Genomic DNA, 57671 nt, shown 5'->3' on the forward strand with positions numbered 1-57671 from the left:
TTACTTTAGCACTAAAACCTGAGAATGTAGAGTATCTGGCAGGCAAAACCCGTGCCGCCTATAATAAGGTATTAGAGAAGAGTCCGAGACAGTTACAGGCCAAAACTAACTTAGCCATGACCTATGTACAGACTGACTCGCCCATGCAAGCGATTGCCATGCTGAGAGAGGTACTGGCAGAAGAGCCAAACTTTGAGCCTGCTTTGATGAATATGGGGGTATTATCTATGCAGTCGAACCAGTATGCCAAAGCGGCTGACCGATTCAGACAAGTACTGAGAATCAACCCGAATAATGTAAACGCACAGTTTGGTTTAGGGTATAGTTTACTGGAATTGGGTGAAAAAGAACAGGCAAAAAAATTATTGCTTGATTTGAAACAAAAAGTAAAAGAACCGACTTTATTAGAAGAACTCAACAAGACTTTGGAGAGTATAAAATAATTCATTATCTTTGCGGTTCGATAAAAAACACCGTTTGACGGTTGCCTCTTTCATTGAAGAGGGAAAATATATAGAACATTTTTTTATTAAATACTCCTTCAGGAGTTTATAATCATTTACAAATATGCCTTGCGGAAAGAAAAGAAAAAGACACAAGATGTCAACTCACAAAAGAAAGAAACGTCTTAGAAAAAATCGTCATAAGAAAAAATAATCTTTCTTAGGATAGCCATAAGTTCCAATGCTCTTGCACTTATGGCTATCTTTATACCATCAATTTAGCCAAAACAATATCTAACCTCTTGATTCTACCTCAGGTTTGAGCAACGAATTATATATCAGTACCACACAGAAAGGTGATAGAATAGCCCTCGTACAAGACAAAAGGCTCATTGAGTATCACTTTGACGAGACGGAGCACCAGTTTTCCGTCGGAGATATCTATTTGGGTGTAGTCAAGAAAGTCGTACAAGGGAATAACGCTGCCTTTGTAGACGTAGGCTACGACAAAGACGGATTTCTGCACTACAACGAAATCATTTCTTACAATTCTCTCAGCAAGTTTGTGAAAGACGTTATTGCTAAACGTCCGGTCAATCTTCGTTTAAAAGGTTTTCAGTTAGAAAAAGATATCGATAAATTAGGTAAGATAAACGACGTTGTTACCAAGAATACTCCTATTCTGGTACAGGTTGTGAAAGAGCCTATTTCTACCAAAGGTCCACGGTTATCCTGCGATATATCTATTGCGGGTCGTAACATTGTGTTAGTTCCTTTTGGTACCTCTGTGAACATCTCTAAGAAAATTACCAATAAACAGGAACGTCAGCGTTTACATAAGTTAGTGTCTTCTATCAAGCCTGAAAACTTTGGCGTGATTGTAAGAACCGTTGCTGAGGGTAAAGACTTAGACGAATTAAGAAGAGACATTGATTTCTGCGTTGATAAGTGGGAATCAGGTATGAAAACCCTGCGTGATGCTAAACCTCGTGACCGCATCATCAGTGAAATGGATAGAGCTTCTTCGATTCTACGAGATATGTTGAATGATGATTTCGACAATATCTACGTTGATTCAAAAGAAAATTATGACGGAGTCAAGAGTTTCTTACATACCATTGCCCCTGATAAAGAAAAGATTCTGAAACTCCATACAGGCAAAAACAAGCTTTTTGAACAGTATGGCATAGAAAAACAAATCAAATCGCTTTTTGGTCGTTCGGTTAGCTTGTCTGGCGGTGGTTACCTGATTATTGAGCATACCGAAGCACTCCATGTAATTGATGTCAATAGTGGCAACAAATCAACACAGGAGGGAGACCAGGAATCAACTGCTTTGACCGTTAACCTCGAAGCAGCTAAAGAGATTGCCCGTCAGTTACGCATGCGTGATATGGGTGGTATTATTGTAATCGATTTCATTGATATGAAGAAAAACGAGAACCGTCGTTTGATTCAGGAAGCAATGAAAGAAGAAATGAAGGGCGACCGATCGAAATATACGATTCTGCCTATTTCTAAATTCGGATTATTACAGATTACCCGCCAGCGTGTACGTCCTGAAATGAATATCGTAACCCGTGAAACCTGCCCGACTTGCGGTGGTACCGGAACGATTCAGGCAAGTATCGTGATTACCGATTTGATTGAAAACAATTTAGATTATATCCTCTCTAAGCAAAATGAGAGCGGTATCAGCATCATTCTGCACCCGTTTGTGTATGCTTACTATCGTGAAGGGCTTATCTCTAAACAAATGAGATGGTTCTTTAAGTATCGTACCTGGGTAACACTCACTAAAGATTCTTCTATTGGTATTACTGAGTTTCATTTCCTGAATAAACATGGAGATGAAATTGAGATAACCTCATAGCTTCTTTCGCATAATTTCCCGGTTTTTATGTAGTATTTCAATTGCTTGCAAGGGATTTTCGGTCTAACTTGCCGGGAAATTATGCCTTAACTATGAATCGTAGAGACTTTATTCAAAAAAACACATTGGCAGGGCTTGCTGTTGTTACTGCTCAGGCTAATGCACATGCCGCACCAATCTCCCCACAAGACGATACCCGACTTTACTGGTCAAAACTCCTCTATAAAATTGCCGAACCTGTTTTAAAAAACCTGAGCGAAGGTACTTTACAAAAAAACTGGCAGGTAGAATTTAGTCCTGCCTGGGATAACCGAAACGCAAAAGTAGCTTATCTGGAAGGCTTTGCCCGAACAATGGTAGGTATTGCTCCGTGGTTGGCTTTACCTGACGATACTACAGAAGAAGGTAAATTACTCAAGCAACTAAGAAACTATGCTATCAGGAGTATTCAGAATAGTGTTGACCCTGCTCATGCTGATTATATGCTCTGGCGTAAAGAAAGCCAGACTTTAGTTGATGCAGCCTTTTTAGCCCAAAGTTTTTTGAAAGCACCTGAGGCACTATGGAAACCGTTGGACGATACTACTAAAAAACATGTCGTTGAAGAATTCCGGTTATTGAGAAGAGTAGTGCCCGGCAATAATAACTGGCTCTTGTTTGCGTCTATTATAGAGGTATTTCTACTATTTATCGGAGAAGAAGCCGACCGTTTCAGAATTGAATTTGGTCTGCGAAAAATTGAGGATTTTTATGTAGGTGATGGCTGGTTTAAAGATGGAGAGGTTTTTCACATGGACTACTACAACTCATTTGTCATTCATCCGATGATTGTTGACGTATTGGATACTATGCTGAAAGTACAACGCAAACAATCACCTGACAAGAAAAACCAGAACCTGGAAGACCAATATACCAAAGCAGTAAAAAGAATGCAGCGACAGGCTGATTTTCTGGAGCGATTAATCTCTCCTGAGGGTAGCTTCCCTCCTTTTGGGCGCAGTATTACCTATCGCACAGGGGCTTTTCAGGCATTGACACATACGGCTTTGTTGCATCAACTACCTGAAGGAGTAAGTCCTGCTCAGGTCAGATGTGCTCTGACTGCGGTTATGAAACGAATGTTTTCGCAAGACGGTGTTTTTGATAAAGCCGGTTGGCTGAGTTTAGGTTTTGCAGGGCATCAACCAGGCATTGCCGATTCTTATTCCAATGCAGGTAGCATGTACCTTACTACATTGGGTTTCTTGCCCTTGGGACTACCTGCTACTGACCCTTTCTGGGCAGATGCCGATGCGGAATGGACACAACAAAAAGCCTGGTCTGGAAAGCCATTTAAGAAAGATAAAGCAGTAAGTTTTTGAGAAACTGTTCGAGTTAAATTTTCCGGACTCTGATAGCAAAAGCTTCTGCCGGATTACGCACTAAAATCTGTTCGAAATCTGCGTCTGTAAAACCTTTTTGTTTCAATAAGGGTGTTAGTTCTTTGAAGATATTGGTATAGCCTTTAAAGTCTCCACCTTCAGGTTCATCGGGTTTATACCATCCGGCATCATGCGAAATCAGTAAACGATTCAATACTCCATTCGATTTCATTAAATCAATAGAGTCGGCATAGGTCTGGAAATCTCCCCAGCCAATGCCATCTAAACTAACCCATGTACCCATGCGGGCGGCTTTGGTATGTCCGGCTTTGTTATTTTCTCCCTGCGCATGTACCCATACGAAAGCAGAAGGACTTACACCTATACTTTTGAGTATTTCTATTTCTTCAAATGCGATATGAGCAGGGCCTGTATGTGAGCAGATGGTTAATCCTGTAGCTAAATGTGTAAGTCCGGCAGCTTTTACTAATTTCTGATGAATTTCAGTCAGATTACTTCCGCTATCTACGCCTATTTTAATAAATCCGGGTTTTATAACAGTACCGTCAATCCCATTTTTAAATTCGTCAATCCACCTCTCAGCCAATTGTTCTGCAGTTTCTGAAAATGCCCATTGAGGTAGATACTTATTTTTCACAGCCCCATAATATCCTGTGTTTGTGAGTATCAGCAAGCCACTTTTTTTGGCTATTAATTTGAGTAGTTCAACATCTCTTCCTAAAAAGTTGGGTGTACAATCAAAAACAGTTTTAACACCAAATTCTTTTATTTCTGATAAATAAGGCAGTACTTTAGCAATTACTTTCTCTTTATCCCAACGGCTTGTATTAGTTTTATCTGCGCCAATAAAATCTACCAGAAAATGTTCATGTATGAGCGTTTTGCCCATTTTTGAGGCATCTATCCAACCGTTAATAGTCATTACCTGCGGCTTTTTCGCCGTAAAAGCCAATGAGCCGATGATAGACAGAAAGAAAGAGCGGCGGGAGAGATTCATAAAATTGAGTGATTGAGTGAATTAGTGATTGAGTGATTATAAATTACTTACTATTTCTATAGAAATCTATCTATCTACTTTAATAATGATGCAAAATCAATTAAAATTATTGAATATTTTAATCACTCATTCACTAAATTGCTCAATCACCAATTCAATTAAACAATATCTCATCTACAAAAAACCAGCCCGGTTTGCCTTTATCTGAGTGCCATTTAGGAAGTTTTGGCAAGGGTTTTACAATTACCTTTAAAACCTTATAATTACCCGATTTTATGGGTACGTTAATACCCAGATTGGCTTTATCTTCCATCTTAGAAGGTTGTTCCGGAATTACCCGTTGTAATTTCTTCAAATCTGCTTCGCTATTTCCCCCCCATACCTCAACAGAGGCCGGAGGCATGATATGCGAGCCTATCCTTTGTAGATATGCAATGGTTACAGTAGTAATTGGCGTGGGATTATTGAATTCAATTAAGCTTACAAAATCTTTCTCCTGATAACCTAACCATGCAGCATCGCCATGATTATCATTGGGTCCTTTCTTTAAATCTATTAAGTTTTTAGCGCCTTTACCTCTGTATTGAGGTTTTGGTTCAGTCAGTAAAATAGCTGTATCGGCACTGAAACTTGATTGAAAGAAAGTATAATCTACCTTACCGCTGGCACGCCAGCCGTCTTTGGTAGCCATTGCTTTTATGCGTGTATATTTATCTACCATTAAAGGTTTGGTATAAATAGCCTCAGTAGTTGAATCAGGGTCTTTGCCGTCTAAAGTATAATGAATCTGCACGTTTTTAAGGGTATGCTTCAATTCAATCGGGGCATTCTTTTTCAGAATAAAATCTTCATTCACCAGAATTGGTGGATTGAGTTTCAGAATTTCATTTGGATTTTCTCTATATCCTGCGTCTATTACCACTTTTGGATACTTTTTAGCAAGTTCCTGTATAGCCAATGAGTCGAGTGGAGTATTCCATACAAAAACCTCTGCCAAAGCGGGTAAAGCCATCAGCTTCTGCACCTGAGCCTTACTTACTTTAGTGCCCGACAAAGCCACCGAGCTTAAATGCTTGCATTGTGCCAGTTGGTCTAAAGTAGCACCTGTAATATCGGTCTGACTAAGGTTTAGTTTTTCAAGGTTAGGGAATTTGGCTATTAAGGCAATATCAGCGTCTTTGACAGGCATTTTCGCCAGACTTAGCTCTACTAACTGCTGTTGTATTTTTGAAAGATTTTCTAAAGATTTACGGTCGAATTTCCTGCTCACAAAAAACTCTGCTTCTAAGGCTGGAGAACCGTTAGCTAAAGGTGCCACCACACAAAAAGGTGTATTCACTTCTGCTATGGTACTTTCAGAGGCTTCTGAAAAACTATATACTTTTTCTGTTCCGCTACTGCCTGATATTTTAAAAGCTAATGCTTTAGCTTTTGACAAAGGCACATAATTCTTTACTGCTTTTTTCACATCAGCGCCTTCTTTAATCCAGGCAGTCAGCAAGGCAATTTCATCAAAGGTCAGTTGTTCTTTGCCTTTGGGCGGCATGTGTTCTTTTTGTTCTATGGGCAGATATACTCTTTTCAATAAAATACTATTCAAGGTATCGCCTGCTTTCCACAAAGCGCCATGTTTACCTCCTTTCAGAATTTTGGCAACGCTACTCATATTCAGTTCGCCTTTCACTTTCTGGTCGTTATGGCAACTCATACACTTCTTTTCTAAAATAGGCACAATGGCTGCTTGATACATACTACTATCCTGCGAGAATACCGGTGTCTTTTCTTTCGTTTCAAAGGCTTCAAAAACATAGTTTTCTCCATGTGTGATGGCGGCACCAAAATGTCCGGCTACAATAAAAAGTATCATGCCACCTACTGACGATACCTGCATAGCTCTTGCTTTCTGCGATAGTTCTTCATTGAACCATGTCAGAGCATAGGTAAACAAGCTGACACCTACGCCTGTCCATTTATGCCATTGCAAAAGTCTGGCATCGTAACCTCCTTCTTTTGATAAGAAAAAGCCCATCAGCGCAGTAATGCAAGAAGTGAGGGCTGTGATAATCAAGAGTAGTTTTACAAAAAATGTATAGCTTTTAGGCTCAAACTCTTTTTTGAATAATAATACAATTACCAGAATGACCGAAAACCCGATAGGAAGGTGCAGAAGCGCAGGGTGTAATCTGCCAAACGGACTAATCCAGACAGGAATCCTTACACGCTCTTCAAAAAAGAGTAAGAATAATAAGAGGATATTACCTACCAGTAAAAGATACGAGCAAGCTTTGAAAAAACGATTCATTGATGTGTTCAGGGTGCAATAGGTGGTTTACGACGAGGCAAGGCTATGCAATAATGCCCGGCACTAATTTGCCTGCTACGTCAGTCAGTCTGTATCTTCTGCCTAAGTGTTTATAAGTCAGTTGTTCGTGATTCAAGCCCATCAGGTGCATAACAGTAGCATGAAAATCGTTGATATGCACAGGGTCTTTGATAACGTTATAACCAAACTCATCAGTCTCTCCATACACAATGCCGGGTTTTACCCCACCACCTGCCATCCAGATAGTATAGGCTCTCGGATGATGGTCTCTACCGTAATTATCTTTGGTAAAAGTACCCTGACAATAGTTGGTTCTGCCAAATTCGCCACCCCATATAACGAGGGTTTCGTCTAATAAACCTCTTTGTTTTAAATCCATAATCAAAGCGGCAGACGAACGGTCAACATCTTCGGCTTGTAGTGGCATTTCGTTAGGCAGATTCCCATGTTGGTCCCAACCCTGATGGTATAACTGCACAAAACGCACGCCTGACTCTGATAGTTTTCTTGCCAGTAACACATTAGCCGCATAAGTACCCGGTACCAGACACTCGGGGCCATACATTTTTACGATATGGTCAGGTTCTTTTGATAAGTCTGTTAATTCAGGCACAGCCGTTTGCATACGGTAGGCCATTTCATACTGTTGTACTTTGGCCTGTACTTCGGGGTCGCCACTTGTTTCAAAACCCAGATGATTCAATTCTGCCAGTTTATCTAACATTCTCCTACGAGAATCTTTGTCTATCCCATCACTATCCTTCAGATACAAAATCGGGTCTTCGCCACTACTGAATACTACGCCCTGATGGGTAGAATCCAGAAAACCGTTTGTCCAGAGTTTAGAATATACTCCTTGTCCATTGCCACGACCCCGAGAAAGCAATACACAGAAAGCAGGCAGGTTTTTGTTTTCACTTCCTAAACCATAACTCATCCATGCACCCATACTCGGCCGATTGCCTACCTGCGCTCCGGTCTGGATAAAGGTCAGGGCAGGGTCATGGTTGATGGCCTCGGTATTCATGGTTTTAATAATACAGAGTTCATCTACAATCTTAGCCATATTGGGCAGCATATCGCTTACCCAGGCTCCTGATTGCCCATATTGTTTAAAACCAAAATAAGAGCCTATCAAAGGAAACTTGGTTTGATTGGCAGTCATACCCGTCAATCTTTGTGTACCTCTGATTGACTCCGGCAGGTCTTCACCTGCCATTTTATTCAATAATGGCTTATAATCGAAAGTTTCTAACTGCGAAGGCGCACCATTCTGAAACAGATAAATAATGCGTTTGGCTTTAGGCGCAAAATGTGGCAGACCTAATGGCAATTGCGCAAGGTTTTCTTCTTCGCCAGTAAATAAATTAGGCATCAATAACGAACCTAATGCCATACTACCCAAACCTACAGCTGACTTACTCAGAAAATGTCTGCGGGTAATATTTAACCTGTTTTTGAAAAATTCGTTTTCCATCGGAAATATTTATGCTGTTGAAAAAGCCTGAGAGCTTAGAAACTGTTTGAGTTAATCTTGTTCTGTTCAAAATGATTCTTTTTTACAAATCCTACGCCATCAAAATCCCGCGCGGCGTCCGCTCATTTAGCTCTGCTAAACTCCGGTTTTGTTGTCTTGTATTTGCAAAAAATAATTCATTTTGATTCATAAAATTTAACTCAAACAGTTTCTTAAACCCTCATAATGGCTTCTTCCATGTTATACAATAACTGAATTGTTTGCATCAAGGCTGCTGCTGACGCTTTATCTTTTATAGGCTCGTGCTTGTATTCGCCTATATTCAAAAGTTTTTCGGCTCTTTTAGGGTCTTTTTTCAGCAAGCCTGATTCATGGGCAAAATACTGCCTGATAACCTCCATTTCTTTTTCTTTAGGCTTACGGCAAAGCACCATTCTGAATGCCTTTTCCAGTTTCTCATCAATCGAGCCTTTTTCAAGAGTCAGGTTCTCGGCCAATACCCTTGAGCCCTCAATCATCTGCGGGTCGTTCATCATCACTAATGCCTGTAAAGGGGTATTGGTTCGTACCCGTTGTACCTCGCACTGGTCACGGTTACTGGCATCAAAAATAAGCATGGTCGGAGGTGGAACCGTACGCTTGATAAATACATACATTCCCCTACGATACAGGTCAGACTCATGGTCTTGCACATATCTCGACAAACTACCTCTACCCGAAGTAGCTACCTCCCACAAGCCTTTAGGCTGATAAGGTTTAATGCTTGGGCCACCTATTTCATCGTTCATAATACCACTACTCGATAAAACATAATCACGTACGTTTTCGGCAAGTAAGCGAATGCGTGAAGCACGGGCAAGAAAGATATTATCAGGGTCAGTTTTCAGGTGTTTATCAGTAATGGTTGATGATTGTCTGTAAGTAGCAGACATTACTATCTGTTTTACCAGGCGTCTTATATTCCAGCCTTTTTCTCTGAAATCTACTGCTAACCAATCTAATAACTGAGGATGTGAAGGGAGTTCGCCCTGCATGCCAAAATCGCCCAATGTTTTTACAATACCTCTCCCAAAGAACTGTGCCCATATCCGATTCACATACACTCTTGAGGTTAGTGGATTTTTAGCATCCAGAAGCCACTTAACTAATCCTAAACGACCTCTGCCATATCTGGTAGTATCATAACTCAGAATACTCTTTGGTAATCCAAAAGTTACCGAATCTCCATGTGCATCATAGTTCCCTCTGTTCAGTACATATGTCGTACGTACCTTTGTGGTATCTTTCATCACCATTACCATTACTTTAGCCGTATCTTTCTTATTGATAAACTTCAGTAAAGACTTCACATCGGCATCTGTAATAGCCATATTCGGCGGGTCAGCATAAGAAGCATCAATCGTTCCGAATAAGCCCTTTTCAGGCACCTGATTAAAGAACGCAAAAGTACTGTAATAATCTTTCTGAGAAATAGGGTCATACTTATGGTCGTGGCACTTGGCACATTCAAAGGTCAGCGACAGAAAAGATTTACCAAAGGTATTGGTACGGTCGGTTACATATTCAACCCTGTATTCCTCATCTATTACCCCACCCTCTTGTGTAATTTTATGATTACGGTTAAAACCTGTTGCCAGTAACATTTCTTTAGAGGGCTTTCCACTACCGTCAGGATTGGGCAGTAAGTCTCCGGCCAATTGCCAGCTTAGAAATTTACTATAGGGATAGTTTTCGTTATAGGCATGAATTACCCAGTCTCTCCAGGGCCACATGGTACGCAAGCCATCGTCCTGATACCCATGTGAGTCAGCATAACGGGCTACATCTAACCAGTAGGTAGCCATTTTTTCTCCGTAGTGCTTATTTTTCAACAATTCATCTACAATTTTTTCATACGCATCAGGCGAAGTATCTTTCAGGAATCTTTCCTGCATTTCAACAGTAGGTGGTAATCCTGTCAGGTCAAGACTTACTCTCTTTAACAATTGTTCTTTCTCTGCTTCTTCATTGGGTTTAAGACCTTTTTCACGCATTTTGTCATACACAAAATTGTCAATTTCGTTTACCACCCAATCTTCGTCTGCCTTCGGTACATTTGTTTTTTTAGGCTCAATAAATGCCCAGTGTGCCTTGTATTTAGCACCCTGTTTTATCCACTTTTCAATCAGGTCTATTTCGTGTTGCGTCAGTTTCAGGTTAGACTCAACCGGAGGCATGAGTTGAGTAGAGTCTTTAGATGTAATTCTTAAAAACACCGCTGACATATCAGGATTACCCGCTACAATGGCATGTGCCTTCGGATTATCTTTCAAAGCGGCAAAAGCTCCTTCAGGGGTATCCAGACGTAAATTGGCTTCTCTTGTATTAGCATCAGGGCCGTGACATTTGAAACAACGGTCAGATAGAATAGGGCGGATATGAAAATTATAATCTATCTCGTCAGGGATGGCTGCCGTTTCAGCAGAAGCGCTCGTACAGTTCCAGACAACAGAAGCGATGCCTACCGTAACGAGGCAAAGGAGAAAAAAATATTTAATTTTTACGGTTAAAGTTTTCATTCAGGGTAATTGAATAGAGATTTCCTACGAGACAAAACTAGCACTTTTTTTAGAAAAAATAAAACATTTTTAAACATTATTAAAATTTTTTAAAAACTCATATTATAAGTACTTGTATAGACGAGTTTCTAACAAATCTATGTAAAAAAATGGAGATTTTTTATAGGGGTTTATATGAAACGTTAAAGTAGCTGAAATACTCTACTGTCTAAAAACTTATAACGTTCTGAGAGTTTATATGAAACGTTAAAGTAGCTGAAATATTAGGGTTTTCTTAAATACGCCAGTATCCCCATTAAGACTATCTGATTTTCAGAATAATTAATAACAAAAAATGCGTACGGTTTCTAATCCTTAATATTTCTCATTAATTTTAATCATTCCTCATTAACAAGCACAAACCCATGAATCACCTTCAACGCAGGAAATTCCTGAAATTATCTTCTGCGCTTTCGTTAGCACCTGCCTTATCTGCTCAGGCATTTGAACCTGCAAATGCAACTAAAGATACGCCTGTTACTCCTGTCAATTTTGTATCTGATGGATTGATTCTCTCGCCAATGGCTTATAGCCAGTTATTAAGTAGCCTCACCAGAAAAGACGATTTAGTAGCTGATTATTATTCATTGAATGGCTGTGTAGAAGAGTTGGAGAAAAAAATGGCTAATATGCTGGGCAAAGAAGCGGCTGTATTTATGCCTACGGGTACGCTGGCCAATCATTTAGCCATCAGAACCTTAGCAGGCAAAAACAATCGGGTGATTCTGCAACACGAAAGTCATGTGTATAATGATACGGGTGATTGCGCACAGACATTAAGTAACCTGAACCTGATTCCTTTAGGGTTCGATAAAGCCACCTTTACGGTCGATGAAGTGAATGAAGTACTGAAACGCACTGCTGGAGGCCGGGTAGCCGCTAAAGTAGGCGTTATCTCTATTGAATCGCCCGTGCGGAGAAAAACCGGGGAAATGTTTGAGTATGAGCAAATGAAACAGATTTCAGCTCTGGCAAAAACCAACGATATTAAGATGCACTTAGATGGCGCAAGGCTTTTTTTAGCTTCGGGTTATACAGGTATTAGTCCAGCTACTTATGCTGCTTTGTTTGATACGGTGTATATTTCTCTTTATAAATATTTCAATGCTGCTTCGGGTGCTATTCTGGCAGGACCAAAAGAATTGATTGCACCGATGTATCATGCCCGACGGATGTTTGGCGGAGGCCTACATCAGGTATGGACATACGCTGCAGTAGCTCTGCACTATTTAGACGGTTTTACGGACAGATACAGCAAAGCAGTAACTATGGGAGAAGAGTTGATGAAAAAATTAGATAGCCACGATAGTTTTGAAATACAACGTATCCCGAACGGAACGAATATTTTTAAGATGAAGGTAAAAGGCATAGAACCAAAAATATTTGCTAAAAACCTGAAGAAAAACGGCATTATTGCCCGCCCGAATGAAACCAATGGATTTAATTTATTGGTGAATGAATCGTTACTAAAAAGTAATGTTCCTGCATTGGTGAATGGTTTTACAAATAGCCTGAAATAGATTTTTACTAATAAGTAGGACAACAAGGTTTAAAATTCTGAACCCCTACAAACATAAAAACAGGTAGAGACAGAGCATTGCTCTGTCTGAATTTACAAGTACTGATTAAACACATCAATCATGAAAAAAATCTTCCTACTTCTTATAACAGGTATTTCCTTTTCCTGCGTAGCCCAACAAAGAAACCCAGCTAACAAAGCCATTTATTTAGAAGACATCAGTTGGACAGAAGCGCAAAAAATATTGAATAGTGAAACAGTTGTTGTGATTCCATTGGGAGCAGCCGCTAAAGAACATGGCCCACACCTACCCCTTGCGACAGATTTTCTTCAAGCCGAAGGATTAGCCAAAAGAGTAGCTTTAGAGAAAAAAGTAGTCATTACCCCAGTAGTCAGTTATGGGTTTTATCCTGCTTTTTTGAAATATTCCGGTTCAACCAGTACTACCTTTGCTACAGCTACCAATATGGTGGTTGAGATTGTGAGAAGCCTGGCAGGCTATGGCCCCAGAAGATTTTATATCATTAATGTAGGTGTCAGCACTACGCCTACCCTCGAAACAGCCGCAAAAACATTAGCAGAAGAGGGTATTCTGCTGTATTACAGCCAGTATAGCCGCCCAGCATTTGATAAAGCCGAGGCACGTTTCAGAACCAAAACCTATAGCGGCCATGCAGATGAAATAGAGACCTCGAATGTGCTAAGTATCAGACCTGACTTGGTAAATATGAGCAAGGCAGTGAACGATTCGAGCATGAAAGGTAAAAGTGGTAATATGACCCCTGTGATGATTGAAACAGGAAACCTGAATACCAGTGGTATTAATGGCTATGCGGCATTGGGTACTAAAGAAAAAGGGCATAAAAACATGGCTTCTTTTGCCAGTGAACTAATGAAAGAAATAGACAGCGTATCTACCTGTGCTTTACCAACAATGAAAGACCGGAGTGCAGAATATGCCGCCTATGAGGGCATTTATGAGGACGCAACGGGCAAGAAATTAGAAATAAGCCAGAAAGATAATATTCTGTATTTTATCTGGAATGGCCGGGATACCCGAAATTTCTTTCATCTCTATAAAGATGCCCCTGATTATTTTTCATCAATGAATATGAATATTCTATTTGTAAAAAATGAGTCGGGGGCAGTAAATAAAGCCTGGTGTCAGTTCAGAGGAGAACGTTTCTGGGTTACTAAAGTCCAGAATTAACTAAAACTACTTTCCAAACGCTTGCATCATTTTTGACAGAAGATTTATTTTCCTGATAGTACGGGTAGTAGCTGATTGTTTGTCGTCAAAAAGCACTTTTCCGTTTTCATCAGTCAGGTATTCATATACGGTACCTTCGTGTGCATGTATTTTAAATCTTCCTAAAAATACCAGACAACCCATCCCTATTAAAAAGAAAAGTGCAGGCATAATAAGAATCCAGTTATAGTCTTTTACTGACCTATTGAATGTAGTTTGTAGTTGTGTATTTTTTACATTGTTAGTATATATTATCTGCACTTTTTGCCCAACCGATACTTCGTCATATTCTTCTTTAGAAGTCATTTCACGGGCTTCTGCTGTGATTGCTTTACCTTCTTTTGTAACATAGCCTACAGTTACTACATTATCCGGCACATTGCTATCGGGTTTTCCTTCAATACTTTTTTTAATAACCGTTGCTTCGGTATGAATACCATTCTTTTTTAAATCTTCCAACTCCTTATAACCACTATACCACCAATACACAAAGCATAAGGTAATAAATGTAAAAAGAGAAAACATTCTGAAACCTAAAGAATTATATTTCCTTAAAACGAAATAGTAATAGGCTAAAGAACCAAAAAAAATAAGGAAAAAAGCAGTAATACTCATGGCTTTATGAATTAAATAGTTTATCGTACATAAGGTTGAATATTACTCAGAAATTTCTTACTCAGCCATATATGCGTATCGTCGGCCTGTATGTGTAAAAAAAAGCCGTCGTTTGAAACGATTTTAATGGCACTCCAAGGGATAAGCATAGGTGGGTGACCAATTCTGAAAAACGGGTTATTGGCAAAGAAAATCCCTGCTTTTGAAAAGCCAACAGTAAGCGTAAACTTATATCTTGATACGCCGAACTTTCCGTATTCATTGGTAAATTTCTGGTCTATTACAGTATCTTTCGCTGTTTCATATTTTTTGGCTAAGGTTTGCCAGCCACCCATTGCACCAATAAGGTAACATACTCCACTCCATATACCTCCAAAAAAGATGGGAAAAACTACAATAATAGCGATGGTTAATAAAATTTGTGAACGGTTCATAAAAGCAATGTTAATTTATTGAAGACTAAAGCGATATAATTTACTATTAGCTACTATATACGTATTTCCGTTAGCCGAACGCAGATAAAAGTCGTTGGAAACCATCACCGGAAACTCCCATTTAAATGCTGTTTTTTCATCTCCTACCTGCATTTCATAATAAAACAGTTTTTTATCAGGCCCTTTCAATTTATACTGATTATACTCAGTTGTAATCTGTTCTGTTATTCTCAGACTGCAATCTTTATCTTTAATTCCTCTGGTAGGGTATGAATACATACTGCTAAAATTCCTATTAACTTCCGAATCAGGGTTAAGGTTTAAACGGGCAAAATCATATCCATTCCGACTGATACCTTTGTCTAACTGAAAAGCTACTACTTTTCCACTGGCAACTTTGGTAAATAAATATTCTGTGTCGCTTTCAGGTAGTTTATAACCCAAAAACCATGTTCCGGTTTTTATCTCATTATTCGCATATTCCTCATAGTACTTCTGTCTGAGCGTATATATCATACTGTCCGATTCCTTTTTAGCTGCTCTGAATTCTGTCCAATAGGCCTCTGCATTCTTTTTATTACCCTCAACAATTTCAAGACTCACTGAATCTATTTTCTGAATATCGTATTTTTCAGCTATTTTCACACGCCTGGCTTCAAATTCTTGCCCCACTTTCTCATTTATCAGTTTTTCATTTTCTTTTGATTTTGGATAATCGTACTGATAATAGGTAAATACTTCATCTATTACCTTGAAACTCGGAAGGTTAACAATGTAAAATACATTTGAGTAATCCCAGATAAGTGTATTGCTATCCAGTAAAGATAAGGTGGTTGGTACTCTGCCCATGTCGCCCAAATAGAGTTCACGAAGTTTTTTTCCGTTCTCATCTAATTCAATTAAATAATGATTATATGTCCCTCCTCCGGCTGTTTGCGCAACAAGGGCATAGATTTTCTTTCTATCGGCAGAAAAAATAAACCTGTCGATACCAGCATATTCTGCAGAATCTATTTTTATCCGGCTATTGGTGGCTCCCGGTAAAAAAGGCATTTCAGGATGACGGTCTTTTTCTGCCCAACAAGCCGCTAAAAATGAAAACAAACCCATTAATAAAAGAAAGTTTAGTAAACGCATGGCTATTAATATCTATTTCTGTCAGACTTCTGCGCAGAAATTTGTCTGTACTTATAATCATCTATTTCATAAACCGAATAGCTATCGGCAGCATATTCTTCAATTTTATGAAATAGGTAAAATGTTTTTAACAAGCTGGTTCTGGAACCTGTGCTGTAATAATTTTCAGGTCTTACAATAATCAATGGAGGAAAAGGAGACTGAGGATTTTTAGGCATAAAAGTAAATAAAAAACTCTTCTCTAACCCTCCATAATCAGGCGAAAACCATACTCTGAATATAATCCTGTCGGGAAAATCATCACTATACTTCAGAATCTGACGGGCTATTTCTTTCGAAATCCAACGCCCGCTTTCATCTGTAACACCCGTATTACTTGTTCTGACAATACCATGTCTGACTGATACAGCCAGTTTAGTAGGCAACACCCCTAAATCAACAGTTTTAGAAATATAGTCACCATTTTTCTCAATGCTTATGTGTGGATTATCATAGCGTTTCTGTATCAGGTTTTCTAATCTTTCTAAACCTGCAGGCTCATTCATTTTAGTTCTGTATTTATAAATGACCCGTGTGGCTATTTCTTCTACTCCTCCGGTATTCTCTGGCAATTTGCCGTCATTTTCTTCAGCAATTACTGCATCTATAATCGGATTTACAAAATCACTGTCTTTTACCATATATTCTACCTGATTGGCAAACCAGAGGTACTTATAGGCAAAGAGTTTTTCTTTAATAGCTTCTATAGGGTCTTTTACACTGGTACCCTCATCTCTTACCATTATTGGAGAAATCACTACCTTAGTAGTATCTCTTTTAAGGCCATACATAGGGCTGTCAGAGTCGTCTTTTACATCAGTTACAGGTAAATTACGAAACACCTGAATAATGAATAAGACAACCAAACCAATGACTACATATAGCATGCCCTTTTTCATGTTTAATTTTCCTTTAAGTCAGGATTACCGCTAAAATTCTTTTCTTTTAACTTAGGCATCTGCTCAATACCTGTCAGGGTTTTCAGTTGGTTGCCCTCCATCAAAAGCCACTCAACATTAGGTATGCCCGAAAAACTTGTCAAATCGGTAAATTCGTTGTTCTGCAATTCTAACCGATATAATTTAGGTGATTGTAAATCGCTTAAATCTTTCAGGTGTGTTCCTCTCAGATATAGTCCGCTTAATTCAGGCAAAACAGATAGTACGGATATATCAGTAATGGTTTTATCGGTTACGCCAACTCCCAACACATGCCCTTTCTGAAGACAAACCGCCATCGGGAAGTCCCTCAGTTTCCAGTACTCAGTCAGATGTATTTCTTTCTCCGGTGTGCCTGTCTGTTTGGCAAGCGAGCGGATTGCTGCCTGTTCCTGCGCCGGAATTTTAGCCAAATCATAATCAAATTGTCCGGGAGAAGGTTTGCCTCTGTTCATTTCCATCGAAATAACCAGCGCATAGCAAGCAATACCAAAACCACTCATACCCAATGATAACAGGCTTAAAAATTTATGTTGCGGAAAACCCTTTACTCCCCACCAGAATGCCAACAGATAGAGTATCCCTCCCGCTATCATCATTATAAAACCACCCCAATCAGGTATTTTATGAAGAAACGAGTCTTTGGTAGTAAGACCTACCGTAAAAGTGTATCCAAAAAAAATAGTCAGTAATAGACTTAAGAAGAAGCTCTTGATTGCCATGACGATTGATAGGTAGCGGTTCGTTGATTAGTTTTAGGAGCCAACTCAATATTAGCCTTTATCCATGCCAGATTTCTGGCGTATATTTTTGCATCTACAAAAGTGTCAAAAGCTATCACAAAGCCCCCATCTTCGGTAGTAGTTACCAGATAAGGTTTATCTGTATTAATGGTAAAGAAGTATTTCCATTTTTCTTTGAATGTATAATGCGATTTGTCCATCAGTACCTCTGCCTTTTTCTTGAAATTCTCGCTTACAGTATTAGGCTCAAAAATAAAAGCTACATAATATCTCCGGTTAGTTACATAGTTTTTTCCGTTGTAGTAGCTAAAAGAAGTGTTGCCTTGCCAAAACAAATAGTTAACCCATTCGTTAGAACGAGTAAATAGCTTACCCTCAGCTAATGACCATTTTCTGTCGCCCAATACATCCATAATAGCCTTGGGCTTTTTTTCTGATTTATAGATTTTGTTTTCGCTATAGAATAGCTGCATACTATTATCGGGAGGAGGTTTAAGCGTAAACAACAGAATAAGTACGGTAAGAAGCGCAAAACAACTCATGGCGGCTCCGCCTACATAATAGGTAGAAACCGTAAAAAACAACCATAAACCTGCACACAAAACAGGAGCTAATACAGGAGACCCTTTTCTGCCATAGAAATACATACCAACAAAACAAAGGGCATAAAATGCAGAGAAGAAACTCATCCGGTATATCGTATTTTCGCTCATGGCTATCTTGGTTTAATTGGTAAAACAAATATCGGATACCAATGCTTTTGATAGAAGCGACAATTTGTAAGCGGACAGGGAAAGTTTGTAATTGGTAGTTTTTTGTATTTTATTGGATATAAACCGATTGTGTATCCATACGATACTAATTTATCAGATTTTACGTGTTTTTGTTGTAATATTTATATATTTGTTTTAAAATTCATTGCTTTCCTATAAAATTATAAGATGTCCAGTAATACATTTCGCAAAAAACAGCCGCCGAAGAATACCCCGCGTACCCCTTCGAAAGGCCCAAGTAGCAGCGGAACTCAGGTACCTATTGAGTTCAATGTGAGTACAGACAGCTACCTGTTAGCGTTTGGTATCTTCTTACTGATTCTGTCAGTAATTCTTCTCGTTTCGTTCATATCGCACCTAATAGTAGGAGATGCCGATCAGGATATTGTTCAACGTAATTTTAGTGCGGCTCTTGAACAAATAGACCGCAAGCCACGCAACATGATGGGGTTAATGGGCGCCTATCTTTCGCATTATTTTATCTTTCAATGGTTTGGCATAGCTGCCTTCGGATGGTTGCCTGTTATTTTCTGGGCTGGCTACCGTTTAGTATTCAAAAGAGATTTACTCCCTCAAAGCCTTAATCGTTTTACGCTTGCCAGTATTTTCTATATATTCTGGACAAGCATATGTATAGGTTATTTTGCTGGGTTACTCGAACTCAATGCGGGTACTTTCTGCGGTGGCATCGGGTATTCGGTTAATAAGTTTTTATCTCATACCCTCGGTTCGGGAGGTATCTTAATTATCTTGTTAGCTTTAGCTGCATGGGTTATTTTCTTTCATGGCTATACTGATATTGACGACTGGTTTCTGGCTAAATACTTCAACCGTCCGCCCAAAGAAGATATATCTACCGAGCGTATCCGCAAAGCTGTACAATATGATATAGAAGATAACGAGACGGCTTTCAGAGAACAACCTGTAAAAAGACAGGAGCCTGTGCCAGTGCCTGTAACGGTAAATGACCTCTACAAAGCCCCACGCTACGAAGAAGAAATTGAAGTACCGAAACCTTTTGAAGAAAAGCCTTTTGTTGAGAAAATTGTGCCAACTTCGGTTGCCAATAACGGGGTTAAATTAGAAGTTGACAGACCTGCTCCGGTCAGGAATGAGCCGGTTAAAAGCGACCCGACCTTTATTATAGAAGATACGACAAGCAACGATACATCAGACGATGAGGATTATGATGGAGACCTTGACGATGATGATGTAAACGAAAAAGTACTGAAAGACTTTGGTTTATATGACCCAACGCTTGAATTAGACAACTACCAGTATCCACCAGTTACACTATTAAGCGAATACAATAATGCCGGAGGTAAGGTAACTGAAGAGGAATTGGAGGCCAATAAAAACAAGATTGTAGAAACCATGCGCAATTTCCAGATTGGGATTGCAAGCATTAAAGCTACCATTGGGCCTACTGTAACACTCTATGAAATTGTGCCTGACGCAGGTATCAGAATCTCAAAAATCAAGAATCTGGAAGATGATATTGCCTTAAATCTGGCTGCTTTGGGTATTCGTATCATTGCACCAATGCCGGGTAAAGGTACAGTGGGTATTGAAGTACCCAACAAAAACCGTGAGATGGTAACGATGAAGTCGGTGATTTCAAACGAGAAATTTCAGAAAAGTAATTTTGAACTGCCTATTATTTTAGGAAAAACCATCTCTAACGAAGCATTTATTACTGACCTTGCCAAAATGCCACACTTACTTATGGCAGGGGCTACGGGACAAGGTAAATCAGTAGGTTTGAACGTGATTCTGACCTCTTTGCTCTATAAGAAACATCCTTCTCAGATAAAGTTTGTATTGGTTGACCCCAAGAAAGTGGAGCTAACGCTCTATAATAAAATTGAGCGACACTTTCTGGCCATGTTACCTAATTCGGAAGAAGCCATTATTACCGATACCAAGAAAGTAATTTATACGCTTAACTCTCTTTGTATCGAAATGGATAGCCGATATAACTTGCTGAAAGATGCAGGGGTAAGGAACATTAAAGAGTATAATGCCAAGTTTATTCAGCGTCGTCTGAATCCTGAAAAAGGGCATAAATATCTGCCTTATATTGTGTTGGTAATAGATGAGTTGGCCGACCTGATGATGACGGCCGGAAAAGAGGTTGAACAACCCATTGCCCGTCTGGCACAGTTGGCCCGTGCCATTGGTATCCACCTGATTGTAGCTACCCAGCGTCCATCGGTAAACGTTATTACGGGTCTTATCAAAGCCAACTTCCCGGCTCGTCTGTCATTTAAAGTTACGTCTAAAATTGACTCAAGAACCATTTTAGATACAGGAGGTTCAGAGCAATTGGTAGGTAATGGTGATATGCTGCTTTCGATGGGTTCAGATATGATACGTCTCCAATGTCCGTTTGTAGATACACCTGAAGTAGAAGAAATCTGCGAATTTATCGGCAGCCAGAGAGCCTACGATTCTGCTTATATGCTACCTGAGTTCTACGGTGAAGAAGAAGGTGAAACATTAGATTTTGACCCGTCAGAGTTAGATCCCATGTTTGAAGAAGCCGCCCGACTGTTGGTTACTCACCAGCAAGGAAGTACTTCTTTGATACAGAGAAAAATGAAGTTAGGCTATAACCGGGCAGGGAGAATCATTGACCAATTAGAGGGGGCAGGCATTGTAGGGCCATTTGAAGGAAGCAAAGCCCGTGAGGTTTTAGTGAAAGATATTACCCATTTAGAAGAAATTTTACGAAATTTGCGATAGTATTAATCTTTGGTCTGTTTTTTTAGTCTAAGAGTATGTTTAAATTTTGTTTTTCTGACCGAAAGAATAAGATTTTTTAGATAGACAAGGCGCATTTTGCAGATGTAGCCATCGGACCGCCGAAGCGGCAGCTACATCGAAAAAATGTAACGTAGTATAGCTAAAAAAGATATTCTTGTAGGTCGAACAATAATTTTTAAACATACTCTAAATGATTATAGTGTTTCAGTATCCCAAATTAACTAATCTCATGATGAAGAAAGTATTTTTAATAATTACTAATCTGGTGTTAGTCAGCAGTTTAGTATTTGCCCAGAAAGACCAGAAAGCCACTGCGATTCTGGACGAGATGAGTAAAAAATATCAGAATATGAAGTCGTTCAGTGCCTCATTTACTTATGGTACAGAGGGTAATAACGCCAAAATGACCGAAAGCTACAAAGGTGATGTAACCGTAAAAGGTGCTAAATTTCATTTAAAAATGGCAGGTCAGGAAGTTTTTGCCAATGGCAAAGACCTTTATACTTATGTAAAAGAAACCAATGAAGTAAATATTACGGAGTTTGACCCGGCCATGCAGGAAGAACTCTCTCCTACCAAGATTTATACTATCTATAAAAAGGGCTATAAATATGTGTTTCTGGAAGAAGTAAAAGAAGGCAGCCAGTTTTATGAGGTAGTAGAACTTTCGCCGGAAGACAAATCAAGCAAAATTGCCAAGGTTCAAATCAAAGTGAATAAGAGCGACAAGTCGGTGAAGTCATGGAAAGTGTGGGACAAAAGTGGCAAACGCACGGTTTTCCGTGTTGACAGATTTATGCCTAATGCCCCTGCTGACGATAAAATCTTTACATTCGACAAAAAATTGTACCCGGGTGTAGAAGTAGTTGACTTACGATAACCCTGTTTTAAAGAATATACCGAAAATCCCTGATACTTACAGTATTGGGGATTTTTGTTTTTATAATCTGTCATTTCTTAACTTTTGTCAATGCACGGCAATATCAGGTAAGGTACTTTTGTCTCATTAACCAAGACAAATCCAATGAATACCCATTCCGATATTTCTATTCGTAAGGCAGCAGTAATAGCAGGCGTTTCTTCTGTGGTTATGTTTTTTGCGGCTATGCTCGCTGAGTTTTATGGTCGCCAGCGTTTAATTGTTTCTGCTCATGCTAATCTTACTGCCAGTAATATTATCCAGTACCCACTCTCATTTCGTATGGGTATGCTGGGGTTTATAATCGTGCTTATTTGTGATGTATTGGTAAGTTGGGCCTTATATATTTTCCTGAGTCCTGTCAACAAAAGCCTATCATTACTTGCAGCCTTGTTCCGACTGGTTTACACTGCTATTTTTGGTGTATCTTTATTGAATTTAATGACAGGTTTCCGGTTATTGACAGACATACACTATACGAGTGCTGTTAACAAACAGACGCTTACGTTGTTTAATGCCTTTGATGATGGCTGGGCTATCGGATTATTATTCTTTAGTATTCATTTATGGCTATTAGCCTATCTTATTTTCAATGCAAGGTTTGCGCCTAAAGTAATAGGTATATTTTTGTTCCTGGCATCAATAGCGTATCTGACAGATAATCTGGCAAAATTACTTTTAGCCGATTATTCTTCTTATAAAACTTTACTGACTATACTTGTGGCTATACCATCTATTATCGGAGAAGTGGGTTTTGCTATATGGCTCTTAATAAAGGGCAGAAAATTAGCAGATATGGAGCCTACTTTTTAAGGCTCATTCTTTTTCTGATGCGGCTCAATGATTCGGGTTTGATACCCAGATAACTCGCTATCTGATGTTGAGGGACACGTTGTAGTAAATCCGGGCGATTTTTCAGCAGTAATAGATAACGTTCTTCAGCAGATGAAGCGATAAAAGTAGCAAATGCTTCCTGGGTTTTGCCATAATCCTGCTCCATAATTTCTCTTGTAATGGCAGTAAGTTTCGGAAATTTCTGATACATTTCCTGTTCTTTGTCAAGATGTCCTACCAGTGCGGTAGTATCTTCTTCACACACCCAATAGTGATTAGCTGGTATTTGTTGGCTATAACTGCTGAAAGTTACTACTGCCTGTTCTTCGGTAAAAAAGGCAGTAGTTTTCTCTTCGCCATCAGTCAGATAATATTGTCTGACACAGCCTTGCAGAATAAAATAACACTTATTGGCAATTTCGCCTTCATGCAGTAAAATGGTATGCTTTTTAAAAGTCTGAACTAACAAATTATCAGTAATATCTTGCTTCTCCTGCTTACTCAAAGAGTCGAATTTATCCATGTATTTGAGTAATGCTTCATTCATATTGGTTACATTCTTTCAAAAATCGTAGCAATTCCCATGCCTCCGCCAATACAAAGACTTACCAGACCAACACCTTTATCAGCGCGTTCCATTTCATCAATCAATGCTGTAGAAAGAATAGCTCCGGTTGCGCCAAGCGGATGCCCTAAAGCAATAGCTCCCCCATTCACATTTACTTTGCTATGGTCTGCACCTAATTTATCCATAAACAGCATCGGTATGGCGGCAAAGGCTTCATTTATTTCAAAAATATCAATATCACTCAAGCTCATTCCGGCTTTTTTCAATACCTTTTGTGTAGCAGGAATCGGGCCTGTCAGCATAATAGTAGGCTCTGACCCTACTATAGCAAAAGCCTTGATTCTGGCTCGTGGTTTTAAGCCTAATTTTTGCCCCATCTCTTTATTACCTATCAACAAAGCCCCTGCTCCGTCGCTAATTTGTGAGGAATTTCCGGCATGATGAACGTGGTTGATACTTACCAGATGATTATATTTCATCAAAGCCAGAGCATCGAGTCCCATACTGCCCAACATTTCAAACGCAGGTTTGAGTTTGCTTAGAGATTCAACCGTAGTTTCTGGTCTGATACCCTCATCTCTATCCAGCACTGTTAGTCCTATTTCGTCTTTTACTGCTACCATTGATTTATAAAAGCCATTCTTTTGCGCTTCTACTGCCCGGCGAACAGATTCGGCGGCATAAGTATCTACATTATTTCTTGAATAGCCATATTTGGTGGCAATCAGATCGGCGGAAATACCCTGTGGTACAAGTTTATGCTGTGCTATCAGTTGCGGATTCATCATCAAAGCGCCTCCGTCTGAACCCATAGGTACTCGTGACATAGATTCTACTCCGCCCGCTACCAATAAATCTACCTGCCCAGACATTACATAGGCTGCTGCCATATTAATAGCCTCTAAACCTGATGAACAGAAACGATTGACCTGAACCCCTGCCACAGTCTGGGCATAGCCCGAATCTAATACTGCGGCACGGGCAATATCGCCCCCTTGCTCACCTATTGGTGATACACAACCCACAATTACATCGTCGATAAGACTGGTATCTAAATTGTTACGTTCTTTTAAAGATTTTAAAACGGTTGAGAGTAATTGCACAGGCTGTACATCGTGTAAGGCACCATCTGATTTGCCACGCCCCCGGGGAGTCCGCATGGCATCGTATATATATGCTTCCATTAGTTGAATAGTATGTTTTTAGACCCTAATTGGTATGCTTGCATACCTCCTCTGACAAAACTACGCAATAGTTTAATTTGATGCAAGCACAGAAAATATTACCTTTGCTATAGCCTGTTTAAACATTATAATTCGACCTGCAAAGGCAGTTTTTTCGGTCAGAAAGACAATATTTAAACAGGCTCTGACAGCTATTATCTTCTTTTATCCTCACATGGTTTCCTTATTTCGTAATGCTTTCGGTGGACTCTCCCGGCAAGTGTGGTTATTGGCAATTGTGATGTTCATCAACCGGAGCGGGACGATGGTCATTGCCTTTCTGACGGTTTACCTGACACAAAATCTTCATTTCAGTGTACAAGAAGCCGGGATAGTAATGACACTATTTGGTGTAGGTTCTATCTTTGGTACCTGGATGGGTGGAAAACTGACAGACAAGATAGGCTACTACCCGGTGCAATTCTGGAGCCTGTTTTTAGGTGGAATCATGTTTATTGTAATGGTTCATACGCACAATTTTTATTTCTTGTGTATTTATGCTTTTCTGCTGAGTGCCTTCGGCGAAGCGTATCGTCCGGCCAACTCTGCTTCCATAGCCGATTTCAGTACGCCCGAAACTTTCACCCGCTCGGTTTCATTGATACGTTTAGCTATTAATGTAGGGTGGTCTATCGGCCCTGCTATCGGCGGTTTTTTAGCGGCACGAGACTATGATTTACTTTTCTGGGCAGATGGACTAACCAATGTGGGTGCAGGAATATTTGTATGGATTTTTCTGAGAAGCACAAAAAAGGTAAAAGAAGTGGTAACCACAGAAGTAGTAATCGACAAAAAAGACTCGGCTTTAAGAGACCGTACTTATATGATATTTATCGTATTAGCCTCCTTATATGCCATTGCTTTTTCGCAGCTATTTACCATCGGTCCTTTGTTTTATAAACAAGCCTGTCAACTGACCGAAGTTCAGATTGGGTATCTGTTGGGTTTAAATGGGCTGGTAGTAGCCTTATTTGAGATGATTTTTATTTATAAAATCGAGGGAAGATTCAAGCGGTTATGGCTTATCAGTTTTGGTGCTTTTTTAGTGATTCCCAACTATATTATTTTCCTGTTTACGCATAACTACCTCTGGTTAATTGTAGGGATTCTCTTTGCTACTTTCTCCGAAATGTTTGCTATGCCTTTTATGAATGCCTTTAGTATTGAGCGGGCAAAGCCGCATAACAGAGGTCAGTATTCGGCCCTATATGCCATGAGTTGGTCAATTGCGCAGATTTCTGCTCCACTCATAGGTACCCAGACCATTGCCATGTTTGGCTTCGATGCACTCTGGTATATATTAGGGGCTTTGGGTTTAGTAGCGACTTTAGGATTTGGAGCTTTAGGCAAAAAATTAGCCTGAAGCTCCGCCTCTTGAAAGTTAGTATAGTATAGGGTTCAGTTTTCCGTCTGCGGTGCTTCCTACCGGCTTGCTGTCAAGCCATGTCTGCCAGTCTGCTACACGATATTCGTTAGTAGGTTCAATCACTTTAATATCCTTATCCATGTAAATCATGGTCATTACTTTCCGGGCTTTGCCCGATTTGTTTGCTCCTGCTCTATGATAAGTCCACCCGGCATGATAGCTTACTTCACCCAATTCAAAAGGCGTATCATTCATGCTGAACTGTTTCAGGGTCTCTGCCAGTAATGCTTCCGACTCGTCAGATATTTCCACATCACGACCAATCTCTACGGTCTGGCTTTTTTCAGCAAATGCCAGTGGTCCCATTTCCATCGGTGTATCCTGTAAAGGTATCCACACTGTAATCGTATTCGGGTTCGACAAGGGCCAGTAAAACTGGTCGGCATGCCAGGGAGTAATGCCCCCGGTTGGTTCTTTGTAAAGGGCTTGGTCATGATAGAGTCTCACACCGGAGACTCCCATCAATTCCGTAGCAATTCGGGCCAGACGTTTAGAAAAAACAAACTCTTTTACCTCCTCATTTTCCCGCCACATATTCATGATTTGCAGAAAAGCCCTTTCATAAGTCGTACGTTCTTCCATCGGTTTCGTGAGTTTATTCAGTTTGAAAACCCAATCTGTGATGATTTCGCCGTAATAACTCAATACTTCAGCAGAAAGTACATTTTTAAGTTTTACATAACCATTTTCCCGATAAAAAGCGATGGCTTCGTCTGACAAATAAAAAGGTTCGTTGAGTTGGTGCAAAAGCGACGTTTTCTCTGAATGAGCAGTCATTGCTTAATCATATTAAGGTTGAATAGAGTGCCACAAAGTACGATAGAATTTTTCTAAGAAAAATCTTTATTATTTTCATTTTTATATAGTATTTTAACATAAATTTGTTCGATAATACAGAAAGAATGTTAATTCTTATATTATATTCAACTGAAGTAAGCCTATTTACCCTTACATGAAAGCTCTTTTTGAAAAAATATCTGCTGATGAAGGTTCGTCATTTCTGACACGATATGTTGCGCTGCCACAATTTGATGCCCCTTTGCACTATCATCCTGAGTTTGAACTGACATTGATTGTATGCGGACAAGGCAAAAGATTTGTAGGAGACCATGTAGCCAATTTTGAAGCAGGTGATTTAGTGCTCTTAGGCTCGAATCTCCCCCATTTCTGGCGGAGTGATATAAATTCAAAAAATACCGGAGAATTACATGAAGCTATCGTTCTTCAGTTCTCTACAGATTTTGTAAACCATATTTTAGCCAATCTACCCGAATGTGCAACTATCATTACACTTTTGAATAATGCCCGGTCTGGTATCAGATTTTCTGAAAAACTTGCGCCATTTATATGGAAAGTATTTGAAACAACAGGCGTACACCGTTTAGTAGCTCTCATAAGCGCCTTACAACAATTGGCTGAAAGTGAAGAGTTCGAACTTTTAGCCAGTAAAGGATTCAATATCAAACCTGATGAAACTGAAAATGAGCGGATGAGAAAGATAATAGAATTTACCTTGGAAAACTTTAAAGAAGACATTCCATTAGATACGATTGCCGAGGTAGCCAATCTTACCGTTCCGTCGTTTTGTCGGTACTTTAAATCACGTACCCGCAAAACCTATGTATATTTTCTGAACGAAATACGGTTGAGTAATGCCCGTAAAATGTTAATGGATAACCAGTTAGATATAAGCCAGATATGTATTGAATGTGGTTTTCAGAATCTTTCGCACTTCCACCGGATTTTCAAGGCTCAGACAGGTGTTACACCGATGGTATATCGTAGAAGATTTGGATGAATAAATCATTTTTGGGGTGAACTTCCAGTTCGCCGCTGGTATAAATTCTTTTAATGCACCATTTACTACAGGTAATACAGCGCTATCAGACCAATAATTATCACTAATAGTTAAAACACCTCAAAATAGTCTTCTCCTTTTCTATAATTACGGCGAACTGGAAGTTCGCCCCACAAATCCTCCGCTCATTGTGCTTTCTTAAAAACCCCCTTAGGGTCTTCTTTCTTTTCTAACAAGGCTTGCAGAATTTCAGCATTGGCATTCTGTGGGTCAATCGCATAACCTTTATGGAAGTTTTCCCACGCTTCATCAAGCTGATTGTTGGTAAGTTTTGCCAACGAGAGTTGCATATACGCATTGGCACATTCAGGGGATTTTCTGAGTGCACTGGTCAGAAGCTCAAATGTTTTATCTATATGCTCGCTCTTTTTATCAACCATAAACCATTTCAGATATACGGTAGATAAATCAACCATCAGCGTTACATTGTCTTCATCGTCTAATACCAGCCCATGCTCCATCAGATTAACAGCATCTTCATACTTTTCATTCTGATAGTTAATGACACCCAAACCCCAGTAAACATCTACATTTTCATCATCAAGCAGATAAGCTAAATTGAAACGGTAAGTAGCAGTATCTTTTTGTCCTTCACTTAAATACTCCCATGCCCTTATAGCGAAGAATTCACTTGCTTCTTTGCGGTTTTTGAAGTTCACATCGCACACTTTCAGAAATTCGGCATCAATAGCTTTCTGACTGTCGGTTTTATCATATCCGCCAAAGAGAGGCATTAAATGGATATTGATTCCGGCAGGAGCGAAATGTTTTTTTGTGTTCTTTTTTTCAGTTTCCGAAATAAAAGAATTAGGCTTGGTAGTGTGCGTAGTGTTTGACGAAAAAACACTCACAGTTGTACTCTGAGACCGAAACACAGGTTGTTGCGCCAGTAGCTCGACTGAAATAAGTACAGATACACACGAAAACAAATACAATCTCATCACTTTTCTTGACATGAACATCGAATAAATAACGTCAGGTCTGCCTGTATTATTAGAATTTTCAAAAATTTTAATAAACCTCTAAAACCTGATGTTTTAATGAATTAGTGAAAGGCTTATATCTGGCTCATGTAAAGGGAAAGCTATATAATAAATTATTGAGTAATTTAGTGATTGTGTGAATGAGTGATTAAGAACCATTAGTGGTTTAATAACCAATGTCAGCTACTCCTACCGTATTGCTTAATTAATAGTGCAAAATTAATCGAAATTATTTGTCATAAACTCAGCATTTTAATCACTCATTCACGAAATCACTCATTCACTAAATTACTTCACCATATAAATCAAATTCGGTGGCATCAGTAATTCTGATATTAGCAAAATCGCCCATGCGAACATACTGAGAAGCAGGCACTAAAACTTCGTTATCTACTTCAGGAGAGTCAAACTCTGTACGGCCTATGAAGTGTCCGCCTTCTTTTCTATCAAATAATACCTTAAACGTTTTACCTATTTTCTCCTGATTCAATTCTTGTGATATGCCCTGTTGTAACTCCATAATCAAATCGTTACGCTCCTGTTTTACTTCTGCAGGCACATCATCGGGCATTGAATAGGCGTGTGTATTTTCTTCGTGCGAATACTGAAAAACCCCTAAACGTTCAAATCTGGTTTCTTCTACAAACCGATACATTTCTTCAAAATGCTCTTCGGTCTCGCCCGGATGTCCGGTAATCAGCGTAGTACGCAGAGCAATATCAGGTACAGTATCACGAATGGTTTTGATAAGGTCTTCTGTTTTTTCTCTGGTAATACCTCGGCGCATGATTTTCAGCATTTCTGTAGAACCATGTTGCAAGGGCATATCGAGGTATTTACAGATATTCGAACGGTTTTTCATCACCTCTAAAACCTCTAACGGAAAGCCTGACGGGTAGGCATATTGCAGTCGAATCCAGTCAAGCCCTTCTACATCTGATAATTGGTCGAGTAAATTAGCTAATTCCCGTTTCTTGTACAAGTCTAAACCATAATAAGTTAAATCCTGTGCTAATAGGATTAACTCTTTTGTACCTTTCTTTACCAGGTTTTTAGCTTCCAACACCAATTGTTCAATCGGTTTTGAAAAGTGTTTACCGCGCATCAATGGAATAGCACAGAAACTACAAGGGCGGTCGCAACCCTCCGATATTTTCATATAAGCATAATGTGCCGGGGTAGTCAGTAAGCGCTCTCCTACCAGTTCCTGTTTATAGTCAGCTTTTAAAGTCTTTAATAAACGAGGTAATTCGTTGGTACCAAACCAGGCATCAACAGTTGGGATTTCTACCTCTAATTCATCTTTGTAGCGATGTGACAAGCAGCCCGTTACATATACTTTATCTACTACGCCTGCATCTTTGGCGTCAGCATAACGAAGAATGGTATCAATTGACTCCTGTTTGGCATTGTCAATAAACCCACAGGTATTAATGATGACAATATTGGCATCGTCTTTTTTTGACTCATGTGTTACGTTCAGTCCGTTGCCCTTCAACTGCGTATAAATCACTTCAGAATCGACCAGATTCTTCGAACAACCAAGCGTAACTATATTTACTTTATTTTTAACAGACCCTTTTGTTTTCAACTTTGTATTAATTGGAATTTGACAAACATAGAATAGACTAACGGCTATTCATCCTGCAAAGTTCGGAAAAGAACAGGAGAATAAAAAACTTCGGAAGATTAACAGGCTTAATTACAAGTATTTATCAATAAAGCCACATTTATAAAATATGATTCTTTGCTTCAATTAGGTTGCCACAATGTACACTAAAACATGGGGACGCCCAGTCGGGGACGCCCAGTCGGGGACGCCAAGTCAATGTTTCACAATAGTGTAAATCGTAATTGCCGCAACAGAATTGTGTAACATTGTGATTCCATTGTGTACATTGTGGCAAATCTATACAGTAGTATAAAAAATTACAACAGTTTTATCCCTGCCTGATGATAGCTTTCCAATTCCTTTGCATGCTCATCTAATTCAGTAATCAGGTAATCTATTTCGTTAGGCTTGCATATACCTCCTCTGCAAACTGTATTCAGTTTTTCAGAAATTGAGAGTACCACTAATTTCTTTGAGGCCCTGAGCATCGCTTTTTTTACCTGTACTACTTCCAGGTCAGAGTCGGTTACGCCAAATCTGGCATCAATACCGTTTGTACCAATCATACATAAATCGAACGACATCTCACCCAATTTCAGAATAGAGTCTCCGCCTACACATATCTTGGCATCTTTTGAGAGTTTCCCTCCAATAAAAATTACCTCAATGTTCGGGTGTTTCAATAGTTCTTCGGCTGTCATTAAACTTACCGTGCAAAAAGTGGCATTCAGGTCTTTGGGTAGCAATTTAATTACCTCTCTTAAAGTAGTACCCCCACTGGTCAGAATAAGCATACCATCCTGAATCAGGCTGACTGCTTTTCTGGCAATGGTGAGTTTTTGTTCACGGGCATAAATGACATCTTCACTACTATTACCCGAATAAGAAACCGATAACGCTCCGCCGTGAACTTTTACTAATTTACCGTTTTCTGCCAGCTCGTTCAGGTCTCTTCTGATGGTATCTTCTGATACATTGAGCTGACTGCAAAGGTCTGACGACAGTACTTTATTATGTAAATTCAGTTCTTTGATAATGAAATCCTGTCGTTCTTTTTTCAATAGCAGAGGCGTTGCGACTTTGTGCATTATTATTTTGCGGTTTTATGCAATTTTATATAAACTAAGTTATATATTATTTTTCAAAGGTAAAAAAAAACAAATAAATATTTTAAATAAGTGTTTTACAATCAATTTTTTAGTAGTAAATATGCAAATCATTCTGCTATTCAGAAATGCGGCTTTATGCGTTTTTTAACAGCTATTTACTTAATCATATTAAACTCTTATTCTTATGATGAAAAATTACCAGTTAAAATTAAGGTCTTTTAGTTACTTAGCTGTAATGCTGCTCTGCTCGCTGAGCGTATGGGCGCAACGGACAGCCTATGTAATTAAGGGCAAAGTTTCAGATGCTTCAGGAAGTGTACCCGGGGCAACTGTTAAAATTGACGGAACAGCCTTTGGAACAATGACCGATATAGAAGGGTCATACACATTGAATGCCAGTCTTAACTCCGGAAAATACAAAATTTCGGTGAGTTCGGTTGGCTATGCCACTAAAGTACAGGATGTAAATTTAGATAACCAGACGGTAATCACATTAGATGTAACCCTTGCAGACGATGTAATGAATCTTGACGAGGTAGTGGTAACAGGTTCTACTATCCGCACCTCTCGTCGTGAGTTAGGGAATGCCATCAGTGCCGTAAATGCCGACCAGTTAAAAGAAACCGGTTCATCAAACCTGGTAAGCGCCTTACAAGGTAAAGTACCCGGTGCACAGATTACCCAGAACTCAGGAGACCCTGCCGGTGGAATCACGGTTCGTTTACGTGGGGTAAAATCAATTCAGGGTAGTTCTGACCCTCTATATGTAATTGATGGGGTTATTGTGAGCAACTCTTCTGCTAACGTTTCGCAAACAGCTTTAGGAAATCAGGTAGGTGCGGCTACTATCGGCACTAACCGTCTGGCAGATATTAATCCTGCTGATATTGAGAGCATTAACGTAATTAATGGTGCAGCGGCCGCTGCACAATATGGTTCACGTGCGGCCAATGGTGTGGTTTTAATTACTACCAAACGTGGTAAAACAGGTACGCCTCGTGTTACGTTTACTACCAGTGTAAATGCTAATGAGCTACGCAAAAAAGTATTTATCTCAACTTATGGTAAGCAATTTGGTTTTGCAGGTCTTCGCTTACATACCATCGGTGTTATCTCACCGGCACAGATAGCAGCCAATCCGGGAACTACTGTTGTCAATATTCAGCGTGACGGAACCAACAATAATCTGGCTAATAACCTGGTTGACGTAAAACGTTACGACTATCAGGACCAGATATTTCAGACAGGTATGGGTACAGACAACAATGTGTCTATCAGTGGCGGTAACGACAGAACACAATATTTTGCTTCGTTGTCGTACATGAAAAACGAAGGGATTGTTAAAGGTACAGATTTCAACCGTTATGGTGTAAGGGCAAGAGTTGACCAACGTCTGGCTAACTGGGCAAAAATGTCGGTAGGTTTAAGCTATACCAATAGCTTCTCTAACGAAAAAGCTAATGGTAATGTGTTCTATAGCCCTATCAACTCAATTAATATCACTAATAATATTTATGATATTACTGTGCGTGATGCTGCCGGAAACTTACAAGCCGTAGAGCCAACCCGTGTAAACCCATTGACTACTATTGAAGCCATGAAATTTACACAGGCTGTTAACCGTACCGTAAACGATTTTCAGTTGAATTTAACCCCATTCAAAGGCTTTGCCATTGACTGGATTGTGGGTGTCGATGCGTATGCCGCCTTAGGTAAAAACTATATTCCTGCCTATCCGTATCAGGCAGCGGCGGGTCTTCCGGCAGAACGTTATCCGAATGGTTATGCAGCTAATGCCAACAATAACTCTTTGCTTTTCAATACTGATTTAAACATCTCCTATCAACGTGAATTAAGCAAAGATTTCACCATGAATCTGATTGCGGGCGGCAACTATCAGTCGAGCAAAGTAGAATTTGCCAGAGCAAGTGGCGAAAACCTTGCTCCGTTTATTGAAACAGTAAGTGGTGCGGCCAGCACAACTGTAACCGCAGGTTTTGGTGTAGACCAATACAATCTGAGCGGTTTTTTCGGACAGGCTACTTTCGGCTATAAAAATCTTGCCTTTATTACAGGTGCTATCCGTCAGGACCGCTCGTCTAAATTCTCTCCAAGCGAAACCAAACAGTTATACCCTAAGTTAAGCGGCAGTTTCGTACCATCTGATTTAGATTTCTGGAAGAATAGTAAAATAAATGATATTGTAAGTGGTTTAAAACTTCGTGCGTCGTGGGGCGAGGCCGGAAACCTGACAGGGATTGGTTCTTACGACCGTTTCTGGCAATTCCTGCCTGTACCGTTGTTAGGGCGTAATACCATTGTTCCGAGTTCTACGCTGGCAAACCCAAGTGTGCGTCCTGAACGTATGACAGAGACAGAGGGTGGCGCAGACCTTTCGTTCTGGAAAAATAAAATCAATTTAGGCGTAACTGTTTACAAACAAAAAATCTCCGACCTCGTGGTAAACCGTGTTTTAGCAGCTACTACAGGTGGTACAAGTATCGTGAACAACGTGGGTACTATGGAGAACAAAGGACTTGAAATAGCTTTGAATGTAACGCCTGTTAAAACAAAAGATTTCAACTGGGACTTCACCATTATTTATAACCGTAACCGGAATAAAGTTATCAGCTTGGGTAGCCCTACAGTAGCTATTGCCAATGCCGCAGGTGCACCTGTATTCTTGATTCAAGGCCAGCCTGCTTCTGTATTCTATGAGTTCCCTTATGCAAGAAACCCTGATGGAAGTTTATTATTGACCTCACAAGGTTTACCACAGCGTGAAAGAGGTACACAAGTTCCTAACTCCATCGTATATGAGCCAAAACGTGATGCCGCTGGGCAACCATCTTACGAGGCAGGAACTACTTTTGTAAGAACCATTATTGGAAACCCTAATCCGGATTGGACAGGTTCATTCGTCAACTCGCTTGGCTGGAAAAACTTCAGTTTCAGATTCTTATTAGATGCCGTGCAAGGGGTAAGCGTATTTAATGCTGATAAACGTACAAGAAACAATGTAGGGATAGGTGATATAGCCGAAAAAGAAATGACCGGAGAATTACCTCGTGGGTATGTATTCTCATTGGCTAATATCAGTGAATACCGTGTGGATAATGGCTCATTCGTGAAACTACGCGAACTTTCGTTTGGCTACCAATTGCCTAATCTTATTAAGGGTATCAGCAATATCAACTTGACATTGGTAGGTCGTAACCTGGTATCGTGGGATAAATACAATGGCTATGACCCTGAAACTAATGCCGGTGGAAACAACGATTTATTACGCAATGTTGATTTCGGTAACGTACCGATTCCGAAAACTTATCAGATTCAGCTAACAGCTACTTTCTGATAGAGCTTACAATTGGTTCATTTCAAAAAAACAGATTTCATGCTTAAAATTTACCCCGAAGCATGAGAAACATTTGACAGGGGATTTAAAAAAGATGAAAAAAACATTCATATATTCAGTTCTGACGGCTACTACTCTGTTGGCAACTTCTTGTAATCAGGAGTTCCTAAACCCGAGTGCTGCCAGCGAACAACAGGTAGTCAACGACGTGAACGGTCTGATTGCCTTAGCTAACGGTTTGCAATATCGCTTAACCATCGGACGTGCAAGCCCGGGCTACGCACTTCCAACAGCAATTGGTCTGACCACCAAAGAATTGAAAGTACTCAACGCAGGTAATGGCGATGAGGCGTTTCTGGAAACCGGAGCGACGAGTGTACAAAACCCTAACTCGGTTATCTCGAATCTATGGAATCAAAGCCATTTAGTTAAAGCCAATGCTGAAACCATATTAGCTAATGTAAATAATGTACAGGATGCAGGCACCAAAAGCGGCCTGATAGCTTATGCTTCTATTTTCAAGGCATTAGCCTTAGGCAATTTGGCTACAGGTTGGGAACAGGCACCATTAGCGGTAGGTACCAATGCTGCATTTGTTCCTCGTGCAGATGTGCTGAAATCTGCTATAACCACGCTTGAAAGTGCAGCTACAGCCTTAGCTACTCCTGTTTCAGCTAATTTTACCAGTCGTATTGTGCCGGGCATTGATTTAGCGAATACTATTCAGGCGCTTATTGCTCGCTATAGTATTATGTTGGGTGATTATGATAAAGCTTTGGCTGCTGCTGCAAAGGTAGATTTAACCAAAAAATCGGCCTTTAACTTTGATGATACTTCTCGTAACCCGATGTTTGATGTAGTATTCAGCAACCGTAACGTTACTGAGCCTACTAATACTGATTTCGGCCTTCCTGCTACCCTAAAACCAGATGCCGCTGACAAAAGAATTGCTTTCTTTTTCCAGACCTCAAGCGCCACCAACAACTTAGGCAGAGCGAGCTTCTATACAGCTAATAATTCTGCTATTCCTGTGTATTTACCTGGAGAAATTATGCTGATTAAAGCAGAAGCCCATGCACGCAAAGGCAACTTAGATGCCGCAATAACAGAGTTAAACAATGTTTTAACCAAAACTACGGATGCCTGGGGTATTGGCGCAGGCTTACCTGCTTATGCCGGAGATAAATCGGCAGCCGCTATTCTGACAGAAATTTATAAACAACGTAGTATTGAGTTGTTTCTGCAAGGCTTCCGCCTGGAAGATAGTCGTCGCTTTGGCCGCCCGGGGCCGGGTACTGCCGATGCAGAACGCACCCGTAACTGGTATCCTTACCCAACGACAGAGAAAGACAACAATACTAATACGCCGAACGACCCGGCAATCTGATAATTAGAGTTTTAACCCCACACCCCAACCCCTCTCCCCAACAGTAGGGAGAGGGGCTTTGCTCCCTTCCCCATTGTTGGGGAAGGGTTGGGAATGGGGTTAAATATCGCTAAATGAGTCGCAAACACTTCATCTTCAAACAAACAAGAAAGGGTATCCTTGAGGATACCCTTTCGCTTTTCTTATTGTGGATATTATTAAGCTAATAAACCTTTGCCCAGTAAATATTCTGCAATTTGTACTGCATTGGTAGCAGCACCTTTGCGAAGATTATCCGCCACAATCCACAAATTCAATGTTTTTGCCTGAGACTCATCACGACGGATACGGCCCACAAAAACTTCATCTTTACCATGGGCATTGATTGGCATCGGGTATACAAAATTCTTAGGGTCATCTTGTACAATTACTCCCTCGGTTTCGCTCAATAGTTGAGTTACTTCTGCCAAATCAAACTCATTTTCAAACTCTATATTGACTGCCTCAGAGTGTCCACCGATAGTCGGGATACGAACAGTAGTAGCCGTAACTGCAATACTTTCATCGCCCATAATTTTCTTGGTTTCGTTGGTCATTTTCATTTCCTCTTTGGTATAACCATTGTCAAGAAAAACATCAATATGAGGCAATACATTCAAATCTATTTTGTGCGGATATACTTTCTTTGCATCATCGTCTCCGCTTCTTTCTGCAAAAAGCTGGTCAACTGCTGCTTTACCAGTACCTGTAACCGACTGATAGGTAGAAACAACCACACGTTTAATCTTGTACTTATCGTGCAATGGTTTCATCACAACTACCATCTGGATAGTTGAGCAATTCGGATTTGCAATAATTTTGTCTTCTGCTGTTAGTGTATCAGCATTTACTTCCGGCACTACCAGTTTCTTGGTAGGGTCCATTCTCCAGGCTGATGAATTGTCAATAACCGGGATGCCTGCTTCTGCAAATTTCGGAGCCAACGCCAACGAAGTACTTCCACCAGCCGAAAATATTGCCACCGCAGGCTTCATCTTGATTGCGTCTTCGTAGCCTACTACCGTAAACTGCTTACCTTTAAATTCAACCTGCTTACCAATTGATTTTTCAGAAGCAACAGGAATGATTTCGGTAACGGGGAAATTGCGTTCCGCCAAGACTTTCAAGATTTCAGTGCCTACCAGTCCGGTAGCACCTACAACTGCGATTTTCATGATTAAAACCCCATGCTTTACATGGGCAAATTTTAGTTAGACATATATTTACAAGAAAGCCCCAATTTTCAAAGGGGCTTGGGAGTGCAAAAATAATAGAAATTTTTGTTTGTTTTTCTTGGAATAATACAAAATATTTTATGAGCCTGTTTAATTAGGTACTAAAAGCTCCAGATTCCGTTGGGTGTAACGCAATAATTGAGCTTTACATCTTCATTGTTTATATCTTCAATGGCATCCACAGGTTCAAAAAAAGAAACACCAATCTTTACTACATCTGGTCTGCATTGGGCTAAAAAACGATCGTAATATCCCTTACCATACCCTACCCGATACCCTTGTTTATCAAAAGCCAATAAAGGCAGTATCACTAAATCAACCTCTTTAGGGTCTACCTTTAGTGGTGAGCCATTCAATGGTTCAGGTACGCCGAATTTATTTTCTAATAAAATAGTATCATCTTTCAGCGGATAATGGGTCATGCTCCCATCATCATGGCTTTTAGGTATGACAATATCAGCCTTGAAGTCTTTTTTCAAAGTATCAATTACCAGATGCGTATCTACTTCGTTCTTTCGTCTGATGGGCAAAAATGTATGAATCACAGCATAGGTATGAATCGGGAAACTCTTGAAAATCCAGTCGTGAATTTTCTTTGAATATCCCCGGATATCTGAATTCGGCAAGTCATTCCTTTTTTGAAGATACTCCTTCCTTAATGCTGCTTTCCTCATAAATTAAGCTTCCTGTAACGATTGATTTGCTTTTTCCTGGGCTTTATTTTCTTTCCATTCTTTCCACTGAGGCCCCCACATCTTAGCCATTCCTTTATCTACAAAAGTATGACGTACCAGATTCCAGCCGCCTCTTACGGTAGTAAATATAGAGTCATTGGCTCTTAAAGCCAGACTGAAACCGCCATCTACATACTTGATATAGTGCCACCATAATGATGGAATAAAGGCTGTTTCACCATGCCCGAATGTGGCTTCGTAGCCTACTGCTTTTTCAAAAGCAGGAAACCTCTTGAAATCAGGTTTTAGTGGGTGAACATGGCTTTGTACCGTGAACGGATGATGATATAAGTTCACGCTTTCTTCCTGCGGAAAAAGAACGATTTGCTTACGGGTCTGAAACTGTGTCAGAAATACGTGTGAGCAATCCATGTCATAATGCAGGTTTACCTCTGAATTCTGACCTCCAAAAAACATAAATTTGTAGCTTTTTAGAAATCCGTCCATAATAGTCGGAAAACGAATATCATTAGCCAGTTCAGGCACCTTCTTAAAAATATCGAATAAGAAAATACGTAAGTCGGTGGGGCCCTGTTCTATCAGACTCAGATAATCGCCAAAAGGCATAGTTTTAGCTGCCTTGTAATAATTTTTTGCATCGTGTACATGGTTATCATAAAGAGGCACTTCAATGTGTCCATGATTCTCACGAAGCCAGTCAAATGTCCATTTATCCAAAGCAGGCCAATCTTTCACAAGGTCGGTAAAAATAACCGGTTTTTTAGGCTTTAGATAATTTTCTATGAACTCTTCTCGACTCAAGTTGCTGCGTCTTTCAATGGGTATCAGTTTCATACAAACAAAATAGTGATTTTAATTTTTATCGAATAATATCAAATCAATAAAAAATAATAATAATGGTAGAGTGTTATATCTGAGTGTTACTAATAAAAACCAATGCCACAAAAAAATGGTTTCATAAAAACCCCCTACCAACTAAAATTTTTATTGCCGGATTTACCAGTAATTGATTACAAATAAATTTTATATTAGTATGCTTGCATAATATTTTCTTTACTGTATCTTTGTCCGATAATATGCTTGCATACTATTATTCAGGCATGAAATGATTGTTAAAAATCATTTAAAGATACTAAATCTTTCTCTCAATCCTAATGGAATATAACAACACCCTTAACCGAAACCTTGCAAAGGTGCAGAAAATGCCAGCTTTTCTGCAAAATTGGTTGCGTGATTACTCCATTGGGAAATTCGTTAAATTTGTTGGTACTGCTGGTATTCATTTTGAAAAAATGACCTGCCACGAGGTCGTAATTACACTTCCAAACAAAACTAAAGTTCAGAACCACATCGGGCAGATACATGCTGCTGCTACCACGCTGTTAGCTGAAACGGCTACGGGTATGGTAGTGGGTATGAATATCCCCGACAACAAATTACCTTTGATGAAAAATCTCTCCGTAAAATTCATCAAGCGGAGCCAGGGACAACAAAAAGCAGTAGCCACTTTAACTGAGCAGCAAATTAGTCAGATTCGTGAAACAGATAAAGGCGATGTAAGCGTAGCCGTAAAAATTACAGACGAAACGGAAGAAGAAGTTATTGTGGCGGAGATGAATTGGGCGTGGGTATTGAAGAAGTAGATTTTTTTGTGGCGCGAACTTCCAGTTTGTAGCAAGAATAATAAGTAACTCAACTTATTTGAAGTCCTGAATAAAGTTTATAAGTCTATAAATTAAAAAATTTAAACCACGGAGTGACACAGAGTTGAAATCACGGAGTTTCACGAAGTTGAGCTTGAATCCTCTGTGAAACTCCGTACCTAACACAGTGATACTCCGTGGTAAAATAATTTATCTATTTGCTATAAAAATCATATTCAATCAGCATGAATCGTAGTATAAAAAAAGTAACTGTTTTAGGTGCGGGTATTATGGGTAGTCGTATTGCCTTGCACTTTGCTAATATTGGAGTAGAAGTACTGCTACTCGACATGGTACCCAAAGAACCGAATGATGCCGAAAAAGCCAAAGGCCTTGATACTACGCATCCGGCAGTACGCAATAGAATCGTTAATGAATTGTTTCAGGCGGCTGTAAAAGCCAGCCCATCACCTGTTTTTAGTCCGCAGTCGGTTACCCGTGTAAAATTGGGCAATTTCGATGATGATATGACTAAAATCAAAGATTGCGACTGGATTATAGAAGTAGTAGTTGAGCGTCTGGACATCAAAAAACTGATTTACGAGAAAGTAGAGCAATTCCGCAAACCGGGTACACTCATTACCTCCAACACTTCGGGTATTCCTATCCACCTGATGGCAGAAGGACGTTCAGAAGATTTTCAGAAGCATTTCTGCGGTACTCACTTCTTTAACCCGCCGCGTTATCTGCGCTTATTAGAGATTATTCCAACACCTCAGACAGACCCTGCTATTGTTGACTTCCTGATGCACTATGGCGATTTATATTTAGGCAAAACAACCGTATTGTGTAAAGACACTCCTGCTTTTATTGCCAATCGCTTGGGAATATATGCGATGGTGCAAACTATCAGAGTAGCCGAAGAAATGGGTTTAACGGTAGAAGAAGTAGATAAACTCACAGGCCCGGTAGCGGGTCGTCCTAAATCGGGTACCTTCCGTTTGTCTGATGTAGTAGGGTTGGATACAACTGTAAATGTATGCAATAACTTATCAAAAGTATTGGTTAACGACGAGTCGAAAGATGCTTTCCAACTGCCGCCAGTGATGGCTAAACTAATGGAAAACCAATGGCTCGGAGATAAAACCGGACAGGGATTCTACAAAAAAACCAAAGACGAAAAAGGTCAGACAGTTATTCTGGCTTTAGACCTGAAAACGTTTGAGTATAAACCTTCACAAAAAGTAAAATTTGCTACGCTTGAAGGTACCAAGAGTATTGATAATTTGAAGAAACGCTTTCCGGTGCTTTTAGCAGGCAAAGACAATGCAGGTGAATTTTATAGACGCACGTTTGCTGATTTCTTCCGCTATGCTACCAATCGTATTCCTGAAATTTCTGACGAACTATATAGAATAGATTCAGCTATCTGTGCAGGCTTTGGTTGGGAATTAGGTCTTTTTGAAACATGGGATGCCATTGGTGTAAAACCAATGCTGAAAATCATGGAAGACCTGAATCTGAAACCTGCCGCATGGGTGTATGAAATGGTGGAAGCAGGCAATGAAACTTTCTACAAAGTAGAAGGTGGCAAGAAAAAATACTATGATATTCCAACGAAGTCTTATAAAGTAATCCCGGGCACTGAGTCGTTTATTATTTTAGATAATCTTCGTCAGACCAATGTTATCTGGAAAAATGCAGGTTCTACTATATTCGACTTAGGCGATGGTATTGCAGGAGTTGAGTTTCACTCAAAAATGAACACCTTTGGTGCAGAAGTAGTAGAAGGCTTGAATAAGGCTTATGCCATTGCAGAGAAGGATTTCAGAGGCCTGGTAGTAGGAAACGACTCAAACGAAGCGTTTTCAGCAGGGGCAAACTTAGCCATGCTATTCATGTTTGCCATTGAGCAGGAATATGACGAAATCAACATGATGATTGCCCAGTTTCAGCAAACTATGATGCGTGCCAGATACTCATCTGTACCTGTGGTAACGGCTGTTCATAGTCTGGCTTTAGGTGGTGGTTGTGAGTTGAATCTTCATGCAGATAGAGTTTTAGCTCATGCAGAAACTTATATGGGTCTGGTAGAATTAGGCGTAGGTCTGATTCCTGCCGGAGGGGGCACTAAAGAAATGGCGGTTCGTTGCTCGGATATGTATCATACAGGCGATACTGAATTGAACATTCTTCAATCTGCTTTCATGAACATTGCTCAGGCTAAAGTTTCAACTTCAGCACAAGAGGCTTTTGATATGAATTACCTCAAAACAGATAAGGACAGAATCGTGTTGAATCGCAGTCGTCTCATTGCAGAGGCCAAAGAAGAAGCTATCAAACTGGCAGAAGATGGGTACACGCAACCGAAACAACGTACCGATATAAAAGTACAGGGTAAAACCGGAATCGCACTTTTTAAAGCCGGAATTACAGGTATGCTGATGGGCAGATACATTACTGAGCATGATGCTAAAATTGCCGATAAATTAGCTTATGTGATCTGTGGGGGCGATTTAAGTTATCCGCAGCTTGTTTCAGAGCAATATCTTTTAGACCTTGAAAGAGAAGCATTCCTTTCGTTGACAGGTGAAAAGAAAACAATGGAGCGTATGCAAGGACTATTGAGTGGCGGGAAACCTCCAAGAAACTAAGATTGTTATAGTATTAAAACTCATTTACTCTTAGCTATAGGCAAAATGGGCTGAGAGCATAGATAAAAAGACAAACAACATGAATGCATATATAGTCGCCGGCTACCGTAGTGCAGTCGGCAAAGCACCCAAAGGAGTATTCCGCTTTACCCGCCCCGACGATTTAGCGGCAGAGGTTATCAAACATCTGATGGCAAGTGTACCTAATTTAGACCCTGCCCGTGTGGAAGATGTGATTGTAGGCAATGCCGTGCCGGAAGCCGAGCAAGGTATGCAAATGGCACGCTATATTTCATTACTGGCATTGGGCAAAAGTGTGCCGGGCGTAACCGTGAACCGTTATTGTGGCTCGGGCGTAGAAACTATTGCAATGGCAGCCGCTAAAATACATGCCGGAATGGCCGATTGTATTGTGGCCGGTGGCACAGAATCGATGTCATTAGTGCCAACAATGGGTTGGAAAACAGCTTTGAATTATAACCTCGCTTCTACTCATCCTGATTATTATATTGGCATGGGTTTAACTGCCGAACAGGTAGCCCAGCAATTCGGTATCAGCCGTGAAGAGCAGGATTTATTTTCTTATAACTCTCATAAAAAAGCCTTAGCCGCACAGGCAGAAGGAAAATTTGATGGCGAAATTGTGCCAATAAAAGTACAGGAAACATTCTTTGACCCAGCTTCTGGTAAAAAGAAAACCAAAGAATATACAGTAACCAAAGACGAAGGCCCACGGGCAGATACAAGTATAGAGGCTTTGGCTAAGTTAAAACCAGTATTTACAATGGGTGGAAGCGTAACCGCCGGAAACTCTTCGCAAACGTCTGATGGTGCCGCTTTTGTGATTGTAATGTCTGAGAAAATGGTAAATGAATTAGGTTTGAAACCTATTGCCCGTATGATGGCCTATGCTTCGGCAGGGGTTGAACCACGTATTATGGGTATTGGCCCCGTTGCGGCTATTCCGGTAGCACTGAAACAGGCAGGTTTGAAGCAGGACGATATTGATGTCATTGAATTGAACGAAGCCTTTGCGGCGCAGGCATTAGCCGTTATCAAGGAATTAGGTTTAGATGCCAATAAAATCAATCCTAATGGTGGTGCCATAGCATTAGGTCATGCTTTAGGCTCAACCGGAGGCAGATTATCTGTTCAGGTATTGAACGAACTTCGTCGCCAGAATAAAAAATACGGCATGGTAACTGCCTGTGTAGGTGGCGGACAAGGTGTGGCAGGTATCTATGAGTTTCTAAACTAATCAAATACTTAGGATTTAGATAGATATAATTTTTTCAGGGGAGATTAAAATTATCAGAAGATAGTTTTTAATCTCCCTTTTTTATTGATTACTATCGAGCAAAATAATACATTTGTTAAATTAATAAGTGTTTATTTGACACGAAATATTTATTCTACCTTAATTATAAAACAATGAAACTACTACTCACTCCTAAAGCATTATTCATGCTGGTTTTAACCCTTTGTTTCTCCGCCAGTTCGTTTGCCCAAAGAAAACAGTTCAGGGTACTTTTATTCAGTAAGACTGATGGTTTCCACCATGAATCAATCAACGAAGGGGTAACAGCCATTAAGGCTATGGCTGAAAGACAATTCTTTTCAGTAAACTGGCAGGAAAATGCTTCGGTTTTCAATGAAAAAGAATTAGCCAATTATGAAGCAGTCATTTTTCTGAATACAACAGGTAATATTTTAACCCCTGAACAGCAAACAGCCTTTGAGAAATTTATTCAATCGGGCAAAGGCTTTGTAGGCATTCATAGTGCCAGCGATACCGAGTATGACTGGGAATGGTACACCAAAATGGTGGGTATGATGTTTAAAATTCACCCGACTATTCAGACAGCCTATCTGAAAGTAGAAGACAAAAATTTTCCGGGTATGGAGCGTTTCCCTGCTAAATTCTTATGGACTGATGAATGGTATGAATTCAGCCCTGCCGTATCGAAAGACTTACATTTCCTGTTATCAATTGATGAAAAAACCTATAATCCGAATGTAAAGTGGGGACCTAATGAGGGCAAAGGTATGGGCTTCCACCCTATATCCTGGTATCATACGTATGATGGCGGCAGAGCTTTCTATACAGCTATGGGACACGTGCCACAAAATTTCAGTGACCCACTTTTCCTTGACCATTTGTATGGGGCTATTTATTGGGCAGCTACCGGGAAAGGTTTGTAAGATTTGGAGATGTGCTATTGTGGGGCGAACGTCTCGTTCGCTGTGGCAATAAAAGTTTTTTTAGAATCCATGGCGAACGAGACGTTCGCCCCACAATTTTTTATTCCTCAAATTTTATTACTTTTGGCTTTCAATATTCTATTCAACCATGCGATTAAAAAATAAAATTGCTCTTATTACTGGAGCCGGACGTGGGATTGGGGAAGCCATTGCTTTAGGATTTGCCCGTGAGGGAGCCGATGTCATTATCAACGAAGTAGCAGGCGCAGATTATGCCGAAGAAGTAGCCGCCAAAATCAGAGCAATGGGCAGGCAGTCGGAGGTGATATATGCCGATATTTCAAAGGTTTCAGCAATCAGAGAGATGTTTGCAAAAATTACAGAAAAATATCATAAACTGGATGTATTGGTTAATAATGCAGGTATCACAGGCTGGAGTGATTTCTTTGAAACCGATGAAACTGTTTTTGATACGGTGATGGGTGTAAACCTGAAAGGCACTTTGTTTTGTTCCATTGAGGCCGCTAAAATTATGCGAGTTAATGGCGGTGGAAGCATCATTAATATCTCAACCATCTGCGCAGCACTGAGCGTAAAAAACCTGATTACTTATTCTACCAGCAAAGGGGGTATCCACGCAATGGCCGAACAGATGGCAGTAGAATTAGCACCTTACAATATCCGTGTCAATACATTTGGCCCGGGGCCTATCAATGTAGAACGTAACCTGAGAGAAGACCCTAACTACCGGACTAACTGGGGCGGTGTTGTACCTCTCGGACGAACAGGCGAACCCGAAGAAATGGTGGGTCCGGCAGTATTTCTTGCATCTGATGATTCAAGCTACGTATCAGGACAACTATTTTTTGTGGATGGTGCCTGGAGTGTGCAAGGCAAAATTCCGGTGAATAGCATGGATAGCCAATTGGCAAACAGTAATAAATAATGAACTACACCAGAAATATTTTCGTTGGGAATATATACCCCGAAGATATTGCGTGATGAGTTCAAAAGAAAAACTACTCCTTTTTATACTTGCCTGTATCAACTTTACACATATTGTTGATTTTATGATTATGATGCCCCTCGGGCCTCAACTCATGCAGATTTTTAATATTTCTCCCCGACATTTTGGCTTTATTGTTTCAGCCTATGGTTTGAGCGCCGGAATTTCGGGTTTTTTAGCTGCTTTTTTTGTAGATAATTACGACCGCAAGAAAGTAGTCTTATTTGCTTATATAGGTTTTGTAGCAGGTACATTTGCGTGTGCTTTTGCGCCTACGCACCAGTTTCTGATTGTGGCACGTGTAATAGCGGGTACATTTGGCGGCCTGATTGGTGCACAGGTAATGTCGATAGTAGCCGATACATTTGATTACCAACGCAGAGCTACTGCTATGGGTTTTATTACTACAGCCTTTTCTATAGCTTCGGTAGTGGGTATTCCGGCAGGTTTATTTTTAGCAGATAAATCAGGTTGGCACACACCGTTCCTGGTGATAGGTAGCTTAGGAATTATTGTAACTTTTCTGATTATCAAATACATTCCACCGATAGATAAGCACCTGAAAAACCGTCAGGAAAAATCAAGCCCTTTGGCTGTTATTACCAATATTCTGAAAAACAACAATCAGTTACGGGCTTTGTGGCTATCTACTACTATTATGTTAGGGCATTTCAGCATTATTCCTTACATCTCTCCTACGTTGGTTGCCAATGTAGGTTTTAGTCAGAATAACATTTTTCTTATTTATCTGGTAGGTGGATTACTAACCATTTTTTCTGCCCCTATTGTTGGCAGACTGGCAGACAAAAAGGGAAAATATCCTGTTTTTGTCATATTTGCACTCTTATCACTCATTCCTATTTATCTGATTACCAATATGTTTTCGGGGGCTGTATGGGCGGTTTTATTTGTGTCAGGTATATTCTTTATTTTTTCAAATGGCCGTATGATTCCTACGCAGGCCATGATTTCTAATGTAGTAAGCCCGCAACAAAGAGGCAGTTTTATGGCCATCAACTCATCTTTACAGCTTTTTGCACAAGCTATTGCTGCTAATATCGGTGGTTTTGTTATTCATAAAACAGCATCAGGTTATATTGAAAACTATAACTGGGTAGGTTATTTTGCTATTATTATGATACTGGCAAGCATTTTTATAGCCCGTACAGTAAAATCAATTCCTCAGTCAATCGTTACTAATGAAAGCCCTGTGAATGTTCCGTAAATAAATCTTTTATACTATGCTTCAGATAAAACCCTTACTCACGTATGTATTTATACTATGCTCAATAAATACTTTTGCCCAAGATTTTAAAACAGAGATAGAGAAATTCAGAGAAGAATATAAAGCCGAATTTCTTAAATCAAAGTTTTCTCCGCTCAAAGAAGAAGATTTTCAGTACCTGCGCTTTTATGCGCCTAACGAGAAATTCAAAGTAGAATGTCAGTTTACAGCCACTACAGGAGGCAAGCCTTTTCAGATTCCTACTACCACAGGCGAGACCAGAACTTACACCAAATTCGGAGTACTGACTTTCCAGATAGACGGGCAAACCTATCAATTAGCCGTATATAGGTCGCCTGATTTGCAACGCATACCTCAATACCGTGATTATCTTTTTGTTCCGTTTAAAGACCTAACTAACGGTAAAGAAACCTACGGTGGTGGCCGTTACATTGATGTACGTATGAAACAAATAGAAAATGATAAAATAGTTCTGGACTTTAATAAGGCCTATAACCCTTATTGCGCCTTTGGTGCGGGTTACAGTTGTCCAATCCCTCCACGAGAAAATCATTTACAGGTAGCTATTGAAGCCGGAGAGCAGAACTATGCTAAAGAACACTAAAAAACCTGTGTCTAAACTTTCTTTGCCGGATTACCGAAAACGGTAGCGTTATCAGGTACATCTTCAATAACTACCGAACCTGCGCCTACACGTGCATTTTTTCCGACTTTAATCCCTGTTACCACAATAGCACCCGAACCAATAAATGCGCCTTCGGCTATTTCTGACCCGGTATTTATCATAGCACCTGTACCTATATTTACATAGTCGGCTACTTTGGCTTCGGTATCAACTACCGCACCTGAATGTAGAATACAATGGTTGCCGATTTTGGCAAAAGGATTAATAGTGGCATTAGCCATTACTAAATTCCCATGACCAATAATCGCATTTTCCGAAACAGCTGCCCGGTCGTGTATTGCATTTACCGGCATTACATGGCGACGTTCGTTCAGAATCTCTACTACTTTCTTTTTTACCTTCGTATTACCAACTGCCACAAAAGCCTCGGTTTTTTGTCCGACAATTTTCAGAAAACCATCATCGTCTGTTTCTCCTAATACTACAATCTCTCCTATTTCGGTATTATGCAGTTTTTTATCATCATCTAAAAAACCATATACCAATACATTATTACGATTAAAAATATCTAAGGCTATTTTACCAAGTGTACCTGCTCCAAAAATCAATACGGGGTTCTGCATCTATGAATTTTCTTTTTAAAAATAATTGTGTTTACCTATGTGATGAGGTATTTATCTATGAGTTAATGGCTAACTCTTCCCGGCGTTTCCGATATAATTCAACAGCCTTATTTAACAAAACGTTCATTGCAGCAGGCATATGTGTAGAAAGAATACCTCCGTAAATAGCAGTATCGACATCTCTCAATGACTCTTCCAAAGATTCACTCGGTAGTCGGTTAATGATTTCTTTACTGGTATATGAAGTATAAGGTCGGTTTTCTAACCATTCTAAGTGTTCTTTCCACATCACGAGAGCCTTGCCTATATTGCCACTATCCAATGTACCACGAATTACCTTTTTGTAATTGCTCACAAAATCTTTATGCTTACGCGCAAATACAAACAGCCTGTATTGTTTTTCAATCCATTTACCAAAAAAAGCATAGATAATTCCTAAAATCCCTAATAGTCCTAATAAATACCCCAATATCTTCGGATAATTCACTTGTTGCTGTAAGGGCATCAATTTTGTATCAGTCTTGAGCATCAGCGAATCTGTACTTGTCCTTATCAGTTCTCTCAGAAAAACTGAATCCAATGGCGCAAATACAGCTGTACAATCCCGTTTACCTAAGATGTAAACAGGCAAATTGAATTTCTGGGTTTTATTAATGTCAAAAGTAACTAAGGTATAAACCACGCTGTCAAGGCTTCGGTTATTGGTAGTATTGGTGGTAAAATAGTTTCTTCTTATCAGTTCAAAAGGATAAAAATTATAGGCAGTATCCGGAAAAAACACTTCGTCAGAGGGAGAATGATAGTAACTTAATGCGTAATCAAATGGTCGGCCTAACTCAACACTATCGGTCAGAAATCGCCCGATTGGCTTCTGGGCATAGGCCTTATTGAACGTCAATCCGACAAAAATCAGTATTCCACTACAGACTATACGAATAGCAGCGGTAAAACTGATTTTATAAGATACGCAATAAGGCATTGTTTTATTTTCTTACTCTAAACAATTGTATAAGTTTTAACACATAATCTTCTCTTGAATCAATAGCCAGATAATTAGCATTGTGCTGTTTACATAGCTTTTCCAGTCGTATCTGATTATCTTCAAACATCTCTTTCATCTCTTTTTTAAAAGTAGGCGAAGAGGTGTTGAGCCAGACTGTCCGCTTACTCTCTTTATCCAGTACCGGAATAATACCCAGGCTCGGGAGTTTTATTTCTCTTTGGTCGTAGATATGTATTACTACTAAATCATGCTTACGAGCCAAGGCTTTCAGATTATGTTCGTAGTCTTTATCTAAAAAATCGGAAATTAAAAACACGACACTTCGGCGTTTCAGAATATTAAGCGCAAAGCCTATGGCAGCAGGAATATTGGTTAGCTGCGATAATGGCTTCATTTTAAACAAGCTCAATATAATTTCATAGCCGTGTTTTAAGCCATTGGCAGGTTTAAAATACAGTTCTTTCTGGTCGGAGAAGCAATATAAGCCCACATGCCCGGCCTCTTTAATGGCTGAAAGAGACAGTACTCCACAAATCTCTTTAGCTGTGTCTAACTTTAGTCGGCCATTGTTTCCTACCTCCTGCGAGGCACTTACATCAAGCATAAAAAAGACTGTTTGCTCTTTTTCTTCCTTAAAAATCTTCACATAAGCTCCATGACCTTTGGCAGTAGTAATCCAGTCGATAGTTCTTACATCATCGCCATACTGATAGGTACGTAAGTCGCTAAACTCCAGACCGGAGCCTTTGAAAACCGAACGAAAGTTGCCGTGCATCTGTGAATCTACAGCCTTACGGATTTTTATTTCGTACTTGTTGAGTTTAGAAATTATATCTTCTACCACCTTAATTCGCTGAATTTTTAGGGAGATTAACAAACTTTAACGTATTCAATCTCTTATTTTTTTCCGTAATTTGTTCTTTAATCTAAGAGTATGCTTAAAAATTATGATTCGACCTCCAAAGTCATCTTTTTTAGCTATACTTCGTTGCACTTTTTCGATGTAGCTGCCGCTTCGGCGGTCCGATGGCTACATCTGCAAAGTGCGCCCGCGCGGCGTCCGCTTGTCTATCTAAAAAATCTGTACTTTTCGGTCAGAAAAATAAAATTTAAACATACTCTAAAACGAAGATAAAGTGAAAATACTGACAAAAAAAATATTCTTGCATTTAGCCATTATTTCAACACTTATTTCGTGCATAGGAGACCCCACTCCTCCCGATGGTGTGATTGATGTAAACACAATGGCAAAAATTTTAGCAGATATTCATTTGACAGAGGCTAAAGTCAATCGTTTGAGTTTTCAGGCTTATGATTCTACCCGTGTGGTTTATTTAGAATTTGAACGTAGAATTATGGCTAAATACAAAGTAGATACTGCTAACTATAAAGCGAGTTACAGATTCTATGTACAGAACCCCGAACTGATGGTAAAAGTATATGAAGAGACGCTGAATATTCTGGACGAGAAGAAAAAGAACAAACAAATTAAAACGGATTGATAACCGTAAACAACCACAAGTAGATGCCAAAAGAAAACCTTGTTATTATCCCGACCTACAACGAAATTGAGAATATTGAAGCTATTATCAGAAAAGTGATGCATCTGGACGAAAGGTTTGATGTACTGATTATTGATGATGGCTCGCCCGATGGAACTGCCCTTAAAGTAAAAGAAATTCAGGAAGAATATCCGAATGAACTACATCTGATAGAGCGCAGTGGTAAATTAGGGTTAGGTACGGCCTATATTCATGGTTTTAAGTGGGCAATAGAGCAAGGTTATGAGTTTATCTATGAAATGGATGCCGATTTTTCGCATAATCCTGAAGATCTGATACGTTTGTATAAAGCCTGCAAAATAGATGGTTTTGATGTGGCTGTGGGTTCGAGATACATTAAGGGAGTAAATGTAGTAAACTGGCCTATGGGACGTGTGCTGATGTCTTATTTTGCCGGAGTTTATGTAAGGTTTATTACAGGCATGAAAATTATGGATCCTACTGCCGGATTTATCTGCTACCGTAGAGAGGTATTAAAAACTATTCCGCTCGACAAAATTGTTTTTGTGGGCTATGCCTTTCAGATAGAAATGAAATTCAATGCGTTTCTTTATAAATTTACTATAACCGAAGTACCTATTATTTTTACTGACCGCACCAAAGGTGTATCCAAAATGTCGACCAAGATTTTCAGAGAAGCCGTTTTTGGTGTAGTGATGATGAAAATCTGGAGTTGGTTCAAGAGTTTTAAAAGATAAAACACTACACAATTCCCATTTGCTTCATCAGAAACAGCGCATTCATGTTTTGAGTAACCCCTGGTCGTAATTTATAATCAAAAGTCATTTTATCGCCTTTAATAATAATTTCAAAGCAGATATTCTTCATCTTTTCAGGATATTTTGCTGCCATATTCGTCAGGTCTAAGTCATGGGTAGCAATCAGACCAAAAGCTGTTTTATAGTGAATTAGTTTCTCTAAAAACAATTCTGAACCTTGTAGTTTGTCTTTTGAGTTGGTTCCTTTCAACAGCTCATCTAAAATCACAAATATTTCTTTGCCTGTTTCAAGTAGTTTTACCACATGTTGCAAACGCAATAGTTCGGCATGAAAATATGATTCTCCTTCATCTATTGAATCGGTAATGCGCATACAGGTATAGACCTGAATCGGTTTAAAGATAAATTGTTCTGCACGCACCCTTGCTCCGAGCATAGCCAATATAAAGTTTGAACCAACAGCACGCAGAAAAGTACTTTTACCTGCCATATTAGCTCCTGTTACAATAAATAGCTGCTCGCCTTTATTTATCTTAAAATCGTTGTTGACACTTTTGCCTTTTTTCAGCAATGGATGCCCTAATTGCGTGGTATCTAAAATAACCGTATCTGAAACCTGGGGAACAGTATAAGATTGATTGGCAAAGTCATAGCAGGCAATACCTACCAATACTTCCCACTCATGTAAGATGGTAAATGCCTGTAATAGTGCTTCGCTGTATTGTCTTTTCCAAACCTCAAAACGGTGAGCACATTGGTAATCCCATAAGAAAAAAGCATTGAGAACAGGGGCAAAAAAGCTATTTCTGATAGCAAAATAAGCCGAAATAGTAGCTAATTTCTGAATGGCAGTAGAAATATACGAAGGATTAGTTAAGGTATCTTTCCGGCTTTTCAATATAGGTGCTTTAAACGCCTCTTTTTCTATCAACTGAAATAGCTGGCTATATCTTTGCAGGTTAGGCGTATTCTTACTGATATTCAGGTATAAGGCATTTAATTTCTTGCGGTTAACAAAAGAGAAGACCGATTGTAGAATTAAGGTCAATAACCATATTCTGAAGTTAATGACATCGAAAATCCAGAGCCCTAAAATGACGGCATTGATACCGGGTACTAACCACAACAGGAATTTAAGTTTTCCCATTAAATCTACGTCTTCACTTTTCAGCCATTTGAGTAGTTCCCGATATTTGGTTTCATCTTTTTCTAACAAATTTCCTGTGGCTAAAAAATCTACCCGCCAGTCAATTTTATGACTTAATTCTAAGATAGCCTCTTGTCTGGCCTCAATCATCTCTTTAGTCAGAAAAGGGAATTTCAATTGCTGCGCCAAGGTGTCGCTACCTGATTGGGTAATGCTTCTGTTTAATAACTGAAAAATGGAATAATTACCGAAAATATCTAAATCATGAGAAAAAAAATGGGTTTTATCTTCATACGCTTTTCCATTCCCAAATTGGTCGTAAACGCCATCTGCCGCTAAAACTTCTTTCTCACAAACCTGCAACATCGATTCATGGTATTGAATCTTTTCGATAATCCGCTGGTGGTAATTAACAAAAAAGAAGAAAGTGGCTAAAACTACTAAAGCACTACTGAGAAGCAAGGCAGAAGACCCGTCTCTGATAATAATAAAGAGAATATATGCCTCAACGATAGCTAAAAACAGCCGTAAGTAAGAAATAAGATTAGCAATGGATTTGTTTTTTGTTATAAATGCGGTAGCATCGCCTGCAATACGCTGATAGCTCATAATTTTGTTTTTGAGGGTTGTCTCTATGAGCTTTCACCGAATGAATTCGGTGGCTAAAATAACAAAGGAATAATTTTATAAGTGTAAAGCGGACTTAAGTCCGCTTATGTAAGAAAAAATACCTTTGTTATCTTAGACGGCGAATTCATTCGCTGATACTTAAGGAGTCAAATTAAAATACTATACAAGTCTTATTAAAGTAATACTTCCTACTAACCAAAAAAGTTCTACTCATCAAGAATATTTTCTTCTACCGAAGATTGTTTGCCCCCGTGCATAATATCTACTATTTCTTTGATATTATAAACCGAACGATTATAGCGATTACTCAGAAGGATAATAACGAAATCTTCACGCAAGTCAAAAAACATGATGGTATTATAACCTTTCCACCAGCCTGTGTGGTAAATATAGTCGGTCTGCTGTTTGGCATTTACCCATAGCCTGAATCCGTAACCGTAGTTTCGCAAGCCCGGATGTTCAAAGCTACGCGGCAAAACCATTTCTTTGAACGACTCTTTGGTAATGAGTGTATTATTCTTTAAAGCGGTATAATATTTCAACAAATCTTCAACTGTTGAATATACCCCTTTATCGCCTGTTATATCATCGTAATAATCTTTCGGCAGGCGTTGTCCGAACTGATAACCATAGGTACGATTGATATTGATAGAATCATTTTTAGTAGTAGCAATGAACGAATTTTTCATACCGATGGGTAAGAAAATATTTTCACGCATGTATTCATCAAACGATTTACCTGAAACTTTCTCTACCAAAGCGGCCAGAATAGCGAAATTGGTATTGTTATAGCTGAAGAAGTGGTCGGGTAAATTAAATATAGGTGGTACAGGTTGTGCTTTGGCAAACCATTGCATCATGTTCTGGTTGGTCGGGTAGATTTTCTCACCTCTTACCATTTTATCAAAAGTGTATTGGTAAAACGGCAAACCCGAACGGTGGCAAAGCAAACTGCGTATGGTTACACCATCGTAAGGAAAATCAGGGAAATAATCTTTTACAGTATTGTCTAAGCCTAATTTGCCTTGTTCGGTCAGTTTCATCACTGCCACTGCCGTAAAGGTTTTAGATAATGAAGCTAACTGAAATTTTGACTGCAAACCATTGCGGATGGTGTCTTTAAAATTGGCATAACCAAAGGCTTTTTCATACACAATCACATCTTTCTGTGCAATCAGCACATTGCCGTTGAATCCTTGCGCTAATTTCTTTTGCATTACCTCGTCAATCAAAGCTGCTTTAATATCAGCCTTAATGTCTTTTCTGATTCTTTCCTCCTTTCTTTTCAATTCGGCACTATCTACTACCGCAACAGATGACTCGGCTGAGTCAGCAGTTTTGTTTTGGCATGAAAAATTGAGAATAACACAGAAGAAAGCAAAAATATATAGAGACAAACGCATTTTTAAGAACCCAGTAAATAAGATTAATATACGATTTAAAAAATCGTTCTCTACCAACGTTAATTCCCTCTTACGTACTGCAAGATGATAATCATAAAAGAAGTGAAAACTACACTACAAATGATTTTCAGAATCGTAATAAGGAAAAAAGCAAAACCACCTGCTTCTACAAAAAACAAAGTTGAGTGATGAATTAAAGTCAGAATTGCTACATAACGAACAAAGCGTTCGGCACCCATATCTTTCAGAGATATAACGATTTCGTTTTCAATACCTTTTGTCGGAAAAAGGAATTTTATAATGTATCCTCTCAGATAACCCACAAGCACACTTGCTGACGCATGTACTCCCGCAGTATTATAGAAAATATCAACTAACAATCCGGTAAGGAAACTTATGAGTATAACCCATACAGGCGGAATCTCGTCAGGCAATAATAAGATACAGGCAATATAAACGAAGCAAAAAGCCACATCAAAAAATACAAAATTGCGAAGCACCACAATTTGCAACAACAAATAAATAAAAAAGGTAACTACTAACCGTATGACCGTCTGTGAATTCATTTATAGTCCGGGGTATGATTAACATAGAATATGCAATGTCTGCCTATTCTATGATTGTCTGAATCTTATTTTTTAACTTCAACTTTAGTACTTTCTTCCAATTTCTCCTGTTCGTTTTTCAACTTATTGTTAACCACATATACATAAGAAATATTCTGAAAATCGGTTGCTAACTCCACTTCAATATCAAAAAAGGCCTGGTCTTGCTTGGCGCTTAGTTTACGTATTTTTCCAACCATTGTTCCTGACGGAAAAATAACGTTCTGTTCAGAGGTCATTACCGAGTCGCCTTGCTTGATAGGTTTAAATCTATCAATAGTGGTCAGGTCAATTACTCTTGGGTTTAGTCCACCCCATTTGGCAATTCCTAAAGCCTTATCGCTTTTGTCTCGCAATGCTTTATTCTTAACTTCACTTGAAACATTGAAGTCGGCATGAAGAATTGAATACACCCGTGAAAAATGGTCTGAACACTGCATCACTTGTCCTACTACTCCTTGCGGACAAATAACACCCATACCGGGCTCAATGCCATCTAATTTACCTTTATCAATTGTCAGGTAGTTTTTCGACAGATTAACCGTATTGTTCACTACTTTAGCAACCTTAAATTCAAATCGCTGAGCAAAAGCCGAATCTACCTTATAGTAATCTCCTTCACGGCCCTTCAGTTGTTGCATAGCTGTTACTGCTTTTTTCAATTCAGCATTTTCCTTTACCAACTGTTCGTTTACATTGCCTAAGTTCATGTAACTCTTTACATAATTAGAGGCTTCGAGGGTTTTGGCAGCGTAGTAGTTTGAAGTATTAAAAAACGACACCTCCCAGTAATAGTCGTTTTTAACTATTAACCAGAAACTAATCAATTCTAAAATCACAAACAATAGGAAATTTCGTATCCGAAATATTAAACGGAAGAGTTGCGACATAAGTCTTTATGGATTGAAACTACAAGTAACAAGTTATAAGAATACAACTTGTTACTTGTAGTTTGAAGCTTATTAAATCTACTGAACAATAACAGCTCTATATTTTTCTATATTTTTCAAAACCTCTCCGGTTCCACGCACCACTGCACGAAGTGGATCATCAGCTACGTGAATCGGCAGTTTTGTTTTAATAGCCAAACGCTTGTCTAAGCCATGTAATAAAGCTCCACCACCTGTCAGGTAAATACCATTCTCGTAAATATCGGCTGAAAGCTCCGGTGGAGACATTTCAAGTGCACGCATGATAGCCTCTTCAATCTTAGAAATAGACTTATCTAATGCGTAGGCAATTTCGCTATAAGTAACTTTAATTTCTTTCGGAATACCAGTCATCAAGTCACGGCCACGGATTTCAATATCAGCCGGAGGATTATCTAAATCAGGTAATGCCGCACCTACCTGAATCTTGATAAACTCTGCCGAACGCTCACCAATCAACAAGTTATGTTCACGACGCATATAGTCCACTATATCTCTTGTAAACAAGTCTCCTGCAATACGAATAGAGGCCTCACACACAATACCCGAAAGCGCAATAACGGCAATCTCTGTAGTACCACCGCCAATATCAGCAATCATAGACCCATTTGGTTGCTCAATATCAATGCCAATTCCGATGGCTGCTGCAATAGGCTCATGCACCATATATACCTCTTTTGCACCTGCGTGCTCACACGAATCTTTTACTGCACGTTTTTCTACCTCGGTAATACCAGAAGGAATACAAACTACCATGCGGTGCGATGGTGAGAAAAACCAGTTACGACCGGTTTCAATCATTTTAATCATCCCACGAATCATTAATTCGGCAGCGGTAAAGTCGGCAATTACACCATCTTTAAGAGGGCGGATAGTTTTTATATTTTCATTCGTTTTTTCATGCATTTGCATTGCTTTGTGTCCTATCGCCAACACTTTTCCGGTAATTTTGTCCAAAGCAATAATAGAAGGTTCATCTACCACAATCTGGTCCTTGTAGATAATAAGGGTATTTGCCGTACCCAAGTCAATCGCGATGTCACTCGTGAGAAAGTTAAACAATCCAGCCATATCGAGCTTTATGAGTTAATGAGTTTTTTAAATTTGCCCGCAAATTTACAATTATTATTTGCAAAGTTTTGTGAAA

General features: G+C 39.5%; 48 protein-coding genes (1 of these 48 only partly in view). 21 read left to right on the forward strand and 27 right to left on the reverse strand.

Annotation, left to right across the window (positions count from 1 at the left end):
- From EWM59_RS00415 to EWM59_RS00425, 3 genes are all read left to right on the forward strand, one after another.
- A protein-coding gene (locus EWM59_RS00415) for a tetratricopeptide repeat protein (protein ID WP_165372070.1) crosses the window boundary here: on the forward strand, window positions 1-443 show its 3' portion. The gene continues 385 nt to the left of window position 1, outside the view; 443 of the gene's 828 nt are visible here — the last part of the coding sequence; the start codon falls outside the window, past its left edge; its stop codon occupies window positions 441-443.
- Between the two features lie 319 nt (window positions 444-762).
- Window positions 763-2316, forward strand: a complete 1554-nt coding sequence (locus tag EWM59_RS00420) for an Rne/Rng family ribonuclease (protein WP_130018962.1) — start codon at window positions 763-765, stop codon at window positions 2314-2316.
- Window positions 2317-2408: 92 nt separating this feature from the next.
- Window positions 2409-3677 (forward strand): DUF2264 domain-containing protein, encoded by a 1269-nt coding sequence (locus EWM59_RS00425; RefSeq protein ID WP_130018964.1) that lies wholly within the window; start codon window positions 2409-2411, stop codon window positions 3675-3677.
- Between the two features lie 13 nt (window positions 3678-3690).
- Here EWM59_RS00425 and EWM59_RS00430 read toward each other — a convergent pair whose 3' ends face one another.
- The 4 genes from EWM59_RS00430 to EWM59_RS00445 all read right to left on the reverse strand — a co-directional run bounded on the left by EWM59_RS00430 (window position 3691) and on the right by EWM59_RS00445 (window position 11053).
- Window positions 3691-4695, reverse strand: a complete 1005-nt coding sequence (locus EWM59_RS00430) for a phosphotriesterase family protein (protein ID WP_130018966.1) — start codon at window positions 4693-4695, stop codon at window positions 3691-3693.
- A 154-nt stretch (window positions 4696-4849) separates the two neighbouring features.
- Entirely contained in the window at window positions 4850-6997 is a 2148-nt protein-coding gene (locus EWM59_RS00435; RefSeq protein WP_130018968.1) for an FN3 associated domain-containing protein, read from the reverse strand.
- Window positions 6998-7040: 43 nt separating this feature from the next.
- Window positions 7041-8495 carry a DUF1501 domain-containing protein gene (locus tag EWM59_RS00440; protein ID WP_130018970.1) on the reverse strand — a complete coding sequence of 485 codons (1455 nt, stop codon included), beginning with the start codon at window positions 8493-8495 and terminating at the stop codon, window positions 7041-7043.
- A gap of 212 nt (window positions 8496-8707) precedes the next feature.
- On the reverse strand, window positions 8708-11053 hold the full coding sequence (locus tag EWM59_RS00445) for a PSD1 and planctomycete cytochrome C domain-containing protein (RefSeq protein WP_130018972.1): 2346 nt from the start codon (window positions 11051-11053) through the stop codon (window positions 8708-8710).
- Between the two features lie 404 nt (window positions 11054-11457).
- On the opposite strand from EWM59_RS00445, the gene EWM59_RS00450 reads away from it, so the two are divergent.
- Together EWM59_RS00450 and EWM59_RS00455 are read left to right on the forward strand one after the other, a co-directional pair.
- Entirely contained in the window at window positions 11458-12612 is a 1155-nt protein-coding gene (locus tag EWM59_RS00450) for a threonine aldolase family protein (RefSeq protein ID WP_130018973.1), read from the forward strand.
- A 120-nt stretch (window positions 12613-12732) separates the two neighbouring features.
- Window positions 12733-13821, forward strand: a complete 1089-nt coding sequence (locus EWM59_RS00455) for a creatininase family protein (RefSeq protein WP_130018974.1) — start codon at window positions 12733-12735, stop codon at window positions 13819-13821.
- A 6-nt stretch (window positions 13822-13827) separates the two neighbouring features.
- On the opposite strand, the gene EWM59_RS00460 is transcribed toward EWM59_RS00455, so the two are convergent.
- The 6 genes from EWM59_RS00460 to EWM59_RS00485 are packed head-to-tail and all read right to left on the reverse strand — an operon-like array spanning window position 13828 to window position 18479.
- Window positions 13828-14475 carry a DUF3592 domain-containing protein gene (locus tag EWM59_RS00460; RefSeq protein ID WP_130018975.1) on the reverse strand — a complete coding sequence of 216 codons (648 nt, stop codon included), beginning with the start codon at window positions 14473-14475 and terminating at the stop codon, window positions 13828-13830.
- A 20-nt stretch (window positions 14476-14495) separates the two neighbouring features.
- A complete protein-coding gene (locus EWM59_RS00465) occupies window positions 14496-14909 on the reverse strand; it encodes a hypothetical protein (protein WP_130018976.1) in 414 nt (137 codons plus the stop codon).
- Between the two features lie 15 nt (window positions 14910-14924).
- On the reverse strand, window positions 14925-16046 hold the full coding sequence (locus EWM59_RS00470) for a hypothetical protein (protein WP_130018977.1): 1122 nt from the start codon (window positions 16044-16046) through the stop codon (window positions 14925-14927).
- Between the two features lie 5 nt (window positions 16047-16051).
- On the reverse strand, window positions 16052-16984 hold the full coding sequence (locus EWM59_RS00475; RefSeq protein WP_130018978.1) for a hypothetical protein: 933 nt from the start codon (window positions 16982-16984) through the stop codon (window positions 16052-16054).
- 2 nt (window positions 16985-16986) lie between these two features.
- Window positions 16987-17745: a leucine-rich repeat domain-containing protein gene (locus EWM59_RS00480; protein ID WP_130018979.1), complete on the reverse strand. Its 759-nt coding sequence runs from the start codon at window positions 17743-17745 to the stop codon at window positions 16987-16989.
- Window positions 17721-18479, reverse strand: a complete 759-nt coding sequence (locus EWM59_RS00485) for a hypothetical protein (protein WP_130018980.1) — start codon at window positions 18477-18479, stop codon at window positions 17721-17723. Before EWM59_RS00485 ends, EWM59_RS00480 begins: the two co-directional genes overlap by 25 nt.
- Before the next feature lie 228 nt (window positions 18480-18707).
- On the opposite strand from EWM59_RS00485, the gene EWM59_RS00490 reads away from it, so the two are divergent.
- The 3 genes from EWM59_RS00490 to EWM59_RS00500 all read left to right on the forward strand — a co-directional run bounded on the left by EWM59_RS00490 (window position 18708) and on the right by EWM59_RS00500 (window position 23037).
- The gene (locus tag EWM59_RS00490; protein ID WP_130018981.1) at window positions 18708-21284 is read left to right on the forward strand and encodes an FtsK/SpoIIIE family DNA translocase; all 2577 of its coding nucleotides are present in this window, start codon (window positions 18708-18710) and stop codon (window positions 21282-21284) included.
- Between the two features lie 250 nt (window positions 21285-21534).
- The gene (lolA1, locus tag EWM59_RS00495) at window positions 21535-22185 is read left to right on the forward strand and encodes an outer membrane lipoprotein periplasmic chaperone LolA1 (protein WP_310587818.1); all 651 of its coding nucleotides are present in this window, start codon (window positions 21535-21537) and stop codon (window positions 22183-22185) included.
- Window positions 22186-22329: 144 nt separating this feature from the next.
- On the forward strand, window positions 22330-23037 hold the full coding sequence (locus EWM59_RS00500; RefSeq protein WP_130018982.1) for a DUF4386 domain-containing protein: 708 nt from the start codon (window positions 22330-22332) through the stop codon (window positions 23035-23037).
- Here the strand turns inward: EWM59_RS00500 and EWM59_RS00505 are convergent.
- Window positions 23027-23605 carry a Crp/Fnr family transcriptional regulator gene (locus EWM59_RS00505; protein WP_130018983.1) on the reverse strand — a complete coding sequence of 193 codons (579 nt, stop codon included), beginning with the start codon at window positions 23603-23605 and terminating at the stop codon, window positions 23027-23029. The two genes, EWM59_RS00500 and EWM59_RS00505, sit on opposite strands and share 11 nt — an antisense overlap.
- Before the next feature lie 5 nt (window positions 23606-23610).
- Complete coding sequence (locus EWM59_RS00510; protein WP_130018984.1) at window positions 23611-24810, reverse strand: acetyl-CoA C-acetyltransferase; 1200 nt, start codon at window positions 24808-24810, stop codon at window positions 23611-23613.
- A 214-nt stretch (window positions 24811-25024) separates the two neighbouring features.
- On the opposite strand from EWM59_RS00510, the gene EWM59_RS00515 reads away from it, so the two are divergent.
- On the forward strand, window positions 25025-26212 hold the full coding sequence (locus EWM59_RS00515; RefSeq protein ID WP_130018985.1) for an MDR family MFS transporter: 1188 nt from the start codon (window positions 25025-25027) through the stop codon (window positions 26210-26212).
- Window positions 26213-26230: 18 nt separating this feature from the next.
- Here EWM59_RS00515 and EWM59_RS00520 read toward each other — a convergent pair whose 3' ends face one another.
- On the reverse strand, window positions 26231-27052 hold the full coding sequence (locus EWM59_RS00520; protein WP_130018986.1) for a phytanoyl-CoA dioxygenase family protein: 822 nt from the start codon (window positions 27050-27052) through the stop codon (window positions 26231-26233).
- 175 nt (window positions 27053-27227) lie between these two features.
- Here EWM59_RS00520 and EWM59_RS00525 point away from each other — a divergent pair, with 175 nt between their 5' ends.
- Window positions 27228-28073 carry a helix-turn-helix domain-containing protein gene (locus tag EWM59_RS00525; protein ID WP_130018987.1) on the forward strand — a complete coding sequence of 282 codons (846 nt, stop codon included), beginning with the start codon at window positions 27228-27230 and terminating at the stop codon, window positions 28071-28073.
- Between the two features lie 185 nt (window positions 28074-28258).
- On the opposite strand, the gene EWM59_RS00530 is transcribed toward EWM59_RS00525, so the two are convergent.
- The 3 genes from EWM59_RS00530 to EWM59_RS00540 form a co-directional block, all read right to left on the reverse strand.
- The gene (locus EWM59_RS00530) at window positions 28259-29074 is read right to left on the reverse strand and encodes a tetratricopeptide repeat protein (RefSeq protein ID WP_130018988.1); all 816 of its coding nucleotides are present in this window, start codon (window positions 29072-29074) and stop codon (window positions 28259-28261) included.
- A gap of 325 nt (window positions 29075-29399) precedes the next feature.
- Complete coding sequence (rimO, locus tag EWM59_RS00535) at window positions 29400-30707, reverse strand: 30S ribosomal protein S12 methylthiotransferase RimO (RefSeq protein WP_130018989.1); 1308 nt, start codon at window positions 30705-30707, stop codon at window positions 29400-29402.
- 338 nt (window positions 30708-31045) lie between these two features.
- Window positions 31046-31816 (reverse strand): DeoR/GlpR family DNA-binding transcription regulator, encoded by a 771-nt coding sequence (locus tag EWM59_RS00540; RefSeq protein WP_130018990.1) that lies wholly within the window; start codon window positions 31814-31816, stop codon window positions 31046-31048.
- Between the two features lie 205 nt (window positions 31817-32021).
- Between EWM59_RS00540 and EWM59_RS00545 the strand changes: the two genes are divergently transcribed.
- Together EWM59_RS00545 and EWM59_RS00550 are read left to right on the forward strand one after the other, a co-directional pair.
- Window positions 32022-35192, forward strand: coding sequence for a SusC/RagA family TonB-linked outer membrane protein (locus tag EWM59_RS00545; protein WP_130018991.1), 3171 nt, complete (start codon window positions 32022-32024; stop codon window positions 35190-35192).
- A gap of 94 nt (window positions 35193-35286) precedes the next feature.
- Window positions 35287-36579, forward strand: a complete 1293-nt coding sequence (locus tag EWM59_RS00550) for a RagB/SusD family nutrient uptake outer membrane protein (protein ID WP_130018992.1) — start codon at window positions 35287-35289, stop codon at window positions 36577-36579.
- A 197-nt stretch (window positions 36580-36776) separates the two neighbouring features.
- On the opposite strand, the gene EWM59_RS00555 is transcribed toward EWM59_RS00550, so the two are convergent.
- The 3 genes from EWM59_RS00555 to EWM59_RS00565 form a co-directional block, all read right to left on the reverse strand.
- A complete protein-coding gene (locus EWM59_RS00555; protein ID WP_130018993.1) occupies window positions 36777-37772 on the reverse strand; it encodes an aspartate-semialdehyde dehydrogenase in 996 nt (331 codons plus the stop codon).
- Window positions 37773-37933: 161 nt separating this feature from the next.
- Window positions 37934-38506: a 5-formyltetrahydrofolate cyclo-ligase gene (locus EWM59_RS00560; protein ID WP_130018994.1), complete on the reverse strand. Its 573-nt coding sequence runs from the start codon at window positions 38504-38506 to the stop codon at window positions 37934-37936.
- 3 nt (window positions 38507-38509) lie between these two features.
- Window positions 38510-39361: a cupin-like domain-containing protein gene (locus EWM59_RS00565; RefSeq protein WP_130018995.1), complete on the reverse strand. Its 852-nt coding sequence runs from the start codon at window positions 39359-39361 to the stop codon at window positions 38510-38512.
- A gap of 320 nt (window positions 39362-39681) precedes the next feature.
- Between EWM59_RS00565 and EWM59_RS00570 the strand changes: the two genes are divergently transcribed.
- The 7 genes from EWM59_RS00570 (at window position 39682) to EWM59_RS00600 (ending at window position 47882) form a co-directional block, all read left to right on the forward strand.
- Window positions 39682-40170, forward strand: a complete 489-nt coding sequence (locus EWM59_RS00570) for a DUF4442 domain-containing protein (RefSeq protein ID WP_130018996.1) — start codon at window positions 39682-39684, stop codon at window positions 40168-40170.
- A 245-nt stretch (window positions 40171-40415) separates the two neighbouring features.
- On the forward strand, window positions 40416-42824 hold the full coding sequence (locus tag EWM59_RS00575; protein ID WP_130018997.1) for a 3-hydroxyacyl-CoA dehydrogenase/enoyl-CoA hydratase family protein: 2409 nt from the start codon (window positions 40416-40418) through the stop codon (window positions 42822-42824).
- Between the two features lie 79 nt (window positions 42825-42903).
- Complete coding sequence (locus tag EWM59_RS00580; protein ID WP_130018998.1) at window positions 42904-44082, forward strand: acetyl-CoA C-acyltransferase; 1179 nt, start codon at window positions 42904-42906, stop codon at window positions 44080-44082.
- Window positions 44083-44255: 173 nt separating this feature from the next.
- Entirely contained in the window at window positions 44256-45026 is a 771-nt protein-coding gene (locus tag EWM59_RS00585) for a ThuA domain-containing protein (RefSeq protein WP_207219923.1), read from the forward strand.
- A 148-nt stretch (window positions 45027-45174) separates the two neighbouring features.
- A complete protein-coding gene (locus EWM59_RS00590; protein ID WP_130018999.1) occupies window positions 45175-45972 on the forward strand; it encodes an SDR family NAD(P)-dependent oxidoreductase in 798 nt (265 codons plus the stop codon).
- Between the two features lie 55 nt (window positions 45973-46027).
- Window positions 46028-47257 (forward strand): MFS transporter, encoded by a 1230-nt coding sequence (locus EWM59_RS00595; RefSeq protein WP_130019000.1) that lies wholly within the window; start codon window positions 46028-46030, stop codon window positions 47255-47257.
- Between the two features lie 16 nt (window positions 47258-47273).
- Window positions 47274-47882, forward strand: a complete 609-nt coding sequence (locus EWM59_RS00600; protein ID WP_130019001.1) for a DUF1684 domain-containing protein — start codon at window positions 47274-47276, stop codon at window positions 47880-47882.
- Window positions 47883-47893: 11 nt separating this feature from the next.
- Here EWM59_RS00600 and EWM59_RS00605 read toward each other — a convergent pair whose 3' ends face one another.
- Genes EWM59_RS00605 through EWM59_RS00615 form a run of 3 tightly spaced genes read right to left on the reverse strand, consistent with a single transcriptional unit; the run spans window position 47894 to window position 50373 of the window.
- Window positions 47894-48526 (reverse strand): acetyltransferase, encoded by a 633-nt coding sequence (locus EWM59_RS00605; protein ID WP_130019002.1) that lies wholly within the window; start codon window positions 48524-48526, stop codon window positions 47894-47896.
- A 55-nt stretch (window positions 48527-48581) separates the two neighbouring features.
- Window positions 48582-49505 (reverse strand): hypothetical protein, encoded by a 924-nt coding sequence (locus EWM59_RS00610; protein ID WP_130019003.1) that lies wholly within the window; start codon window positions 49503-49505, stop codon window positions 48582-48584.
- Window positions 49506-49509: 4 nt separating this feature from the next.
- Window positions 49510-50373 (reverse strand): DUF58 domain-containing protein, encoded by an 864-nt coding sequence (locus EWM59_RS00615; RefSeq protein WP_130019004.1) that lies wholly within the window; start codon window positions 50371-50373, stop codon window positions 49510-49512.
- A 292-nt stretch (window positions 50374-50665) separates the two neighbouring features.
- Here EWM59_RS00615 and EWM59_RS00620 point away from each other — a divergent pair, with 292 nt between their 5' ends.
- Together EWM59_RS00620 and EWM59_RS00625 are read left to right on the forward strand one after the other, a co-directional pair.
- A complete protein-coding gene (locus EWM59_RS00620) occupies window positions 50666-51031 on the forward strand; it encodes a DUF4296 domain-containing protein (RefSeq protein WP_130019005.1) in 366 nt (121 codons plus the stop codon).
- A gap of 23 nt (window positions 51032-51054) precedes the next feature.
- The gene (locus tag EWM59_RS00625; RefSeq protein ID WP_130019006.1) at window positions 51055-51789 is read left to right on the forward strand and encodes a polyprenol monophosphomannose synthase; all 735 of its coding nucleotides are present in this window, start codon (window positions 51055-51057) and stop codon (window positions 51787-51789) included.
- Between the two features lie 4 nt (window positions 51790-51793).
- On the opposite strand, the gene EWM59_RS00630 is transcribed toward EWM59_RS00625, so the two are convergent.
- The 5 genes from EWM59_RS00630 to EWM59_RS00650 form a co-directional block, all read right to left on the reverse strand.
- A complete protein-coding gene (locus tag EWM59_RS00630) occupies window positions 51794-53566 on the reverse strand; it encodes a MutS-related protein (protein WP_130019007.1) in 1773 nt (590 codons plus the stop codon).
- A gap of 227 nt (window positions 53567-53793) precedes the next feature.
- Window positions 53794-54990, reverse strand: a complete 1197-nt coding sequence (locus EWM59_RS00635) for a serine hydrolase domain-containing protein (RefSeq protein ID WP_130019008.1) — start codon at window positions 54988-54990, stop codon at window positions 53794-53796.
- Between the two features lie 59 nt (window positions 54991-55049).
- Window positions 55050-55556: a hypothetical protein gene (locus EWM59_RS00640; protein WP_130019009.1), complete on the reverse strand. Its 507-nt coding sequence runs from the start codon at window positions 55554-55556 to the stop codon at window positions 55050-55052.
- A 65-nt stretch (window positions 55557-55621) separates the two neighbouring features.
- A complete protein-coding gene (mreC, locus tag EWM59_RS00645; protein WP_130019010.1) occupies window positions 55622-56485 on the reverse strand; it encodes a rod shape-determining protein MreC in 864 nt (287 codons plus the stop codon).
- Window positions 56486-56563: 78 nt separating this feature from the next.
- The gene (locus EWM59_RS00650) at window positions 56564-57595 is read right to left on the reverse strand and encodes a rod shape-determining protein (RefSeq protein ID WP_101728069.1); all 1032 of its coding nucleotides are present in this window, start codon (window positions 57593-57595) and stop codon (window positions 56564-56566) included.
- Between the last annotated feature and the right edge of the window lie 76 nt (window positions 57596-57671).

The organism is Emticicia agri (genome assembly GCF_004168285.1).
In the GTDB taxonomy this organism is placed as follows: domain Bacteria; phylum Bacteroidota; class Bacteroidia; order Cytophagales; family Spirosomataceae; genus Emticicia; species Emticicia agri.

Coding starts and splice junctions, on each gene's coding strand:
- EWM59_RS00425 (WP_130018964.1), top strand. CDS start 2,409: ATGAATCGTAGAGACTTTATTCAAAAAAACACATTGGCAGGGCTTGCT.
- EWM59_RS00430 (WP_130018966.1), bottom strand. CDS start 4,695: ATGAATCTCTCCCGCCGCTCTTTCTTTCTGTCTATCATCGGCTCATTG.
- EWM59_RS00435 (WP_130018968.1), bottom strand. CDS start 6,997: ATGAATCGTTTTTTCAAAGCTTGCTCGTATCTTTTACTGGTAGGTAAT.
- EWM59_RS00440 (WP_130018970.1), bottom strand. CDS start 8,495: ATGGAAAACGAATTTTTCAAAAACAGGTTAAATATTACCCGCAGACAT.
- EWM59_RS00445 (WP_130018972.1), bottom strand. CDS start 11,053: ATGAAAACTTTAACCGTAAAAATTAAATATTTTTTTCTCCTTTGCCTC.
- EWM59_RS00450 (WP_130018973.1), top strand. CDS start 11,458: ATGAATCACCTTCAACGCAGGAAATTCCTGAAATTATCTTCTGCGCTT.
- EWM59_RS00455 (WP_130018974.1), top strand. CDS start 12,733: ATGAAAAAAATCTTCCTACTTCTTATAACAGGTATTTCCTTTTCCTGC.
- EWM59_RS00460 (WP_130018975.1), bottom strand. CDS start 14,475: ATGAGTATTACTGCTTTTTTCCTTATTTTTTTTGGTTCTTTAGCCTAT.
- EWM59_RS00465 (WP_130018976.1), bottom strand. CDS start 14,909: ATGAACCGTTCACAAATTTTATTAACCATCGCTATTATTGTAGTTTTT.
- EWM59_RS00470 (WP_130018977.1), bottom strand. CDS start 16,046: ATGCGTTTACTAAACTTTCTTTTATTAATGGGTTTGTTTTCATTTTTA.
- EWM59_RS00475 (WP_130018978.1), bottom strand. CDS start 16,984: ATGAAAAAGGGCATGCTATATGTAGTCATTGGTTTGGTTGTCTTATTC.
- EWM59_RS00480 (WP_130018979.1), bottom strand. CDS start 17,745: ATGGCAATCAAGAGCTTCTTCTTAAGTCTATTACTGACTATTTTTTTT.
- EWM59_RS00485 (WP_130018980.1), bottom strand. CDS start 18,479: ATGAGCGAAAATACGATATACCGGATGAGTTTCTTCTCTGCATTTTAT.
- EWM59_RS00490 (WP_130018981.1), top strand. CDS start 18,708: ATGTCCAGTAATACATTTCGCAAAAAACAGCCGCCGAAGAATACCCCG.
- lolA1 (WP_310587818.1), top strand. CDS start 21,535: ATGATGAAGAAAGTATTTTTAATAATTACTAATCTGGTGTTAGTCAGC.
- EWM59_RS00500 (WP_130018982.1), top strand. CDS start 22,330: ATGAATACCCATTCCGATATTTCTATTCGTAAGGCAGCAGTAATAGCA.
- EWM59_RS00505 (WP_130018983.1), bottom strand. CDS start 23,605: ATGAATGAAGCATTACTCAAATACATGGATAAATTCGACTCTTTGAGT.
- EWM59_RS00510 (WP_130018984.1), bottom strand. CDS start 24,810: ATGGAAGCATATATATACGATGCCATGCGGACTCCCCGGGGGCGTGGC.
- EWM59_RS00515 (WP_130018985.1), top strand. CDS start 25,025: ATGGTTTCCTTATTTCGTAATGCTTTCGGTGGACTCTCCCGGCAAGTG.
- EWM59_RS00520 (WP_130018986.1), bottom strand. CDS start 27,052: ATGACTGCTCATTCAGAGAAAACGTCGCTTTTGCACCAACTCAACGAA.
- EWM59_RS00525 (WP_130018987.1), top strand. CDS start 27,228: ATGAAAGCTCTTTTTGAAAAAATATCTGCTGATGAAGGTTCGTCATTT.
- EWM59_RS00530 (WP_130018988.1), bottom strand. CDS start 29,074: ATGAGATTGTATTTGTTTTCGTGTGTATCTGTACTTATTTCAGTCGAG.
- EWM59_RS00540 (WP_130018990.1), bottom strand. CDS start 31,816: ATGCACAAAGTCGCAACGCCTCTGCTATTGAAAAAAGAACGACAGGAT.
- EWM59_RS00545 (WP_130018991.1), top strand. CDS start 32,022: ATGATGAAAAATTACCAGTTAAAATTAAGGTCTTTTAGTTACTTAGCT.
- EWM59_RS00550 (WP_130018992.1), top strand. CDS start 35,287: ATGAAAAAAACATTCATATATTCAGTTCTGACGGCTACTACTCTGTTG.
- EWM59_RS00555 (WP_130018993.1), bottom strand. CDS start 37,772: ATGAAAATCGCAGTTGTAGGTGCTACCGGACTGGTAGGCACTGAAATC.
- EWM59_RS00560 (WP_130018994.1), bottom strand. CDS start 38,506: ATGAGGAAAGCAGCATTAAGGAAGGAGTATCTTCAAAAAAGGAATGAC.
- EWM59_RS00565 (WP_130018995.1), bottom strand. CDS start 39,361: ATGAAACTGATACCCATTGAAAGACGCAGCAACTTGAGTCGAGAAGAG.
- EWM59_RS00570 (WP_130018996.1), top strand. CDS start 39,682: ATGGAATATAACAACACCCTTAACCGAAACCTTGCAAAGGTGCAGAAA.
- EWM59_RS00575 (WP_130018997.1), top strand. CDS start 40,416: ATGAATCGTAGTATAAAAAAAGTAACTGTTTTAGGTGCGGGTATTATG.
- EWM59_RS00580 (WP_130018998.1), top strand. CDS start 42,904: ATGAATGCATATATAGTCGCCGGCTACCGTAGTGCAGTCGGCAAAGCA.
- EWM59_RS00585 (WP_207219923.1), top strand. CDS start 44,256: ATGAAACTACTACTCACTCCTAAAGCATTATTCATGCTGGTTTTAACC.
- EWM59_RS00590 (WP_130018999.1), top strand. CDS start 45,175: ATGCGATTAAAAAATAAAATTGCTCTTATTACTGGAGCCGGACGTGGG.
- EWM59_RS00595 (WP_130019000.1), top strand. CDS start 46,028: ATGAGTTCAAAAGAAAAACTACTCCTTTTTATACTTGCCTGTATCAAC.
- EWM59_RS00600 (WP_130019001.1), top strand. CDS start 47,274: ATGCTTCAGATAAAACCCTTACTCACGTATGTATTTATACTATGCTCA.
- EWM59_RS00605 (WP_130019002.1), bottom strand. CDS start 48,526: ATGCAGAACCCCGTATTGATTTTTGGAGCAGGTACACTTGGTAAAATA.
- EWM59_RS00610 (WP_130019003.1), bottom strand. CDS start 49,505: ATGCCTTATTGCGTATCTTATAAAATCAGTTTTACCGCTGCTATTCGT.
- EWM59_RS00625 (WP_130019006.1), top strand. CDS start 51,055: ATGCCAAAAGAAAACCTTGTTATTATCCCGACCTACAACGAAATTGAG.
- EWM59_RS00630 (WP_130019007.1), bottom strand. CDS start 53,566: ATGAGCTATCAGCGTATTGCAGGCGATGCTACCGCATTTATAACAAAA.
- EWM59_RS00635 (WP_130019008.1), bottom strand. CDS start 54,990: ATGCGTTTGTCTCTATATATTTTTGCTTTCTTCTGTGTTATTCTCAAT.
- EWM59_RS00640 (WP_130019009.1), bottom strand. CDS start 55,556: ATGAATTCACAGACGGTCATACGGTTAGTAGTTACCTTTTTTATTTAT.
- mreC (WP_130019010.1), bottom strand. CDS start 56,485: ATGTCGCAACTCTTCCGTTTAATATTTCGGATACGAAATTTCCTATTG.
- EWM59_RS00650 (WP_101728069.1), bottom strand. CDS start 57,595: ATGGCTGGATTGTTTAACTTTCTCACGAGTGACATCGCGATTGACTTG.